Below are 56,722 nucleotides of genomic sequence, written 5' to 3'. Positions count from 1 at the left end.
GAACCTGCTGCAGCTTGGGGCGCTCGTCCAATCGCTTCAACTCGACGAAGAGGCGCCCGGAATTGAGCGCGCTGCCGCCGCTGCCATTGCCGCCGACCGACGAAGCGACATGCGCGACATAGGGCGACTTGCGGAAGATGTCGGCAACCTCGGATTGCAGCTTCAGCATCGCATCGAAGGAGATGTCCTGCCGCGCCTCGGTCGAGACCGAGAGCTGGCCGATATCCTCTTGCGGAAAGAAGCCCTTCGGCGCGCTCTGGAGCAGCCAGACGCTGCCACCCATGGTCAGGAAGAAGGCGAGAAGCACCAGCGGCTGAAAGCGCAGGCAGAGTTTCAGGCCTGCATCATAGCCGGCGAGCAGCTTGTCGAAGCCCTTTTCCAGCAGGCGCCCGAGCGCGTTCTCCTGATGATGCTCGGAATAGCCGGAGAGGAGACGCGAGCAGAGCATCGGTGTCAGCGTCAGCGAAACGAAGGCGGAGGCGAGGATCGAGACCGTCACCACCACCGCGAATTCGTTGAAGATGCGGCCGATGACGCCGCCCATCAGCAGCACGGGGATGAAGACCGCGACCAGCGAGAGCGAGATCGAGATGATGGTGAAGCCGATCTCGCCCGCCCCCTTGAGCGAGGCCTCGTAGGCGGAGAGGCCGTCCTCTTCCATGTGGCGGACGATGTTCTCGAGCATGACGATGGCATCGTCGACGACGAGGCCGACAGAGAGCGTGAGCCCCAGCAGCGAGATGTTGTCGATCGAGAAATTGAGCATGTACATCGCCGCCAGCGTGGCGATGATCGAGATCGGCACTGCGACCGCGGGGATGAAGGTCGCCGCGACCCGGCGCAGGAAGACGAAGATCACCATGATGACCAGCGCGATGGTCAGCATCAGCGTGAACTGCACGTCCTCCACGGCTTGGCGGATCGAGGTCGAGCGGTCGTTCAGCAGCGAGAGCGAAGCCGCGGCCGGCAACTGGGCTTCGAAGGCGGGAAGCATCGCCTTGACGCGATCGACGACCTCGACGGTGTTGGCGTCGGGCTGGCGTTGTACGGCGAGCACGATCGCGGGCGTGCCGTCATAGGTGCTGCGGGTCTGCGTATTTTCGACGGAGTCGATCACCTTGGCGACGTCGCCGAGCCGGACCGGCTTGCCCGAGCGCGTGGTGATGATGACATTGGTGAACTGCTCTGCATTGGCGAGCTGCGTCTGCGCCTGAATGGTGAGCTGCTGGGCCGTGTTCTGGAGCGTGCCGACCGGCGTATTGGCGTTGGTCGCGGTGATCGCCGCCTGCAACTCGTCGAGGCCAATGCCGCGCGCTGCGAGCGCCGTCGGGTCGATCTGGATGCGCACCGCGTATTTCTGGCTGCCCCAGATCAGCACCTGGGCAACACCGTCGACGGTGGAGAGTGCCGGCGAGATCACCTGCTGGGCGAAGGCATCGAGCTGCGAGAGCGGCACCACATCGCTCTTCAGCGCCAGCAGGATGATCGGCGCATCGGCCGGATTCACCTTGCGATAGCTCGGCGGGGTCGTCATCTCGATCGGCAATTGCCGCTGTGTGCGGGTGATCGCGGCCTGAACATCGGCAGCGGCGGCGTCGATATTGCGGTTCAGCACGAACTGAATCGCGATCGAGGTCGCCCCTTGCGAGTTGATGGTCGAGATCGAGTCGATGCCGGCGATGGTGCCGAACTGCTTGATCAGCGGCGTCGCGACCGAGGTCGCCATCGTGTCGGGCGAGGCGCCGGGCAATTGGGCGAAGACGTTGACGACGGGGAACTCGGCGCGCGGCAGCGCCGCGACCGGCAGGAAGCGCCAGGCGAACAGCCCCGCCAGGACCAGCGAGACCGACATCAGGATGGTCGCGACAGGGTGGCGGATACAGAAACCGGAGACGTTCATGAGCGTGCGCCTTCTGCAACCGGCGTCGCCTGTGGCGGCTTGTCGCCCGTGGCCGCCCGCTCGCGCACAGGCGTGCCCTGCTTCAGCCGCATCTGGCCGTCGATGACGACACGCTCGCCCGGGGCGATGCCCTCGGTCACCGCCGTGCGGTCACCGTCGTTGAGCGCGACCTTGATCTGCCGGAGATCCACGGTTGAATCCGGCTTCACGACGAAGGCGTAAGGCCCTTTCTGCCCCGTCTGCACGGCGACAGTCGGGATCACCGTGACCCCGGCCAGGGTATCGGGGATGATCTCGACATCGACATATTGCCCGGGCCAGAGGGTGAGATCGTCATTGGCGAAGGCGGCCTTGGCGGTGATCGTCCCGGACGTGATGTCCACGGTGGAATCGACGAAGTTGAGCTTGCCCTCGGCCGCCGGGCGGCCGGAATTCGGGACCCGCGCCGTCACCGGCACGGCCTTGGCCGCGGCGAGCGCCCCCTGCAAGGTCGGCAATTCGCTCTCGGGCAGAGCGAAGGAGACACGCAGCGGCTTCATCTGGGTGATGGTGACGAGGCTGGTGCCGCTGTTATTGCCGGTAGCATTGACGAGATTGCCGGGCGTGACCTGCACCGAACCGACGCGGCCATCGATCGGCGCGGTGATGCGGGTATAACCCAGCTTGAGCCGGTCCGCGTCCAGCGTCGCATGATCGCCCTGGATGTTGGCGGCGGAGCTCTTCTCGTCGGCGATCGCCTGGTCGACCTGCACCTGGGTGCCGGCATTGCGCGCCAAGAGCTGCTTGTAGCGCTCGAGATCGGCGAGGTTGCGGGTATGGGTCGCCTCGTCCCGAGCCAACATCGCCTCGTCCTTGGCGATCTGGGCCTTGATGTCGCGATCGTCGAGGGTGAAGAGCAGATCGCCGGCCTTGACGAACTGCCCGTCGACGACGTTCTGCGTCATGATCTGACTGTCGATGCGCGAGCGCACGAGGACGCTCGCCGGCGTCTCGACGAAGCCGATGGCGTGCTTGCGCACCGGGAAATCCGCCTGGATCGCAGCTGCCGAGATCACCGAAACCGCTCCGCCGTCGCCGCGGCCGGCACGCGCGGTTTGCGCCGCTTCCGGCGTACGCCCGCGCCAATGCCAGATCCCGCCCGCAACAAGGCCGGCGATGACGACGCCGGTCACCAATCCTGAACGCTTCATTGTCTGTCCACTTGCTCAGGCGGCATGGCCGGCGGAAGCCGGGGCCTTGTCTTCGGTTCGGGTTCGGGTCTGCTCGCGGATCGCGGAGAGCGTGTCGAGCGCGGACAGGATCGATGTCTCGTCGACATCGCCCAGCACTTCATGGGCGATGTCGCTCCGCACGGCATCGAGATCGTCGACGAGCGATCGGCCTTCCGGCGTGAGGTAGAGGCGATAGGCCCGGCGATCGGCCGGGTCTTCGCGGCGCTCAATCAGGTTCTGATTCTGCAGGCGGTCGAGCAGGCGCGCGAGCGAAATGGGCTGCAGGTCCATCTGCTCGGCGAGCGCGGCCTGATTGAGCCCCTCCTGCCGCCGCAAACGCGACATCACCCCCCACTGCGCCCGCGTCGTGCCATGCTGACGCGCCCGCTGCTCGACATAGGTCCGCAGCAGCCGTGAGGTCTCGACGAGCTGGAACACGAGTTCCCGCCGCAGGGGTCGCTTCATTATTGACAGGCCTCCCAACCGTAAGCCTGCTTATCATATGTCGGATTACGGCAATTTGACGAGGGGTTTGTGCAGCGCACACGCAAAGGTGAGATCGCTCAGGCGCGAGCTTCCTGCTCCATGCTGGTGCCGCGCAGGCCACCGGGCACGCAGAGCTTCGGATAGAGCCGCGACATCTCGCTGATGAGGAACTTCACGGGCACGTCGAAGAAGCTGCCATGCTCGGCGAGATAGCTCATGAAGCTGCGGCCCTGCCGGTCGAAGCTCTGGAGCACGGCGTCCTGCCGCCCGTCGAACGACAGCACTGCGACGCCGAGCTTCTCGCACAGGCTCGCATTGAAAGTGGGCGAGGCCTTGAGCCAGCCGCCATCCAGGTGCAGCTCGGTATAGCCGTGATAGGCGAAAACGTCCGTGCCGACCGCTTCCAGCAGGCGCGACGTCGCCAGGTGGTTGCGGACATCGGCGAGCCCCACCCGCGCGGGAATGCCGACGGCGCGGCACAAGGCCGCGAGCAATGCCGCCTTGCCCACGCAATAGCCGATTCCGGCCTCCAGCACCGCACTGGCGCGATAGGTCCGGGGATCGTGGAAATCGCGATAAGGATCGTAACGGATGCCGTCGCGAACGCGATCGTAGAGGATTCGCGCCTGTTCGGCGCGATCGACGACGCCCTTCGTCAGGAGCCCGGCTTCGGCGATCACGGCCGGATGGTCGCTGTCGACGAATTCCGCCGGGCTCAGGAAAAGCGTGCGCTGGCTGTCCTGCATCGCGGGCTCTCCATTCACCGGCCGACAAAAGCGGCGGGGCGCTTTTCGAGGAAGGCCGTCACGCCTTCGCGGAAATCGGCGGTGGCGGTCGTCGCGCGGAAGGCATCGCGCTCCGCATCGAGATGATCAGCGAGATCGGCATCCGGAGCCTCGGCCAGCAGTGTGCGGATGCGGCCATAGGCGCCGGTCGGCCCCGCCGCGAGCTTGCGGGCCAGCGCGACGGCCTCGTCGCGTGCCGAAGCGGCTGGCACGACCCGATTGACGAGGCCGAAGCCGAGCGCCTCGCCCGCGCCGAAGGTCTCGGCCAGCAGCGCGATCTCGCGCGCCTTGCGCTGGCCGACGAGGCGGGCGAGCCGATAGGTCCCGCCGAGATCGGGCGTCGCGCCGATCCGGGCATAGGCCATGGTGAAGCGGGCATCGTCCGCCGCAACGGCGAGGTCGCAGGCGAGCGCGAGGCTGAAGCCGCCGCCGGCGACGGCGCCTTGCATGCAGGCGACAGAGGGTTGCGGCAGGGCATCGAGCAGGCGGAGCGCTTCGTGTAGCGGCGCCATGATCGCCTCGATACCCGCTGCAATATCGCTGCTCGCCAGAAACCGGGAGACGTCGCCGCCGGCGCAGAAGGCTCGGCCATTGCCCTGCAAAAGGATGGCGCGGACATCATCGCGGGCCGCGATCGCTTTGACCTGCGCGAGAAAGCGTTCGGCCATGGGCGCATCGATGGCGTTCAGCACCGTCGGCCGGTTCAGAGTCAGGATCGCGACGCCCCCGTCATGGTTCAATTGAACGGAATCGGAAGCATCTGACATGGCGGTCTCCGCAGGCGAATGGGCCCCGCGAGGCTAGCACCGGGATTGCCGGCATCGCGAGGTGCATCTGCACGCATCGGGCATCGCGTTTGCGCGAGGACCACTGGCCTTGGCCGGGCGGCGGCTTCTAGACTGCGCGGGAAACCTGTCCCTTCCGAGACCTTCTCCCGCCATGAGCCAGCTCTTCAGCCCCTATCAGCTCGGCAGCCTTACGCTCGCCAACCGTATCGTCATCGCGCCGATGTGCCAGTATTCGGCGCAGGATGGCTGCGCCAGCGACTGGCACACCATCCATCTCGGCCATCTCGCGCTGTCGGGCGCCGGCCTCCTGATCATCGAGGCGACCGCCGTCGAGCCGGACGGGCGCATCAGCCCCTTCGATCTCGGCCTCTGGTCCGACGAGACGGAGGCCGCGCTCGGCAAGGCGCTCGATGCCGCCCGCCGCTGGTCCGACATGCCGATCGCGATCCAGCTCGCCCATGCCGGCCGCAAGGCTTCCCTCGCCCAGCCCTGGAAGGGCGGCGGCCAGCTCGGCCTCGACCAAGGCGGCTGGACGGTCGAAGCCCCCTCCCCGATCGGCTTCGAGAACTATCCCCGGCCACCGCGCGCACTCACCACAGACGATATCGGCCGATTGATCGAAGCCTTCGCGGATTCGGCCCGCCGGGCCGTGCGGCTCGGATTCGCCGCTATCGAGCTCCATGGCGCCCATGGCTATCTGATGCACCAGTTTCTCTCGCCCTTCTCGAACAAGCGCGAGGATGAGTATGGCGGCTCGCTGCAAAACCGGATGCGCTTTCCGCTCGCGGTGCTCGATGCGGTGCGAGCCGTGGTGCCGGCAGGCTATCCCGTCGGCTTCCGCATCTCCGGCACGGACTGGGTCGAGGGCGGCTGGGATATCGCGCAGAGCATCGCCTTCTCCGCGGCGGCGAAGGCGCGCAGCGCCGATTTCATCGACATGTCCGGTGGCGGGCTTTCCGCGACGCAGAAGGTGCCTCTCGGCCCGAGCTATCAGGTGCCATTGGCGCGCGCCGTGAAGCAGGCGACGGGTATCACGACCATGGCTGTCGGGCTGATCACCGAGGCCGAGCAGGCCGAGGCGATCATCGGCACTGGCGAAGCGGACCTCGTCGCGCTGGCACGCGGCATCCTCTACAACCCGCGCTGGCCCTGGCACGCGGCGGCGCAGCTCGGCGCCACCGTCAAGGCTCCGAACCAATATCTGCGCTCGCAGCCGCGGCAGTATTCCAAGCTGTTCGCCTGAGCGATCACCATCGTCATTCCGGACTGGCGCTGCTGACGCGGCTTGTCCGGAATGACGAAAACACTTCAATTGCGCCGCCCGCCTCCGCACCAGAGAGCCGCATGACCGCCTATTCCGACCTCTCCGCCCATTTCGGCCGCATCGCCGCCCTGTCGAACGCCATCGGCATCCTGCAATGGGACAACGACGTGATGATGCCGAAGGGCGCGGCCGAGACGCGGGCCGAGAGCATGGCCCTGCTCCAGGTCATGCGCCACGGGCTTTCAACCGATGCCCGCGTCGGTGACTGGCTCGGCGAAGCCGAGAACGACAGCAGCCTCGGCGCCTGGGAAAAGGCGAACCTGCGCGAGATCAGGCGTGTCTGGACCGTCGATACCGCCCTGCCCTCCGAACTGGTCGAAGCGTCGAGCAAGGCGATCTCCGCCTGCGAGATGCGCTGGCGGCAAGCGCGGGCCGATGCGGATTTCGCCGGGCTCCTGCCCTATCTCGCCGAGGTCCTGAACCTGCAACGCCAGATCGGCCGGGCCAAGGGCGAGAAGCTCGGGCTCTCGCCTTATGACGCGCTGCTCAACGACTACGAGCCGGGCGGCCGCTCCGCCAAGATCGACGCGCTGTTCGACGATCTCGCCGCCTTCCTGCCCGGTTTCACGCAGGAGGCCATGGCTGTACAGGCGCGCCGGCCGGCGCAGCCTGCGCTGGAAGGCCCCTTCGCCACCGAGACGCAGCGCGCGCTCGGCCTCAAGTTCATGGCGGCGCTCGGCTATGATTTCGAGCGCGGCCGGCTCGACATCTCGACCCACCCGTTCTGCGGCGGCGCCGACAACGATGTGCGCATCACCACCCGCTATGACGAGGCGGATTTCACCAAGGCTCTGATGGGCGTGCTGCACGAGACCGGCCACGCGCTCTACGAACAAGGCCGGCCGCAAAGCTATCTCAATCAGCCGGTCGGCGCCGCGCGCGGCATGAGCCTGCACGAGAGCCAGTCGCTGCTCATGGAGATGCAGGCCTGCCGTTCGCGCCAGTTCCTGACCTATGCCGCGCCGCTGATGCGCGAGAGCTTCGGCGGTACGGGACCGGCCTGGGAGAGCGAGGCGCTATGGCACCGCTATACCCGCGTCGAGCCAGGCTTCATCCGCGTCGATGCCGACGAGGTCACCTACCCGGCCCATGTCATCCTGCGCTACCGGCTGGAGAAGGCGCTTATCGCCGACGAGATGCCGCTCGCCGAATTGCCGGCGGCCTGGAATGCCGGAATGAAGTCCATGCTGGGCGTCACCGTGCCGAACGAGCGGCTCGGCTGCCTGCAAGACATCCACTGGCCGTCCGGCGGCTGGGGCTATTTCCCGACCTATACGCTGGGCGCGATGACCGCGGCCCAGATCTTCGATGCCGCCTGCAAAGCGGAACCCTCGATCCTGCCCGGCATCGGCAAGGGCGATTTCAGCCCGCTGGTCGGCTGGCTGCGCACCAATATCCACGGCAAGGGCTCGCTGCTCCAGACCGACGAACTGCTGACGGAGGCGACCGGCCGACCGCTCGACGCCTCGGTGTTCAAGGCCCACCTGCGCAGGCGCTATATCGACGAGGTTTGAGCCCCCTTCATTTTATTTAGTTGAAACAAAAGCTTAGCTCATAGCCGATCGCCGGTCGGCCATGCGGCTTTCGGGCTTGCATCGGGGCTCGCGAAGCAGGATGTCGGAGACGACCTCCTGCTTCGGTGACCGATCATGACCCAGACCAAGCCCGCCCCCCGCATCGCCATCACCTATTGCTCGATGTGCAACTGGATGCTGCGCTCGGCCTGGCTCGGGCAGGAGCTGCTCTCGACCTTCGGGCAGGATCTCGGCGAGGTCGCCCTGATCCCGCGCACCGGCGGGATATTCCAGATCCATTACGACGGCGAATTGATCTGGGACCGCAAGGTCGATGGCGGCTTCCCGGATTCCAAGGTGCTGAAGCAGCGCGTGCGCGACCGGCTCGACCCCGAGCGCAGCCTCGGCCATGTCGACGGCCACACAATGTCGGCTGAGGCCGAGAGCTGAGAGCGCCGGAACCACTCCGTCATTCCGGGACACGACGTTGTCCAGCTCTCGTCATGCTCGCCCTTGTGGCGAGCATCCACGTCTTGAACACCGCCCTCCACAAAGAAAGACGTGGATGGTCGGGACAAGCCCGACCATGACGGAATGTCCTGCTCATGGTTTCCGGGCTTGAGCCTACAGCCCGCCCCGCAATGACGTTCAGGCTGTCCTCGCATACTTCCGCGTCGCCGCGACCCAGGCCTTCAATCTACCCTCGGGATCGGCGTTCAAGGTGATGTCGGTCACCGCGGCGACGATGTCGGCGCCGGCCTCGAAGACGCCCGGTGCCCGCTCCAGCGAAATGCCGCCGATGCCGACCAGCGGCAGGTCCGCGATCCGGCGCTTCCATTCGCCGAGCCGTTCCAGCCCCTGCGGGCCGAAGCGCATCCGCTTCAGGATCGTCGGATAGACCGGGCCGAGCGCGACATAGTCCGGCTTCGCCGCCAGCGCGCGCTCAAGCTCGGGCTCGTCATGGCTGCTGATTCCGAGCTTCAGCCCGGCCTTGCGGATCGCGCCGAGATCGGCCTCGTCGAGATCCTCCTGGCCGAGGTGCAACCATTCGCAGCCCTCGGCGATGGCGAGCTTCCAATAGTCGTTGATCACGAGCACGCAGCCGGCCGCGGCGCAGAGCGCCTTCGCCCGCGCGATCTCGCGGGCGACCTCGGTCTCGGGGCGATCCTTGACGCGCAACTGTACCAGCTTGACGCCGAGCGGCAGCATCCGCTCCAGCCAGTCGGCGCTGTCGAAGATGGGATAGAACGGGTCGAGCTTCATGCGGAGTAAGTCTTTCAGGCGAGGAAGGCTTTGCCCATGACGGGCGTGGAGGGAGCGGCCATGTCACGCGCCTCGATCGGCTGCGCGGCGAAGGCCTGGCGGCCGGCGCGGATGGCGAGCGCGAACGCCTCGGCCATCGCGGCGGGATCGCCCGCCTTGGCGATGGCGGTGTTGAGCAGGATGCCGTCATAGCCCAGCTCCATCGCCTGCGCGGCATGGGAGGGCAGGCCGATGCCGGCATCGACGACGAGCGGCACATCCGGGAAATGCTGGCGCATGCTACGCAAACCATAGGGGTTGTTGAGCCCCCTGCCCGATCCGATCGGCGCGCCCCATGGCATCAAGACCTCGCAACCGGCATCAATCAACCGCCCGCCAACGACGAGGTCTTCGGTGGTATATGGAAAGACCTTGAAGCCGTCATTGGCGAGGATGCGCGCGGCCTCGACAAGCGCGATCACGTCCGGCTGGAGCGTATCGTCCTCGCCGATCACCTCGAGCTTGATCCAGTCGGTGCCGAAGACTTCGCGCGCCATCTGCGCGGTGGTCACTGCCTCCTTGACGGTGTGACAGCCGGCCGTGTTGGGGAGAACCTTGACGCCGAGCTCACGGATCAAGGCCCAGAAGGCCTGGCCGGCGCCTCCCGACGATTCCCGGCGCAGCGAAACCGTGACGACCTCCACCCCTGAGCGCTTCACCGCCTCGGCGAGGATCGCAGGCGACGGATATTGCGCCGTACCCAGGAAAAGCGGGTTCTGCGGCTCAAAGCCATAGAAGGATGCCATCTCAGCCTCCCTGCATCGGTGCGACGATTTCGACGCGGTCGCCCTCGCTCAGATGAGTCTCGGCGCGCTTGCGAGCCGGCACGAAATCGCCGTTTACGGCGGTCGCGACGATGCGGCCGCCAAAGCCCAGCTCGGCCAGCGCCTCGGCCAGCGTCTTCGCGGCAACCGTCTGGGGCGCGCCGTTAAGCAGCAAGATCATGCAGCATCTCCGGTGTTGCTTGCGGGTTCAGCACGGCCTCGGCCGCCATCCGCGCCATGGCGGGGCTGAGCAGGAAACCGTGGCGATAGAGCCCGTTAACATGGATCACCCGGCCGTGACGCGTGAGCCGCGGCAGGTTGTCGGGAAAGGCCGGGCGGGCATCGGTGCCGATCTCGACCACCTCCGCCTCGGCGAAGGCCGGATGCAGCGCATAGGCAGCACCGAGCAGCTCCAGCATGGCGCGGGCGGAGATGCGGCGGCGCTCGCTGCTCTCGATCATGGTCGCGCCGACCATGAACAACCCATCCGCGCGCGGCACGATATAGAGCGGGATGCGCGGATGCAGCAGCCGGACCGGCCGCGACAGGCTGATATCGTCGCTACGCAGCAGCAGCATCTCGCCCTTGACGCCGCGCAGATCGGGCAGGATATCGCGCGCTGCCAGCCCCCGGCAGTCGAGGACGATATCGGCATCGAGATCGGCGGGTTCCACGGCACTGCCGAAATGAATCGCAGCCCCGTTCGAGGCCAGCCGCTCGGCCAAAGCCGCGATCGCCTGGCGCGGATCGAGATGGCCTTCGCCCGCGAAGAACAGCCCGCGCGAGAAACGCCCGGCGAGATCGGGCTCCAGGCCGGAAATGGCCTCGCCGTCGATCTCCTCGAAATGGCTGGTGCGCTCGCCGAAGCGGCGCAACTCCGAGCGGTCCCGGCTGGGCGCGACGACGAGCGTACCGTTGCGGACGACACCACCGGCATGGCGCTCCCACCAATCGGCCGCCTGCTGCCCGAGCCGGATCACCGGCTCCTCGGCGCTCTCGCCCTCGCACCACGGCGCGAGCATGCCACCGGCATACCAGGAGCAGGCCTCGGCACCGATGCGTGGGCCGCGCTCGTGGATGGTCACGCAAGCGCCGCGCGCCAGCAATTCGGTCGCGCAGGCGAGGCCAACGACGCCGGCGCCGACCACTGCGACATTGAAGTCTGAATGAGGGCGTTCCGCCGTCATGATCTTCCCTGCTCCCGGGAAGGCAGCGGCCTGGGGCACGAGCACGATGTCTGCCGAAGACCGTTCCCTTCGCCGGCATTACCCGGATCAGGTACGATGGGTTGGCGCGAACCACGCCTCTCAGCCTCTCGGCACCCCAACGGACGGGATCAATCTAGTGACTGCCCGCGGCATGAGCAAGGCAAGCTGGCGCAAGGCTCCTGCGCAGCAGCCTTTGGCCTAGCCTCTGCACCTCTCCGCTTCTCACATGCTCCATTACCAATGGAGTGCTCTTTGATCGGCTTCGGCTTTGGACGCATACACAGCCAGAGCGAAGGAAGTTGCCGACAAGGCTTGTCAAACGGCTCTGCAATCAGGCATAGAGCCTCTCGCCGGAGACGTGGCCGAGAGGCTGAAGGCACTCGTTTGCTAAATGAGCATACCCCACAAGGGTATCGAGGGTTCGAATCCCTCCGTCTCCGCCACTCACCTCTCTTAAGCACTGAAAACGCTGCATTTTCTTGCAGTCCCTCTCCTCTATACACGTCTCTACATACGCGTTGAGATGGGCTGTAAATCCGCCTTCCGTGTGCCGAACAGGCTCGGATAGCTCCGTCTTCATCCCCATGATCGCCCCTGCCCTGCGAATCTTCTCACCAGCTGCGCGCCAATGTAATTGCATAAACGCAAGAAATATTGGCATTAATCCCGCTAATATATTGCTAATTTGCAAAGTACGTCGGCTTGTGATTCGTTGCGGCCATGTGGCCGTGGACGCGCAAGATTGATGGGGCTGACGACCGGAAGAGCTTGGACGCTCTCGCCGAGTTCTTGGCTGCGGCCAACGGCACTGCGTCCGGGATCGCGGTCTCGCCGCTGAAGGCACTGCAGTGCGCCCCGGTAGCGCGAGCCGTAGCGGTTCGGTCTGAGACGCTTGGCGTCCTGCCTCTGCATCTGTTTCAGCGGCTTGAGGATGGCGGGAAGGAACGCGCCGATCATCCGCTTGCAGACCTGCTGAGCCATCGCCCGAACGGCTGGACCAGTGCGCCGCAGTTCATCATGGAACTTGAACGGGACACGCTCATGAACGATGCCGGTGCGTTCGCCGTGGCCAGCCGCCACGCCAGCCGATAGGCCTCGTCGAGCTTCCGGCCCGAGGGCTGCGCTATATAGAGGTTGAGCGATTGGCCCTGGTCGATCCATTTCTGACGACGCGCGGCCGCCCGGATCAGCCACTCGGTCGAGATCTCGAAGGAGGTGGCGTAAAGCGCCTTGAGATCGGACGGGACGCGGTCGATCTGGCTGACCTTGCCGTCATAGTACTTCAGGTCGGAGACCATCACCTCGTCCCAGAGCCCCCTTACCTTCAGATCGTGGACGAGCCCGGCATTCACCACCGTGAAGTCGCCCGACATGTTCGCCTTGACGTAGAGCTGGCTGTAGGACGGCTCGATCGACTGCGAGACGCCGACGATGTTGGAGATCGTCGCGGTCGGCGCGATCGCCATCGTGTTCGAGTTGCGCATGCCGGTGGTCTTCACCCGCTCGCGCAGATCTGATCTGAGCCCTTAAAACTGGATCGCTTTTAGGTAGAGTTTTCCGTGTCGTTTCCCTTGGGCTGGGAGGAGCGGAAGGCGATGAAGGATTCGAAGTTCTCGGACGCGCAGAAGGCGTTTATTCTGAAGCAGAGCGCGGACGGCATTCCGGTGGCGGAGATCTGCCGGCGGGCCGGGATCAGCCAAGCGACCTATTTCGCTTCGCGGACCTTCGGTTCAACTGGAAGAAGAAGTACGACGGGCTGCTGCCGGCCGAGATGCGGCGGTTGAAGCAGCTCGAGGATGAGAATGCGAAGCTGCGCAAGCTCGTCGCCGACCTCGCGCTGGACCGTGAGATGCTGCAGGACGATCCGCCGAAAAATCTAAGGCCTGGTCGCAAGCGCGAGCTCGTCAGCCTGGTCTGTGGTGAGTGGCAGGTGTCGATCCGGCGGGCCTGTGCGGTCCTGGAGTTCGACACGTCGAGCTACCACTACAAATCGTGCCGGCCCGACCAGACCCCCTTGGCAGCCCGGATCAAGGCGATCTGCGAGACTAAGCGTTCGCTACGGCTATCGCCGTGTCGACGTGCTGCTGCGGCGCGAGGGCTGGCATGTCAATCAGAAGCGGATTCGAAGGATCTACAATGAGTTAGGCTTGCAGCTCAGGAACAAGACGCCCAAGCGACGGGTCAAGGCGAAGCTGCGCGAGGACCGCGCGCCGGCGACGCGGCCGAACGATGTCTGGGCGATGGATTTTGTCCATGACCAGCTCGCCACAGGCCGCAAGATCCGGGTGTTGACGGTGGTCGACACCTTCTCGCGCTTCTCGCCGGCCGTCGATCCCCGCTTCAGCTACCGGGCTGAGGATGTCGTCGCCACGCTGGAAAAGGTCTGCGCGAAAATGGGCTATCCGAGGACGATCCGGGTCGATCAGGGCTCCGAGTTCATCAGCCGCGACCTCGACCTGTGGGCCTATGCCAAGGGCGTCACGCTCGACTTCTCGCGCCCGGGGAAACCGACCGACAACGCTTTCATCGAGGCGTTCAACGGCCGCTTTCGCAGCGAGTGCCTGAACACGCATTGGTTCCTGACACCTGCGGATGCGGCCGAAAAGATGGAGGCTTGGGTCAAATACTACAACGAGGATCGGCCGCACGGGGCCATCGGCAACAAGCCACCGATCCTGCTGCAGAATCCCGGCGGAACACCCAGCCCTCCGCCGTGATCGTAGGCCGGAAACTCCAGCTTCCGGCGCTCCAGCAAATGGTCTCGGATCAGAAGGCCGGAAACTCCAGCTTCCGGCGATCCAGCAAATGGTCTCGGATCACAACCCTACTCTCCCCGCAATTCCCGACGGAGTTCTGCTGCGGAAAGACGCCCCAGATCGAGCGCTGGCAGAAGGTCGTTCTCGGCACGGAAATTCCGTGCGCAGATCGCGTTGAACAGCGCGATGCCGGCCTCATGCAAGGGCAACTTCAAGCCGACCACCCGCCCTAGTGCTTCCAAAGGGACCAGCCCAAATGGCACATCCTCGGTGATGAAACGGGTATCCAGCGTCTTCGGGCCGAGAAGCTCTGGCCGGTTCTTGTAGACCGCTGCGGCCATCTCACCCACCGGGCCAGGCGATACGCCAAACGAATGAACATAGTGGTCCTGTACGCTGCGGACCGAAAGGCCGAAGGCCTTGGCCAGCGCCAGGCGCTCGACATCCATGGCATCGACGATGCGCCCGACCCCCTGCGTGATCGAGCCATAGTTCGGCCAGTCTTCGCCGCGCTCCGCCCTGGTCAGGTTGCCGAGCATATTGGCGACATGGGCCGGCGGATTGAGATTGCTGAGCAGGATCGCCAGCACGTCTTCGCGTGGCTCGAAGCGATCTCCGAAGAGCGTGCGGCAGGTTTCGAGCCCCGCTTGCGCGTGACGGACAGGCAAGGTGGCGACATCGAGCCTGGCCCGGATGCCGGAGATATGGACGCTGCGAGGACCGCTCCTGCGCGCGGTCAGGGCGGTCGTGGCCCAGGCTGCGATCGGAATGTCGATCCCGCGCATCTTGAGCAGGCGGTGAAGATAAAGCGCCGCGAACGAGCAATGGGCGCTGAATATGACGGTTTGCCCGGCCGCGAGATGAGGGGCTATCGCATCGATCACTGCCTTGAAGCCGTTGGCCTGAACCGTGACGATGATCGCCTCGGCACCGGCTACCACTTCGGCGCAATCGCGGGCGATGTGAACCGGTACGGTGGATTCGAGCTTGCCCGTGGCGGTCAACGTCGCATCGTCCGCGAAATCCGCGAGCGCCGCGCCGCTCGGGGACCAGATGACAGGCTCGTGCCCATGGGCGGTCAGGTAGGCGGCATAGCCGCGCCCGATCCCACCGAAGCCGACGATGGCGACGCGCATGGGTTCGATCCCCTTTGATGGTGTCAGGCGATTTCCAGACCGCCGAGAACGTGCTTGTGAACCACAGCTTCCAGGCCGGATGCGTCGCGTTCACGCAGGCGTTCGACGATCTCGTAGTGCTCTCGCACGGTGTTCGCGAGCAACGCTGCGGTGTTCTTTTCGCGGGTCAGCGTGACGGGAACACGGCTGCGCAGGTCGAAGATCATCGAGACGAGGTCGCCATTCGGGCAAAACGCGAGCATGGCGGCGTGGAAGGCATAGTTCGCCTCCTCCTGCGCGATCACGGTTCCTGCGCTGACGGCTTCTGCGAAATCGTCGGCCCGCTGCCGCAATCGCTCGAGCCCCGCCGCGTCGATATGTTTCAGGACCTCGGCGGCGGCCGCGACTTCCAGGATCGCGCGGATCGTCACGACATTGCGGAAGCGCGCCTTGTCGAAAGTCTCGACACGATAGCCACGATTGGCCTCCAGCTTGACGAAGCCCTTCTCCTCCAGCCGGTCCAGCGCCTGGCGAATGTCGAGCCGCGAGGCGCTGTATTGTGCCTCGAGATCGACCTGCTTCAGCCAGGAGCCAGCGCTGAGACGGCCCGTGCTGATGTCCTTCTCGATCAGCTTGGCGAGTTCGCGGGCGCGGGACGCGCTGCCGCCCGCCGTCCGTGCGCTGCGCGTGCCGGCTCCAGCTCCGCCGCTCTGCCCAATATCCAACGTCATCAGCGCCATGTTCCGCAGGCGAATCCCTGCATGCTCGCAACCATCTTCGCCTGCTTTGCCGCAGAACCGCAATTCATCAGCGCTGCTCTCCGGCGGACCGGAGATGAAGTCATGCGCCGCTGCACCTTCATTGAGCAAAACATCCTAAGACGGGCGATTGACAGATGCCAATCATGAACTCAAGATTGGCGCCAAAGTCAAGAACAGGGGATTGTTATGCGCAATAAGGCTTTCGCCCACCGGTTCGTCGCCGCCCTTGCTTTCGGGGTTAGCTCAACAGTCCTCATCGCGCCGGCGTCGGCACGCGGCCTGACCATCGCCCTGTCGAGCAACGTCAACACGCTCGATCCCGACAAGTCGACAACCGTCGGCACGGATCTCAGCGTCGCCGCGCACATCTACACGCCGCTCGTCGACCGCGGGCCGGACCTGAAACTCCGACCGGGCCTCGCCACGAAATGGGAAGCGATCGGCGACACGGCCTGGCGCTTTACGCTGCGCGAAGGCGTGACTTTCTCGAACGGTGAAAAGCTCGATGCCGAGGCCGTGAAGTGGAATGTCGAGCGTGTGCTCGACCCCAAGACCGGCGCACGCAACAAGCCCTGGTTCGCGGCGATCAGCGAGGTCAAGGCCGTCTCGCCTACGGTCGTCGAATTCGTCACCAAAGGCGCCTATCCCGACCTGCCTGACCAGATGTCGATGTTCCTCCTGATGCCGCCGAAATGGACCGGGGAGAACAATCCCTCCGTCGCGGCACTCGGCAGCGGACCTTATGAGCTCGTGCGCTTTGCCAGCGGCGACCGGATCGTGCTGAAGGCCCGTAAGGACTACTGGGGCGACAAGCCCGCGTTCGAGAATGTCACCTTCCGCATCATCCCGGAGGATTCCTCGCGGATCGCCGCACTCCAGGCTGGCGATGTCGATCTCATCACCGGCTTTCCCACCTCCGAGATCGCGCGCATCAAGGCGAGCGGCAAGGCCGATGCCAGCTCCGTCGCCGGCACGCGCGGCATGTTCATCAAGCTCAATGCCCTGAAAGCTCCCTTTAAGGACAATCCGAAGCTCTGGCGCGCGCTCAACCTCGGCATCGACCGCAAGGCCATCAATGACGGATTGCTCGACGGTCTCGCCGAGATCAGCGCCTGCCAGCCGCTCTCGCCCGTCTACTTCGGCTTCAACCCCGACCTGAAACCGGTGCCTTACGATCCCACGCAGGCCAAGAAGCTTTTGGCGGAGGCCGGCTTCGCCAACGGGCTGACCATGGATCTCGAGGTACCCACAGGGCGCTATATCCAGGCTTCCGACATTGCCCAGGTCGTCGCGTCCCAGCTCGGCGAGATCGGCGTCACCGTGAAATTGCGCGAGATGGAATTCGGCGCCTTCATGAACAAGTACATCGTCGGCAAGAACCTCGGCGATACCGCCTATTTCGGGCTGGGATGGCCGACGCTGGATGCCGGCGGGCTCCTGAACTTCTGGGAGAAGGAGAACCCGCAATCCTATTGGGACAATGTGAGCTTCAACGAAGCCGCGAAGGCGGCCCGCTCGACCAATGACGTGGCCAAGCGTACCGAGCTCTACCGCAAACTGACCAAGCAGCTCTGCGAGGACTCTCCCTCGATCTTCATGTTCTTCACGCCGATCACCTACGCCCAGTCCAAGGGCATCGCCTGGCAGGCGCGCGGCGACGACTGGGTCCGCGCGATCGATATCAAGACGCGCTGACAGCCACCAACACGACCCGAGCGACGGGCTTCAACAGCCCGCCAGCGCCACAGCCTTGCCTGAACCCCGATCAAACCGGATCGCGACCACGTCATGACCGTTCAAGACGAAACCACCCTGAAGCTGCGCGTCGGCGTCGATTCAGGCGGCACTTTCACCGATGTCTGCATGTTCGACGAGACGCATGGCGAAATCCATGTCTGGAAAGTGTCGAGCACGCCGCAGGACCCCTCGCTCGGCATCGCCGGCGGCATCGAGCAGGGCGTCACAGAAGTTGCCAAGGCAACCGGGCAGAAGATCGACGTCGTCTATTTCGGCCATGGCACGACGGTCGCGACCAATGCACTGATCGTCGGGCGCGGCGCCGAGACGGGACTGATCACCACCAAGGGTTTTCGCGACGTGCTGGAATTGCGCCGCCAGAAGCGCGATTCCCTCTACGACATCCAGACGCAGAAGCCGCGCATCCTGGTGACGCGCGACAAGCGGCTGGAAGTCAGCGAGCGCGTGCGTTTCGACGGCAGCATCCACACAGCCCTCGACGAGGAGGAGGTCCGCGCGGCCGCCCGCAAGCTCAAGGAGCAGGGCATCAGCACCGTTGCCGTATGCTTCCTGTTCTCCTTCATCGAGCCGGCGCATGAGAAGCGCGTCAAGGAGATCCTTGCCGAGGAGATGCCGGGCGCCTTCGTCTCGATCTCGCATGAGGTCGCGCCCGAGTTCCGCGAATACGAGCGGCTCTCGACCACGGTCGTGAACGCCTATCTCGGCCCAATCATGAAGTCCTATCTCTCGAAGCTGCAGCCGCGGCTTGCCGAGATCGGCATCGATGCCCATCCGCATCTGACGCAGTCGAATGGCGGCGTCATCTCCTCGGAGGTCGCGCAGAACTTTCCGGCCCGCACGGTGCTCTCCGGGCCGGCTGCCGGCGTCATCGGCGCGCTGTCGGTCGGCGGTCTTGCCGGCTTCGACAACGTCATCACCTTCGACATGGGCGGCACATCCACCGACGTCTCGCTGATCGACCGCGGTCGGCCGCAGATGTCGAACGACGCCATTGTCCATGGCTACCCGCTGAAGCTGCCGATGCTCGACATCCATACGGTCGGCGCCGGTGGCGGCTCGATCGCCCATATCGATGCCGGCGGCCTGCTCAAGGTCGGACCGCGCTCGGCCGCCGCCGATCCCGGCCCGGTCTGCTATGGACGCGGTAACGAAGAGCCGACGGTTACCGACGCCAATGTCGTGCTGCAGGTGCTGAACCCGACCCATCTCCTCAACGGCCGCATGAAGATCGACCAGGCCCGCGCCAAGGCGGCGATCGGGCGACTGGCCGACAAGCTTGGCCTCGGCGTCATGGAAACGGCGCAAGGCATCATCAGCGTGGTCATCGCCAACATGGCGAAGGCGATCCGCGTGATCTCGGTCGAGCGCGGCTATGATCCGCGGGACTATGTCATGCTTGGCTTCGGCGGCGCCGGCCCCATCCATGCCGCACGCCTCGCGCGAGAGCTCGATATCCCGCGCCTCGTCATCCCGAAATATCCGGGCATCATGTGCGCGCTCGGCCTGCTGCTGACCGACCTGCGGACCAACCTCTCGCTGACTCGCCTCCTGCCTCTGAGCACTGACGGCGTGCCGGGCATGGAGAGCGGCTTCGCCGGCCTGGAAGAGCGCGGGCAGGACTGGTTCGCCCAGGAGGAAATCCCGGAGGCACGGCGCTCGCTGCTTCGCTCTGTCGACATGCGCTATGGCGGCCAGGGCTACGAGCTGACGGTGCCCTGCCCTGCCGGTCCGATCGACGCCGACGCGCTGGTCAAGCTGCGCGCCGAGTTCGAGCGCATCCACAAGCAGGTCTATGGCTATATCGCCGCCGAGGAGCCGGTGCAGATCACGACGCTGCGTATCGAAGCGGTCGGTCTCGTGCCCAAGGCGGACCTCAAGGCCTATCCGCCTGCGACCGGCCCGGTCGAGGCCGCCGTCACGGCCCATCGCGAAGTCTGGCTGCCGGAAACTGGCGGCTTCACCAACTGCCCGATCTACGACCGCGCCCTGCTCGGCCCCGGCCACACGATCGCCGGCCCCGCCATCATCGACCAGATGGATTCGACCACGCTCGTCCTGCCCGGACAGACCGCGACCGTCGACACCCATCTCAACCTCATCCTCGAGGGCTGACCATGCTCGACACCGTCAAGACGCAGCTCGACCCGATCACCGTCGAGGTCATCGGCAGCGCGCTCACCACCATCGTCGAGGAAATGGGCAAGGCGATCATCCGCGCCGCCTACTCGACCAATATCAAGGAGCGGCAGGATTGCTCGACCGCGCTGTTCGACGCGCAGGGCCGCACCATCGCGCAGGCCGAGCACATCCCGGTCCATCTCGGCTCGCTGCTTGGCATCGCCGACCACGTCTTCAAGAACCACGATCTCTCGACCGTGCGCCCCGGTGACGTCTTCATCGGCAACGACGCCTATACCGGCGGCGGCACGCATCTCAACGATATCGTCTTCCTCGAGCCGATCTTCCACGCCGACAAGCTGGTCGCCTGGGTGACGAACCTCGCGCACCATTCCGACTTCGTCGATCGCGGCCACGCCCATATCTTCCAGGAAGGGCTGCGCATTCCGCCCGTGCGGCTCTATCGCGAGGGCGTGCTGCAGGAAGACCTGATGCAGCTCATCTTGCTGAACTGTCAGGTTCCGCGTGAGCGCATCAACGATTTCCGCGCCCAGATGGCGGCCAATCGCCTCGGCGTGCAGCGCTACCAGGCGCTCTGCGACAAATACGGCGCGGAAACCGTGCGCGCAGCTGGCGCGCAGGTGCTCGACTATACCGAGCGGCGCACGCGCGCCGGCATCGCACAGATTCCGGACGGCACCTACAGCTTCCGCCACGACTTCGACAGCAATCTCGTCGATGGCGTGATGGATCTGCAGGTCGTGATCGATGTGAAGGGCGAGGAGATCTTCGTCGATTTCCCGGACGCTCCGCCGCAGGTCCGGGCGCCGATCAACATGGTCTATACGGCGCTGTTGGCGACCGTGTATTTTGCCGTGAAGGCAATCGTCGACCCCGATCTGCCGGCCAATGCCGGCTTCCATCGGCCGATCCATGTCTCCGCGCCAATGGGTTCCGTACTGAACGCGACGCCGCCGGCGGCCGTCTACAGCCGCACCGATATCGGCCAGCGCCTCGTCGACATGATCTTCGCCGCGCTCGCCGGTGTCGTGCCGGAGCGGATCGCCGCGGCCTCCACCGGCGGCACGCTGCTGACGACCAGCGGAATCCATCCGCGCACCGGCCGCTTCTATGTCTATAACGAGATGCACGGCGGCGGCATGGGCGCGCGCGCCGACAAGGACGGGCTCGACGGCGTGCAGGTCAACACGACGAACACCGCCAATCTGCCGATCGAGGCGCTCGAGATCGAGCATCCAGTCATGGTGAAATGCTACGAGCTGGTGCAGGATTCCGGCGGCGCGGGCGAATACCGTGGCGGCATGACCTTGCGCCGGCGTGTCGAGATGCTCGACCATACCGCCCGCATCTCGGCCGGCGGCACCAACAGCATCGTGCCCCCTTTCGGCCTCAAGGGCGGCCAGGACGGCCTGACCGCGCGGGTCGAGCTTTCGCCCGGTGCCAAGCCGCTCGACCGTCGCGCCGGTATCCTCCAGCCCGGCGAATGGGTCGGCATGGTGGCGGCCGGCGGCGGCGGCTTCGGCGATCCGAAGAAGCGCGACCGTGCACTGGTCGAACGCGATCTACGCGAGGAGCGCATCTCGCGACAGGCAGCTGTCGAGATCTACGGGCTGAAGCTCTGACGAATGTCGTGACGATGGAGGCCGTCGGATGCCGCGCCACCTGACCTCCCGCCTCGGCGAGGGCCTGATCGCGATCTGGGGCGTGGTCACGATCGTCTTCGTCGTCTCGCGGTTGCTGGGGGACCCCGCCGTGCTCCTGCTGCCGATCGGCGCGACGGAGCAGGAATTGCAGGAGCTGCGCACGCAGCTTGGGCTCGACCAGCCGCTGCTTCAGCAATATCTGACCTTCCTTCTCCATGCGCTGAAGGGCGACTTCGGACAATCCTTCCAGTTCGCGCGCCCGGCGCTCGACGTGGTGCTCGAGAGGCTGCCGGCGACGGCGCTTCTGGCGGGCAGCGCCCTGGTGATCGGCGTTCTCGTCGGCGGCTTGGCCGGAGCACTGGCTGCGATCTATCGCGGCTCGGCGATCGAGGGACTGGTGCTGCTTGTCGCTCTGCTCGGCCAGGCCACGCCGTCCTTCTGGCTCGGCATCATGCTCATCCTCCTCTTCGCCGTGCAGCTTGGCTGGTTCCCGACGGGCGGCTACGGCGAATGGCAGAACCTGGTCCTGCCGGCCGTGACCCTGGCCTGCTTCACCACGGCCAGTATCGCGCGCCTGTTGCGCTCCTCGATGCTCGACGTGATGCGGGACGATTATGTCCGCACGGCCTACGCGAAAGGCCTCGCTCCCCGCCGCGTCTATATCTGGCATGTCGGCCGGAACTCCCTCATCCCCGTGGTCACGATGACAGGCATCCTGGCGGGCGAACTGCTGGGCGGCGCGGCCGTAACCGAGACCGTCTTCGCCTGGCCGGGCGTCGGGCGGCTGATCGTTCAGGCGATCGAAACCAAGGATTTCCCGGTCGTGCAGGCTGGCGTCGCCGTGGTCGCGACCATCTTCGTCGTAGTCAATCTCCTGGTCGACCTGCTCTACACCTTGATCGATCCGCGTATTCGGCAGGCGTCATGAGGATCCTCTCGTTCCTGCGCCGCCAGCGCGCGAACTGGCTCGGCCTCACCGGCGCAGCGCTGCTTGTGATCCTGCTCGCATTGGCCCTCGCCGGCCCTTGGCTCGGCCTGCCTGACCCCACGCGCGGCGATCTGCGCGCCCGCATGCTGGCGCCGACGATCTCCTGGGCCGGGCTCGGTGCCCATCCCTTCGGCACCGACCAGCTCGGCCGCGACATCCTGAGCCGCATCATCGCCGGCAGCCGCGTAACGCTGACGATCGCCGGCTCCGCCGTGATCCTCGGCGGCATCGTCGGCGTTCTGCTGGGGCTGGTCGCCGGCTATTTCGGCGGCTGGTACGATCGCGTGCTGATGAGGCTGGTTGATATCCAGCTCGCCTTTCCACTGATGCTGCTCGCCCTTCTGGTTGTCGCCGCGCTCGGCCCCAACCTGCACAACCTGATCGCAGTGCTCGCCCTGACGAGCTGGGTTCGCTACGCCCGCATCATTCGGGCCCAGGTTTTGACGGTCCGGGAGCGAGAATTCGTGCAGGCCGCCCTCGCCATGGGTGCCGGACATGCGCGCCTGCTGCTCCGGCACATTCTGCCCAATGTTCTGACACCGGCCTTCGTCGTTGCGACGCTCGAACTGGCGCGCACCATCGTGCTCGAAGCGGGGCTAAGCTTCCTCGGCCTCGGCATCCAGCCTCCATCGCCGAGCTGGGGCCGTATGCTCGCGGACGGACGCACTTACATCGCCAGCGCCTGGTGGATCATTACCCTGCCAGGTCTGGCGCTGATGTTGACGGTACTGAGCGTCAATCTGCTGGGCGACTGGCTTCGGGATTGGCTCGACCCGCGCGCCGATCGACACTGACTTTGATCAGCCCTCAAGCCCCATCCGGAGCACATTCCGGATAAGCGCCTGCCGTGTGGCGTCGGCGCTTCTCGGCATCCGAATCCTCCGCTAATCAGAGGCCTGCTGCAATCCACCCGACGCCCTATCAGAGAGTCTCATCATGCCGCACGATCATGCGCTGGAGATCGCCAGGATCACGGGCCACCCGGCTTTCAAGGCGGCGATCGGGAAACTCGACGCCGATCACGATCGGACCGTTGCCGACATCATCACTTTGACCGAGATTCCGGCCCCACCGTTCAAGGAAGACAGGCGCGCCGCCGCCTATCTCGAAATGCTGCGCGCGCATGGCCTGGAGGATGTCGAGCAAGACGAGATCGGCAATGTCATGGGCCTGAGGCGCGGTGCCGGCAACGGGGCTCTCATCGTGGTCGCCGCCCATCTCGATACGGTCTTCCCGGAAGGCACGGATGTCACCGTGCGCCGGGAAGGGACGAAGCTTTATGCGCCGGGCGTCGGCGACGATACCTGCAGCCTCGCCGTCCTGCTGGCTTTCATTCGGGCGCTGGATGCAGCCGGCATCCGCACGCGCAACGACATTCTTTTCGTCGGCGATGTCGGCGAGGAAGGCCTGGGCGACCTGCGTGGGGTACGCCACCTCTTCACGCAGGGGCGTTACCGGGACAGGATCGCGTCCTTCATCACCGTCGACAGCCCGCAGGTCGACAAGATCGTCGTCGGCGGCGTTGGCTCGAAACGCTATTCCATCCGGTTCAAGGGGCCGGGCGGGCACAGCTTCGGGGCGTTCGGCATCGTGAACCCGATGAATGCCATGGCCCATCTGGTTTCGGAGCTCGGCCGCATCCAGGTGCCGGAAACCCCGCGCACCACCTTCTGCGCATCGATCGTCGGCGGCGGAACCTCCGTGAACGCCATCCCCGAGGAAAGCTGGGTCGATATCGACCTGCGATCGGAATCCGCCGAAGAGCTCGCAAGGCTCGACGCGCGATGCCGTGAGATCATTGCCGAAGCCGTAGCGCGGGAAAACGCTGCTCGCTCGACCAGCGAAGGCGCCATTTCGGTCGAGATCCGTACTTTGGGGGACCGCCCCGCCGGAAACACCCCCAAGGATGCCGACATCGTCCGCTACGCGAAGGCTGCCTTGGAAGCGGGCGGGTTTGCGCCCCGCCTCGAAGCGTCCTCGACCGATGCGAACATTCCGATGAGCCTCGGCATTCCCGCGATCAAGATCGGTTCAGGTGGCACGGGCGGTCGGGCGCATTCGTTGGGCGAGTGGATCGATGTCGAGAAATCCGCCAGCTTGTCCGGCATGGTCGCAAGCCTCGCGACCATCCTGGCCGTAGCCGGCTTCGTCGAAGGCTAATCCCGATCGTTCGGTGCTGCTGGCTAGGCTCGGTCGCCTGGCGGCGCTTTGCCTGGCCCTTCCCGCTCAAAGCCTGGCCAGGCGTCGCTCGATCGCATCCTGGAGATGATACCAGCCGCTGACGATGGGCAGGAACCACGGCCGGCCGTCATAGAGCGGCACGGGAATCTCCGGGAAAGCAGGATCGTCGAACGCGCTCTTGCGATTTTGCTTCCCGAGCAGCTTCAGTGCCGACTGGTGGCCGAGATAGGTCATCAGCGCCACGCCGTTGCCATTGCAGCCAACGGCGAAGTCGATACCGCCTCGCTTGCCCATATGCGCGATCTTGTCGGCGGTCATACCGACCTTCCCGCTCCAGCAATGCGTGACCTTGTAGCCGGCAAGCTGCGGCCAGACCTTCAGCATCATCGCGTGCAGGCGCGGCGCCGCCTCGCGCTCGGGCAGGCTGAACATCCCCGGCCTGCTACCGAACAGAATGCGCGTCCCGTCCGGCGAGGGCCGCGAATAGATCAGCTCCCGCCTGGAATCCGTAATCATCCGCCGGCCGGGATTGATCTCGGCCATCAACTCAGGCGGCAGCGGTTCGGTCGCGATCTGGTAGCTGCGCACGCCTACGATCCGCTGGTGCAGAAAGCCGCTCGCCTTATCGCTATAGCCGTTGGTGCCGAAGAAGACATGGCGCGCGCGGACCATGCCGCGCCCCGTTTTGACATGCTGGAAGCCGTTTTCGAGCAAACCGACGTTGAGAACGGGCGCATGGGAGCGCAGCTTCGCGCCGTTGGCCCGGGCGAGTTCGCGCAAGGCGCGATGGTATTTCGCCGGATGCAGGCCGCCATAGTCGTCGATGACGATGCCGCCATGGTAGTAATCCGTCCTGGTCACCTCGTGCTGGCGCGATTTCGGGATATTGTGGACGGTGACGCTGGTATGCCGGGCCAGAAGTTCGCCCTGGCGAAGCAGCCGATCGTAATGGCCAGGCACATGGGCGCCGAAATAGCGGCCGAAGACACCGAGGTCGGCATCCAGTTCCTTCTCGCGGATCAACGTCTTGAGATGTTCGTAGGAGGAAAGCGAGTCCTCCAGGAGCCGTTCCATGCGCGCGGCGTCGACGCCCTTGATCGCACCGCCGATGACGAGCTTCTGGCCGCTGGAGACCATGCCGCCGGAGCGCGTGGAAGCACCGGCGCCGAGTTCCTCAGCATCGACGACCGTTACGTCGACACCGTTGCGCGCAAGCTCCGCTGCCGCAGAGAGCCCGCAATAGCCGGAGCCGACGACCAGCACATCGGTCTCTTCGGGCAAGGGGTCGCGCGCGGTCTCGGGCGGGGCGGCGTCCCACCAATACGGGTCGGTGGTGAATTGCGGCGCCAGGGCGTCGGACGGCTCAGCCATGGACGGCTTCTCCGAAAGGTCTGATGCTGGACAGGAAGGCGCGGGTGCGCTCCTGGCGGGGATCGCCGAAAAAGGCCGCGGGCGATCCTTCCTCGACGATCCGTCCCTCGGCCATGAATACGACGCGGTCGGCGACCTCGCGGGCGAAGCCCATCTCGTGCGTGACGACGATCATGGTCGTGCCCTCGCGGGCGAGGTCCTTCATCACGTCGAGGACGCTGCCGATCGTTTCGGGATCGAGTGCAGAGGTCGGCTCGTCGAAGAGCAGCGCCTTCGGCCGCATGGCGAGCGCACGGACGATCGCGACGCGCTGCTGCTGCCCCCCGGAGAGCGCGGACGGATAGTCGAGGGCCTTGTGGGCGAGGCCGACGCGCGCCAGCAGGGCCCGCGCCTCCTCTTCCGCCTTCGCACGCGGAACACCGCGCCGGCGCTCGGGCGTGATCGTCATGTTGCGCAGCACCGTCAGGTGGGGAAACAGCGAATAGTCCTGGAAGACCATCCCCACTTCGGTCCGCATCTGCTGCCAGGCGCTCTCATGATGGATGTCGACCGGCTGGCCGGCGATGTGCAGCGTTCCTTCGTTCGGCCGCACGAGGCCGTTGATGCAGCGGATCAGCGTGCTCTTGCCGGAGCCGCTGGGGCCGATCAGCACGACGACGCTGCCGGCCTCGACATCGAGATCGATGCCGTGGAGCGCCTGATGGGCGCCGAAGCGCTTGCCGATGCCGCGCAGGCTGATCAGCGGCGTGGCGCTCATGCGGCGAGCTCCCGCATCGCACGCTTCAGCTCCTCGCGTGCGGCTTGCAGGTCGCTGCGCTTGCGGGCGAGCGTGGCGCGGCGGCTTTCGAGCCGCGCCTGCGCCGCTTCGACAGACCTGGCGACGGCTTCCGGAGCCGGGCCGCCCGGCGCCAGCCGCGCAGCGACACTCGCCGCGGGGTCGAGGCTTTCGCGAACCTGGGTATCGGGAAGGCCAAGCGGCCGCCCAAGCTGCTCCTGAGCCGCCGCGTCGATCATATCGGTGGTGATTCCGTCGGCCGCCAGGCCCGCATCCATCGCCGCCCGGACCACGCCGCCGACCACGTGATGTGCCTCGCGGAACGAGAGATCGGCTTCGCGCACCATCAGGTCGGCGAGATCGGTGGCGGAGGCGAAATCCTCGGTGACGCGCCGCTTCATCAAGGCCGCGTTCGGCCGGGCCGTGGCAATGATGAGGTCGAAGAGCGACAGGCAGCGCAGCGTCTCCTCGCCGGCCTCCCAGACACCGCGCATGCCTTCGCGGTTGCCGTCGATCGTGTTGGTGAAATGCGTGCCCTTCACGGCCGTGGCCGAGGCGACATAGAGGCCGAGCACCTGGCCGGCCTTGCCCTTGAGATGTTCGAGCACGACCGGATTCTTCTTCTGCGGCATGATGCTCGACGTGCCCGTGACGCGGTCCGGGAACTCGATCGTCTGGAACTCGTGCGAGACCATGACGTGGTAGTCCTGCGCGACGCGGCTCCAGCCCAGCGCGATCTGGGTCAGAGCGGACAGGATCTCGAGCCCGAAATCGCGGGTCGCGACCGCGTCGAGCGCGTTCTCGACGAGACCGTCGAAGCCGAGCGCGCGTGCCACCGCGTCGCGGTCGATGGCGAAGGTCGTTCCGGCGAGCGCGCCCGCTCCCAGCGGACTGATATTGGTGCGGGCCCACGCGTCCATGAGGCGGCCATGGTCGCGTTCGAGAGCCTGCGCGACGCCGGCGAGGTAGAAGCCATAGGTCACCGGCTGCGCCGGCTGGAGATGCGTATAGCCCGGCATCACCACGTCGCGGAAGCGGAAGGCGCCGTCGAGCGCGTGTTCCTCGACCGAAAGCAGCGCCTGGCTCGCATCGAGCAGCAGGTCGCGGGCGCGCAGCCTGTCGATCGCCGCGGTCAGGTCGTTGCGGCTGCGGGCGATGTGCATGCGCCCGCCGGCCTCGGTCCCGATCAGCTTGATCAGATGCGCCTCGAAGTTGAAATACGAATCCTCGCGCTGCGGATCGAGTTCGACGACCTCGGGCCCTTCCTCCTCCATGCGCAGCAGGCCGGCGGCAAGCGCCTTGGCCGTCTCCGGCGAGATCAGCCCGCAACGGGCCAGCATCAGCACATGAGCCTGATTGAGATCGCTCATGTAGCTGAAGACACTGCGGAAATCGCGATCTAGGCGCGGGGCGTAGATGTGCTCGCAGACCTCTTCGGCGACACGTTCGGTCAAGCGGCGGCTGACTTTCGATTCCATGACGGCTTCCTCGGGATGCAGGCGGGGTGCGTTTGTGAAGATCAGGGCAGTTGCGCAGCAGGCTGGGCGACGGGGATCGCCCCCGGCCTGGCCTGCGGGCGGTCGCGCTTCAGCCGGCGTTCGAGCCAGCGACCGAACCAGGTCAGCGTCGAGCAGATGACGAAATAGGTGAGCAGGACCGCGGCGTAGACGGTGAAGGCCGGGTTCCAGCCCTCCATCATCGTCGTGCGCTCGACGATGATCTGGCCGACCTTGAAGAACTCGTTCACGCCGACCAGCGCACCCAGCGACGTCGCCTGCACCAGCAGCGTGAGCAGCCCCACGAAGGGGGGCAGGATGGCCCGCAGAGCCTGCGGACCCGTGATGAAGAGATAGATCTCCCAGGTCTTCAGCCCGAGCGCGGCCGCGCTCTGCCATTGATGCTTGGGAACGGCGTTGAAGCCGCCGCGGACGATCTCGATGCCGTTGGCGCTGCCCCAGACCGAAAGGCCGACCGTCACGGCGGCGAAGGGCGAAAGCTCGAGCCCGAAGAGCGGCGCCACGAAGAACACGAAGAAGATGTTCACGATCAGCGGGATGTCGCGGAAGAGCTCGACATAGACCTTCACCAGCACGCGCAGCCAGCCGAAGCGCAGCGTCGCCAGCGTGCCGAGCACGAAGGAGATGATCGTTGCGAAGAACAGCGTTGCCAGCGCCAGGCCGAGCGTCATCGCCAGGCCTTGCAGGATGAAAGGAAGGTTGCGGATCAGCAGGTCCATCGCCGTCTCCCTCAGGTCCGGAACGGCGTGTTGAGCCGGTATTCGAGGCGGCTCGCGAGGAAGGAAAGGAGGAGGACCAGGGCGAGGTAGATCACGCAGATGGCGGTGAACATCTCGATGGTGCGAAAATCCATCGAGATCCGGTCGATCGCGACATAGGTCAGTTCAGCGAGGCCGATCGCCTGGAGATAGGATGAATTCTTCAGCAGCGAGATCGAGGTGTTCAGCATCGACGGCAGACCGACGCGGATCGCCATCGGGGCGGCCACCAGGCGGAAATAGCGCCAAGGCGACAGGCCCAGCGAAAAGGCGGCCTCCCGCAGGCCCTTGCCGACGGTCTCAAGCCCGCCGCGGACGTTCTCGATCTGATAGGCGCCGGCCCAGACCGTCAGGCACAGGACGCCCGACCAGAACAGCGAGAGGCGCAGGCCAAGCCCCGGCAACCCGTAGAAGATGAAGAAGAGCTGCGCGAGCAGCGGCGTGTTGCGGATGAACTCGACATAGCCGACGACCAGCTTGTCGAGCACGGGCACCTGAAGCACGCGCGCAGCCGCGCCGAGCACGCCGACGGCGATGGAGAGCACGATCGAAAGCGCGCTCACCTGCACCGTCAGCCACAGGCCGCGCATCAGCGCCGGCCACTGCGCCGTTAGATAGGCGACGTCGAATTCCATGGCACGCGCTCCTCTCGCTGCCAGGCTGTCGGGTTGCCGGGAGCGGTTCGCTCCCGGCGCGCGGTCGCGTTCAGCGCGCGTTCGGCTTCGGCTTGGTGAAGGCCTCGACATAGAAGGGCCGGATCTCGGCCGGGATCCACTTGTCGACCCATTTCGCATAGAGGCCCTCGGCCTTCATGCGATCGAGGGCGGCATCGACATAGGCCAGCCATTCCGGCTCGTTCTTGCGCACGCCGACCGCCGCGTCCGAGACGGCGAAGGACTCGCCGACCAGGCGCAGGCTCGGGTCCTTCGCGGCGATGACGACGAGCGTGGCCGCATCATGCGTATAGGCATCGCCGCGGCCCTGCTTCAGCGCCTGCAGGGCATCGGAGGCCGTGTTCAGCCGAAGCCCTTCGAGCTTTGGCATATTGTCCTCGAACCATTTTGCCTGGGTCGAGCCCTTGAGCATGATGACGGTCTTGCCGGCGACGTCGTCGAGCTTCTTGATCGGGCTGTCCTTGGGAACCAGTATGTCCGAACCGCCCCAGCGGTAGGGCTTGGAGAAGTCGATCACGCGGGCCCGCTCCGGCGTGATGCCGAGCGTCGCGATGAGGATGTCGACCTTCTTGCCCGCGAGCTGCGGAATCCGGTTCTCTGCGGTGACGCAGGTCAGTTCGATCTTGTCGGGCGAACCGAAAGCCCAGGCGGCGATCTGGATCGCCATCTCCGTCTCGACGCCGGCGAATTTTCCGGTTTCATCCTTGTAGCCGTAGGGTGGCTGGTCGCAGCGCACCCCTGCCTTCAGGACGCCTGCGGACTTGATCGCCTGCGGCAGCGCCGGCAGGCCCTGGGCCTGGGCTGCGACCGAAAACGTGAAGGCGGCGGCTGCGAAAGCCGAGAGCGCCGCGAGGCGCGAGGCGAGCGTGGTCATCCGTTTTCCCTCTGTTGGACCGATGGATCGGTTCTCGGTGGTGAAGCGCCGGTCGTTGCCGGCTATGTGCGCCGCTTCCGAAGCAGCGTCGTTTCGGGGCTCCGAAGCCCACCCGGGATCGCCGGGGTCGCGCAGGCCAGAGCCCGTCAGCACGATGACCGCATGGCGGCCTGCAAGCGCGCCGTCCTGCGCGAGCTTTGCCGCAGCCGCGAGCGCCGAGGCGGCCGAAAGCTCGGCATGCAGTCCACAGGCCGCAAGCCGCTCCTGCGCTGCCCGCGCCGCAGCATCCTCGATCGGGATGGCGCGACCGCCGCTGGTCCGCAGCGCCTGGACCGCCTGCCATGTCACGGTATTGCCGGCGATCGAGACTTGCGCCGTCCGCCCTTCGAAGGACCCGCGATAATCGGCACCGGCGAGAACCTGCGCGAGCCGCGGGAACGGTTCCGCGGCGACCAGCATCGGCATGATGCCGCCGGCCTCCTCGAAGCCGAAGCGGATGCCGGACAGCAGATCGCCGCGCGAACAGGGAACGATGACGAAATCCGGCTTGCCCGCGACAGCGAGCTCGGCCGCAATCGTCTTGTACCCATCTACGCCGAACGGATTCGTGCCGATGGCGGGAACCTTGTAGTTCGTAGCGGCGAATGCGCCTTCGCCAACCCGCTGCGCCAGGTGATGCCAGCGCGCCATGCTGTCGCCGAAACTGGCGAGCGTCGCACCATGCGCAGCGATGGCTCTGCGATAGCTTTGCGGCAGCGCATCGGTTGCCGCGATTTCGGCGGCCAGGCCGGAGCGGGCGGCATAGGCTGCGATCGAAAGCCCGCCATTGCCGCTCGACGCCGCAACGACAGAGCTTGCGCCACGATCGAGAGCCCGCGCGATGAGCTGGGCGCTCATCCGGTCCTTGTGCGAGCCGGTGGGATTGCACCATTCGAGCTTGGCGGAAAGCCGACCGAGCTTCAGCTCCTTCGCCAATTCCGGCAGCTCGACGAGCGGCGTGTCGCCCTCACCCAGCGAAAGCGCCGCCGGGTAAGGCAGAACGGCACCGGGCGCGCCGGGCGCATAGGTCAGCCGCAGATTTGAGGCATGCCCCTCGGCCGCGCAGCGCGGGCAACCCGCCTCGTAATCCGCGACCGGCCAAGGCGCGTCGCAGCGCAGGCAGGTCATGCCGGTCAGGCGGGACGTCGCTGCGATGGTCGGGCGCGGTGACATGGCCAAAAGTATTGTCTTGGTCGGCTATCTGGTCAAATCTCAGTTTTTCGACCTTCTATTCACCTGTGATATGAGTATGCCGATGAATCTCCGACAGGTAGACGCTTTTCGGACCATCATCCTGCGCGGCTCGATGACAGCCGCGGCGCTGGAACTACGGACATCGCAACCCAGCATCAGCCGCCTGATCGCCGAACTCGAAGCCGAGCTCGATCTGAAGCTGTTCGAGCGGAAAGCCGGCCGCATCCAGCCCACGCAGGAAGGCCTGGCCTTCTATCGCGAGGTCGAGCGCAGCCATATCGGGCTGGAGACGCTCTCTTACGCAGCCCGCGATATCCGCAACTTCGGCTCTGGCCGCTTGCGCATCGCGGCGATGCCGGTGATGGCGCTGGGCTTCGTCCCGCGCTGCATCCGTCGCTTCAAGGAGCGCTTTCCGCAGGTGAGCATCTCGCTGCAGATGGGCCATGACGGCACGGTGACGCGTTGGATGTCGTCATCCTATTGCGATATCGGTTTCGTCGCGAACGTGATCGACATACCGCGCGTGGAACATCGCCCGCTCTATGTGATCCCGGGTGTCTGCGCCTTGCCGCCAGAGCACCCGCTCGCCAAGCGCGATTGCATCAAGGCCAAGGATCTCGAAGGCGAGGCCTTCATCTCGCTGTCGATGGAGGATGGTGCGCGGGCCCGCGTCGACCGCATCTTCCAGGATGCCGGAGTACGGCGTCATCTAGCGATCGAGACTCCCTTCAGCGCGGCGATCTGCGCACTCGTCGAGCAAGGGCTCGGCATCGGCATCGTCAACCCTATCGCCGCCGATGACTACAGGCACAGCGGAATCGTCTTCCGTCCCTTCAAGCCCGAGGTGATGTTCCACGGCCACGCGATGTTTCCGAACCACTATCGCACCGACCCTCTCGTCGACGGCTTCCTGGCCGTCGCGCGCGAAGAGCTAGCCGGTTACGAGGCGACGGCAGCGCGCCGCGCGGAAAGGCCCAACCGAAGGGGTGCATGACGGTGCCTACGAGCGTCGATTGGACGAGCGATCGGGCATGCCGTCGCCGCTGCGCCATGTCCGGTCGCTGGGCAGCCGACGCCACGACAATGCCGGAAAGCGGCCCTTCTCAATGTCGGCTGGGGGCCAACTCCGTACGTCGACATGACAACTGCTGATATCCCAAGCAGTCGCAGCACGCGCTTCTTCACTTCTCCCTGTGCCTGCCCAACTCTTGGTTCGCATCAGGCATGACCAGGTCCGTATGACTCACTCCAAGAGCCTGCGCCAACTCACATAGCGTTATGATGGTCGGGCTGGAATACCACGCTGGGCAAGGCCAAGTAGGTGATGGCTTTTCCACATGCTGGGAACCAACTGGTTCACCAATCCGCCGGCAACGCGTCCTTGGAATCGAGATTGCGGCCTCTTCCCGGGATCTCGTGTCGTAGCGCGGACTGGTGGCCGAGACAGGTCATCAGCGCCACGCTGCTGCCATTGCAGCTAATGGCGAAGTCGACGCCGCCCCGCTTGCCCATATGCGCGATCTTGTCGGCGGCCGTCCCGACCTCCCCGCCCCAGCAATGCTTGACCTTGTAGCCGGCAAGCTGCGGCCAAACCTTCAGCATCATCGCGAGCAGGCGCGGTGCCGCTTCGTGCTCCGGCAGGCTGAACGTCCCCGGCGGGCAGCCGAACAGGATGCGCGTCCCATCCGGCGAGGGCCGTAAATGCGCTTCAACTCTCTCAGCTGGCGGATGTTCTCGCAGAGCTTAGCTTGCGAGCTTCGGCCATGGGCGTGCGGGACCTCGCATCTCCTCGAAGGCCTGGGCGAGACGCAGGACGCCGAGATCGTCGAAGGACTGGCCGATGATCTGCAGGCCGATCGGCAGGCCACCGCTGGAATAGCCGCAATTGATCGACAGCGCCGGCTGGCCGCCCATATTGGCCGAGACCGTAAAGGCGATATGCTCGAAGGGCCGCTGCGGATCGTTGAAGGGCGAGGCCCATTCGGCCGGATAGGACGGCTCCGGCGCCGTCGGCGAGATGATGAAATCGACGTCCCTGAGCGCGCCATGGAGAGCGTTGCGCATCGCCTCGATCTGGGCGAAGCCGGTATAGACGTCGCGCCCCGAGAAGTCCTTGGCCGTCACGATCCAGTTGAAGATATAGGGCAGGATCTTGGCCTGCTGCTCCGGCGGCAGACGCGAGACGTCCTCATAGCCCCGTGCCCGCCAGAAGCGGTCGAGCCCGTCGATCATGGCTCGGGTCAGGAAGGGCTGGATCGGCACGATGGTCGCGCCGGCATCGGCGAGGATCGCGGCGGCGCTCTGCACGGCCGCGAGCGTCTCGGCGCCGACGGCCTGGCCGAAGCCCGCATCCAGCCACAGGCCGATCTTCAGGCCTTTCACCGAGCCGGCAAGGTTGAGCCAGTTGAGCTCCTGATAGGGGATCGCCATCGTGTCGCGGCAGTCCGGCTTGGTCAGCACCGACATGTAGAGCGCGGTGTCGGCGACGGTGCGCGTCATCGGCCCGGCGGCCCGCCCGATGAAGGGCGGGTCGATCGGCAGGCGTCCAGCCGAAGGCTTCAGGCCGACGAGACCGCACCAGCCTGCCGGCAGGCGGATCGAGCCGCCGATATCGGTACCGATATGCAAGGGACCGTAACCGGCGGCGGCCGCCGCAGCAGCACCGGCGCTGGAACCGCCTGGATTGGCCGAAAGGTCCCATGGATTGCGCGCCAGCTTATGGAAGCTCGACAGGCCGGAGGACAGCATGCCGTAATCGGGCATGGTGGTCTTCGCGAAGATGACGCCGCCGGCCTCGCGCGTGCGGGCCGAGGGCGGCGCATCGGCCGCCGCCGGCACCAGCGTCACGGCCGCGGTGCCCAATGGGACCGGCGTCCCCTTCGTCGCGATGTTCTCCTTGATCGTGACGGGCACGCCGTCGATCGCGCCAAGCGGCTCAGCCCTCATCCAGCGCGTCTCGGACTGCTTCGCGCTCTCCCGCGCGGCCTCCGGGTCATAGGCCCAGAGCGCGTTGAGCTGCGGCTCCCAGGCGTCAGCGCGCGCGATGACGGCGTCGATCACCTCGACAGGCGAAAGCTTGCGGGCGCGATAGGCGTCGACGAGTTCGACGGCCGTCAGATCAGCAAGGTCGGTCATGGGGCAGCTCTCAATCGTATGCAGCGCACGCAATTGTTGTTGCCGGTTAGATCGACCGGCCGCCATCGACATCGAGCGCGACGCCGGTGATCATCGAGGCCTGCGGCGAGGCGACGAAAGCGGCGGCTTCGGCCAGGTCTTCCGGCTTCAGCAGGCGGCCGAGCGGGATCGAGGCGCGGAAGCGCTGCCGGACTTCTTCGGTGTCCTCGCCCATGAAGGTAGCGAGCAGCGGCGTTTCGCCGGCCACCGGATTGAGCGCGACGACGCGGATATTGAACGGCGCGAGCTCGATGGCGAGCGCCTTGGTCGCCGAGACCACCCAGCCCTTGGTCGCATTGTACCAGGCGAGATTGGGACGGGGCCGGTTGGCGCCGGTCGAAGCGATGTTGACGATGACGCCGGCGCCATTCGCCTTCATATGCGGGAGCAGACCGTGGGTCATGAGATAGACGCCGCGGATGTTCACGCCGACGACGCGGTCGAACTCGGCCGGCTCGACCAATTCGGCATTCTGCGGCTTGTGGCCGATGCCGGCATTGTTGACGAGAATGTCGACGCGGCCCCATTGCGCCAGCGTTGCGGCGATCGCGGCGTCGACATCAGCCTCCTTGGCGATATCGGCGGTGACGGCCACGGCGCTGTCGCCCAATTCCCTGGCGACCCGAGCAGCAGCAGCCGCATCGCGGTCGAGCACCGCGACCTTCGCGCCGCCAGCGACGAAGCGCCGTGCGATGCCCTCGCCGAAGCCTGAACCCGCGCCTGTGATGAGAGCGATCTGACCGTCCAACGACACGTGAACCTCCGGGACAAAACTATTCTTGCACGGGCCGAACGCCAGCTCGCGGGAAGAGGGTGATGGATGACAAGCGGTCGAGGCGTTTCCGCAGCGCCGGGCGCCGCGGGAGCAGCCTCACCCGTGAAAGATCGAGATCGTCTTCATGCTGGCGAAGCCGTAGAGGGCCTCAAAACCCTTCTCACGGCCATGGCCCGATTTCTTGACGCCGCCGAAGGGCAGCTCGACGCCGCCGCCGGCACCGTAATTGTTGATGAAGACCTGGCCGGCCTGCGCAGCGCGCGCCATGCGCAACTGCCGGCCGCCATCGCTCGTCCAGACGCCGCAGACCAGCCCGTAAGGCGTGCCGTTGGCGAGCGCCAAGGCCTCTTCCTCGGTATCGAAGGGCATGATCACCTGCACCGGGCCGAAGATCTCTTCCTGCGCCAGCCGGTGATCGGGGGGCACGTCGCGCAGCAGGGTCGGCGCAACATAGGCGCCTTCCGCCGGCGCATCGGCAACGATCGTGCCCTCCGCCGCGACCTTCAGGCCGTCCTTGCGTGCGACACCAAGGAAATCCTCGATGATCGCCTTCTGGCGCTGGGAGACCACGGGACCGACGGAGAGATCGGCTTCGGCCGGCCCCACCTTCAGCGCACGGTATTTCTCGCTCATCCTTGCGATCACGTCCTCATAGACCGAGCGCTCGACGAGGATGCGGGAGGAGGCCGAGCAGGTCTGGCCGGCATTCTGGATGCCGGCATTGATCAGGAACGGCACGGCGCGATCGAGATCTGCATCGGCGAAGACGACCTGGGCCGACTTGCCGCCGAGTTCCAGCGTCACCGGCACCGCGTTGCGGGCCGCGGCGGTCTGCACCATCTCGCCTGTCCGGGCCGAGCCGGTAAACGAGATGTGGTTGACATCGGTGTGCGCGGAGAGCGCCGCGCCGGCCTCGGCGCCGAAGCCCGTGACGATGTTCAGCGCGCCGGCCGGCAAACCTTCTTCCTGCGCGATCCGCGCGAATTCGAGGATGGTCAGGCAGGCTTCCTCCGCCGGCTTGACCACCGCGGCATTGCCCATGGCCAGCGCCGCGCCGAGGCTGCGGCCGAGGATCTGCATCGGATAGTTCCACGGGATGATATGTCCGGTGACGCCGTGCGGCTCATAGATCGTCAGGACGGTGAAACCGTTCTGATAGGGAATGGTGTCGCCATGCACCTTGTCGGCGGAGGCGCCGTAGAACTCGCAATAGCGGGCGAGCGCGACGACATCGGCGCGCGCCTGCGTCAGCGGCTTGCCGACATCGCGCGCCTCGATCTCGGTCAAGAGGTCGATATCGCGGAGCACGCCGGCCGCGATCCGGGTCAGGATGCGGCCGCGCTCCGTCGCGGTCAGGCGCCCCCATTCGCCAGACAGCGCCTGCCGGGCAGCGGCGACCGCGAGATCGACATCCTCCCGTCGGCCGCGCGCCAGCCTGGCCAGAACCTGGCCGGTCGAGGGATTGCGCACGTCGATATGCTCTCCGTCGACGGCATCGCGCCATTCGTTGGCGATGAAATTGCGGTAGGTCTTCACGTCAGGCCTCGGTCGTCTTCTTCTGCACGGCGAGCTGCGCCTTGAGGCGGACAGCCGTCGCATGGATATGAGCCCGCGCCACGCGCTCGGCCTCGTCGGGGTTGCGTTTCTGGATCGCGTCGAGGATCACGACATGCTCGGCCACGGCCGCGCTCGCCCGCTCGCTCGAGAGGGCGAAGGCCGGCGCGAACACCTGCGACGTCAGGTGCAGGAGCGGTACCAGTGCAGCCAGCGACGCGTTCCTGGCGACGCTGATGATCATCAGGTGGAAATCGACATTCGACTGGGAATAGGCGCTCGGATTCCAGTCCGTGATCAGCTTCTTCTGGAGATCGACCAGCTTGGTGAGCTGCTCGATCTCGGCTGGCGTCGCCCGCTCCGCGGCATTGCGGGCCGCGACGCCGTCCATCGCTTCGCGGACGGCATAGGCGTCGAGCAGCTTCGGCAGGTCGGCCGTCGCAACCCTGACGCCGCTACCCGGCTTGTTCACGACGAGGCCGTCGCGCTCCAGGACGCGGAACGCCTCGCGCAGTGGCGTCCGGCTGATGCCGAACTCGGCGGCGATCCGTTCCTGCCGGAGCGTGGCGCCGGGCGCATAGACGCCGGCATAGATGCGCTCGCGCAGCGCCTGCGCCACCTCGTCGAGAAGGCGCGACTGGCTGCGCCATTCGAGCACCTGGTCCATCGGTTTCTCCAAGATCCGCGAAATCGTATCCAGGATACAAGACCTGTCAATATCGACTGACGGTTGAGTGACTCCGCGCAGTTGCCCCTGCAGCCGCGAGATCGAAGCGCTGCACGCATGCCGGCAGTGTACGCGGGTACGCTCACGGATGTCGGCTACCGGCTCCTGCCACGCCACGAGCGGAGTTTATGAAGCCGCCTAAAAGCGGACATCACCGCGGCGGCCCCGCCCTTAGGATCAAGCGCAGCCTCCTCGACATCACCTCCCTAGTCGTTACGGAGAAGCTTACATCGACGATGGCGATACTGCCTGGCTTTACGGCGTGCCTGTGAGCCTCCGCGTTATTTCTCCGACCGCGGATCGAAAGCGTGCTGCATGGCGTCGCCGAGGAAATTGACGGCGATCACCGTGACGAAGATCAGGAGTCCCGGATAGATCGCCAGAGCCGGCGCGGTCGTCACGAGCTCCTGGGCGTTGTTGAGCATGTTGCCCCAGCTCGGCGTCGGCGGCACGATGCCGAATCCGAGAAAGCTCAGCACCGACTCGAACAGGATGACGCGCCCGACGGTCAGGGTGAAGGCCACGATGATCGGCGTGATCGTGTTGGGCAGGATATGCCGCGCCATGATGTAGAGCGCGTTCGCGCCGCTGCCGCGCGCCGCGCTGACATAGTCGCGCTCCTTGACCGAGAGGGTGGCGGCCCGGACGATCCGGGCGATCGCCGTCCAGTCGACCAGGGCGATGATCAGGATGATCCGCCAGAAGGCGACCGATTGCGAATGGGCGGCCTCGGTGGAGAAGCCGAGCTTTGTCAGATCGACCGCGCCGAGCACGATCAGCAGCGGCAACAGCGGCAGGGCGATCATCCCGTCGGTCAGCCGCATCAGGGCATTGTCGAGACGGCCGCCATAATAGCCAGCAAGCAGGCCGAGCGAGACCCCGAAGACGCCGCCGATGATGGTCGCCAGCAAGCCGACCAGCAGCGAAACTTGCCCGCCATACATCAGCCTTGCCAGCACGTCGCGTCCGGCATCGTCGGTCCCGAGCCAATGCTCGGCCGAGATCGGCAAATAGCGCTTGAACAGGTCGGTCTGCGTCGCGTCGATGCCGCGCCAGGCTTCCAGCGGCCCCGCCATCAGGCAGAACACGATCAGCAGAGCCAGCACGACAAGGCTCGCGACGCCGGTGCGGTGCCCGCGGAAGCGACGCCAGCGCAGTGCCCAGATCGATTGCGTATCGGCCGAATTCGGCTGGGCATGCCCGCCTTGCGCCATCGGCTTGTCCAGGGTGGTCATTCCAGTCGAATCCGCGGGTCGAGGGCGACATAGGCCAGATCGGCCAGAAGATTGGCCATCAGCGTCGTGAACGTCGCAAACAGCAATCCGATCAGAGCGAGGTTGAAGTCGTTGGACAGGATGGAGTCATAGATCATCTTGCCCATGCCCATCTGCGCGAACATCGTCTCGGTGACCAAGGCGCCGGAAAACAATGAGCCGAAGCTCAGGGCCATGATCGTCACGAAAGGCACCATGGCGTTGCGCAGTGCATGAACGAAGATGACGCGCCGGCTGCCGCTCCCTTTCGCCCGTGCCGTCCGGACGAAATCCATCTGCAGCGTCTCGATCATCGCCGCGCGGACATAGCGGGTGAACTGCCCGGTATTGGCCAGCGTCAGGGCCAGGACCGGCAGCGTGAGATGCCGGACCTGATCCCAGAAGCCGAAATCGCCCACCTGCCCCATGCCGCTCGCCGGCAGCCATTGCAGCCCGACCGCGAAGGTCAGGATCAGTACGAGCGCGAGCCAGAAGATCGGCACCGAGATCCCGGCGAAGGCGAACAGGCTGACGAAACCGTCGACCCAGCCGCCCGGCTTCAGCGCCGAGGAGACACCCAGGATCAACGACAGGATCACGCTGAGGGTGAAGCTCGCCAGCATGAGCTTGCAGGTTTGCAGCAGGGCCGGGGTCAAAACCTCCAGCACGGGCCGCGCATGCGTGCGCGAAAAGCCGAAATCGCCGCTCATGACCGCCATCAGCCAGCGCGCATAGCGAACCATGAGCGGTTGATCGAGCCCATAGATCGCCCTGAGATTGGCCATCACCTCAGGCGTCATGCCGGGCTGGCTCGCCGCCATGACGTCGACGGGGTCGCCTGGCATCAGCCCCATCAGACCGTAGATCACGAACGACATCACCAGCAGTACCACGAAGGTCTGCAGCAGCCGGCGGGTGATGAAGGATGCCATCAACCCAACTCCCTATCGCGGCGCACCTGCGCGCGCCGCAGCATGACGTTCAGCGGCCGCGTTGTAGCGACCGCCTTAAGGCTCACAACTGGTCCGATCACTCGGCGGCGCGCCAGTTCTCGCTGAACATCGAACCGTAATGGCCATGTCCGGTCGGCTCGTAGCCCTTCAGCCATTTCGGATAGACATGGGCCTCGGAGCGGAAGAACAGCGGGATGACAGGCAGTTCCTTGGCGTAGATCTGCTCCATCTCGGCCCAGAGTGCCTTGGCTTCCTCCGGGTCGAGGGCGGATTCGGCCTTGGTGATGAGCTCGTCCATGCGCGAGTTGGAGAAGTTGATATAGTTGGCGCCGCCCCAGCCATTGGCCTCGGTCGGAATGTTGTCGCTCGCCAGCGTCCGGCGCGGCGATTCCGTCACGCTGCTCGACCAGGCGTACATCGCCAGCCCGCCATAGGTGCGCTTCTTCATGGTCTCGCCGAAGAAGGTACGCGCCGGCTCGTTCTTGATGCGCACTTCGATGCAGGCAGCCTTCCAGTTGTTCTGCAGCACGGCCTGCTGCAACTCGCGCAGGCGGTTGCCCGCCGTGGTGCCGAATTCCAGCGACAGGCGCGTGCCTGCGGCGTCGCGGCAGATCCCGTCGGGACCCGGCTTCCAGCCGGCCTCGGCCAGAAGCGCCTTCGCCTTGGCCAGATCGAAGGGATAGTGCAGCGTGTCCTTCGTAAAGTTGGCGCTGAGCGGGTTGACCCAGGTATCGGCCACCGGCTGCAGCCCCTGGAACAGACGGTCGGTCAGCGTCTTGCGATCGGCCGAGTAGATCAGGGCCTGCCGGACCCGCAGATCCTTCAGCAGCGGGTTGCCGTTCTGCAGGTCGATATGCTCGTAGTTCAGGCTCGGCTTGAACAAGTACTCGAAGCGATCGGGATGCTGCTTGCGCAGCTCCAGAACCTGATCGATCGAGAGGCCGACGCCCTCGCCGCCGATCATGTCGACATCGCCCGAGAGGAGATTGGCCTGCAGGGCCGCGGTGTTCTCGATCAGCTTGAGGATGATGCGCTTGAAACCGGGCTTGGTGCCGGCCCAATACGGATTGGGCTCGAGCACGACCTGGGACCCGGAGGTATAGCCGGTGACCATATAGGGGCCATTATACAGGCCGGGCGTGGTCGGGTTGCGGGCGTAGGTCGTCTGCTTGACGTAGTCGCCCGCCTCCTTGGCCTTCTCGTAGACGGGCCCCTCGATATGCTCCGGCAGAATCTGGTCCCATTCATTGTAGGACGACAGCACCTTGTCGAGCGTCAGCACCGCCGTGGTCGCGTCGACGATGTCGACCTTGACGGCCCGGGTCCAGGGCTGGGAATTGGAGAAGCCGGTCTTCGGATCGCGCGCAATACGCCAGGTGAACTCCAGATCCTTGGTCGTGACGGGCTTGCCGTCGGCCCATTTCAGGTCCGGCTTCAGCTTGATCGTGACCTCCATGCCCTTGCCGCCATTGGGGAGGTCGATGATCTTGGCCGTGCCGTTCTTCACGCTGGGAAGCTCGGTGCAGCTCAGGCAGGTGTTCTTCCAGTCCTTGTCGAACGCCGTGATGTTGCGGATGACGAAGCCCAGCGTATAGGACTTGATCACTTCGGCGTCGATATTGGGATGGAGCGTCGAGGGGAATTGCGCGACCCCGATGGTCAGCTGATCTTTGGCCGCCTGCGCCGGCGCAGCGGTCATCATCAAACCTGCAACGCCCAATGCGGCCAGTGTCGTCCTGAAAATCATAAAATCACCTCCGGCGTCATTCTAGGATTTACCACGTCGCCGAGCGGCGACACTGGACCTTGCCTGCCGGCTTTGCGAGGCCGGCTGCTGGCGCGAGAGTATTGCGATCGCTTCGCCCGACGCAATCGCCGATCGGAGGTTGAATCCACGCCCGGCAGCCTCGAACCGAGCCGAGAAAGACTCGCCGGAAACCGGACGTTCCGCCGGTGTTTACGATCGGCTCCGGTCAGTTCACGCGGTCCAGGGCATCGACCACGTCTTGACGTTGGTGAAGGACTTCATGGCCTCGACAACACCCTCCTTGTAGCCGAGGCCGGAATCCTTGATGCCGCCGAAGGGGGACATCTCGATCCGGTAGCCCGGGACCTCCCAGAGATTGACCGTGCCGACCTTCAGCTCCGCAATGAGCCGCTGGATGTAATCGTAGCGGTTGGTGCAGATGCCGGAAGAGAGACCATAGGCGGTGGAGTTCGAGATCGCGATCACCTCGGCGATGCCGTCAAGGCCGGAGATGCGGGCCGCGACCTCTTCCAGGCTGGCGCCATCAGGCAGGTAGACCGTGGCGAAGGAGCCGAGCGCGCCGTGATGCACGACATAGGGGTCGGTGATCGGCAGGATCACGCGCATCGTGCCCCGGCCGTACCACTCGTCCATCAGGCTCTGGAGATAGACGACATCCGGCTCGCCATTGGCGAGATGCTTGTCGTTCATGCCGTGATCGGCGGTGATGACCAGCGTGCAACCGAGCGCGTCGAGCTTGCCGACATAAGCGTCGAACATGGCGTAGAACGAGTCCGCCATCTCCGAGCCGGGGCCGGCCTTGTGCTGCACATAGTCGGTGGTCGAGAGATACATCAGGTCCGGCTTGAAGGTCTCGAGCAGCTTGACGCCGGCGGCGAAGACGAACTCCGAGAGATCGGCCGAATAGACCGACGGCACGGGCATGCCGACGAAATCGAGCACGTTCTCGATGCCGTTCTCAGGCCTATTGGCCTTGTCGGCCTTCTCCGAGGAGAAGGCGATTGCCGAGCCGGAGGCGAAGTCGAGCCCCTTGCCGAGCAGGGTGCGCAGCTTGTCCTTGGCGGTGACCATCGCGACCTTGAAGCCGGCCTTCTGGAACTCGGCCAGGATGGTCGGCGCCCGCAGGAAGCGGGCATCGTTCATCATCACCTCTTCCCTGGCCTCGCGGTCGTAGAAGAAGTTGCCGGCGATGCCGTGCCAGGCCGGCGGGCGGCCGGTGATGATCGAGAGATTGTTCGGGTTGGTGAAGCTCGGGATCACCGAATAGGCATGGGTGCTGGCGCCGGTCTTCATGATCCGGTCGAGGTTGGGCGTCAGGCCCTTGGCGCTCGCCGCCTCGATATAGGCCGGCTCCGAGCCGTCCATGCAGATCACCACCGTCGGGCGAACCGGGCGGGAATAGGCGCGGCCGTTCGCAACGACGTCAGAGCCAACCGAAGAATGCACGTTCATCACCAACTCCTTGCGTCGGCCCCGATCAGCGGATCAGCGCCCTGACGCGGGACGAAACAAGATCGGCCACCAGCACCATCGCCAGGATGACGAGAATGCAGGTGGCGGTGTCCTGGTACTTGAACAGCTTCATCGAAGAGACGAGCTCGAAGCCGATACCGCCGGCGCCGACCATGCCGAGCACCGTCGACTGCCGGACATTGGTCTCCAGCCGGTAGAAGATCGTCCCGAGCCAGGTCGGCAGGACCTGGGGCAGCACGCCGAAGAAGAAGGTCTTGAACGGACCCACGCCGGCCGAGCGGAAAGCCTCCAGCGGCCCCTCGTCGATATCCTCCATCGCCTCGGCGAAGAACTTGCCGAGCATGCCGGCGCCATGGATGGCGAGCGCGAGCACGCCGGCGAAGGGGCCAAGGCCGATGGCGGCGACGAAGATCAACGCCAGGATGATCTCGTTGATGCCGCGCATGCAGTTGAGCAATTGCCGCGTCGCATGGAAGACCGCCGGGCTCGGGCTCAGGTTCCGTGCCGCGAAGAAGCAGATCGGCAAGGAGATGACGACGCCGAAGAGCGTGCCCCAGACCGCGACCTGGAGGCTCTCCAGCGCCGGCTTCCACAGCCGTTCGAGGAATTCCGGGTTGGGCGGCACCATCCGGACGAGGAAATCCCACATATAGGGGATGCCGTTCCAGAGATTGCCGGCGTTGATCTGGGAGCCGACCGCGGCCCACCACAGGAAGACGAGGATGGCGAGCGCGATCGCACCGACGCCCCACCAGCCGAAGCGGTTCTGCGGCGGGCGAATGACGAGTTGCAGCGTTCCGAAGGACATAGGGAGCCTCCCGTCAGGCGATTGCAGGGGCGATCATCGGCGCCAGCACGGGCTGGCTCGCCGGGCGGGGCTTGAGCACGCGGCTGATGCCGGGGTCCTCGAGGCCGGGATAGATCTGGTGAACGATCTCCGAGGTCAGATGATCGGGCGTGTCGTCGAAGATCACCCGGCCGCCGCTCAGGCCGACGATGCGCTCGCCGAACTCGACGGCGTAGTCGACCTGATGGAGGTTGCAGATCACGGCGATCCCTTCGGCCTTGCAGATCGCCTTAAGGTAACCCAGCACGATCCGCGAGGTCTTGGGGTCGAGGCTGGCCACCGGCTCGTCGCAGAGGATCACCGCCGGCTGCTGCGCCAGAGCGCGGGCGATGCCGACGCGCTGCTGCTCGCCGCCGGAGAGCTGGTCGCCGCGCGCGTTCGCCTTATGGGCCAGCTCGACCCGCGCCAGGCAATCCAGGGCGATGGCGACATCCTCCCGCGGGAAGAGCTGGAGCATGCTCAGGAAGGAGGACAGGCCGGCCATCCGGCCGACCAACACATTCTTCAGCACGGAGAGGCGCTTCACCAGATTGTGGTGCTGGAAGATCATCGCGACCGGCCGTTTGCAGGTGGCGCCCCGCTTCAGATCGAGCACCTTGCCGTCGATGACGGTGCGCCCGGCATCGGGCTGGGCCAGCCCGTTGATGCAGCGCAACAGCGTCGACTTGCCGGCGCCGCTGGGCCCGAGCACGACGAGGAACTCGCCGGCCTTGACGCTGAGGTCGATGCCCTGCAGGACCGGGCGGCCGGCATAGGACTTCTTCAGGCCTTCGATCGTGATCATGCCGCTTCCCCCGCCTACTTCATCTTGGTCAGGTCGAGATTCAGCGCCTTCGCCGTCTCGCGGATGACGTCGTAGGCCTGGTCATTGGTCTCGACGAAGCGGTTGAGCTTGCCCTGATCCGCCCAGGTGATGTCCCGGATGTTCAGGAAGGCCGTCTTGATCTGCTTCTTCAGATCGTCGGGCAGGTTCTTGCGCCAGCAGGTCGGCGATTCCGGGATCGGGTCGGAGCGCCAGACGACCTGGATCTCTGTGGGGTCGACCAGCTTCTTCTGCACGGCCGCATCGAAGATGCGGTCGGCGATCGTCGCGGCATCGACGCGCTTGTTGGCGACGGCGAGCGCATTGGCGTCATGCGAGCCGGTGAAGAGGACGCGGCTGAAATCCTTCTCGGGATCGAAGCCGAGCTTCATCAGGCCGGCCTTCGGGAAGAGATGGCCGGAGGTCGAGGACGGATCGACGAAGGCGAAGGTGCGGCCCTTGAGATCCTTGACCTCTTTGATGCCGCTGTCTTTCCGGGCGATGATCTGGCTGTGGTAGAAGGTCCGGCCGGATTTCGCCGTCTCCGCCGTCGCGAAGGCCTCGATGGCGGCGACCGTCGTGCCGAGCACATAGGAGAACGGGCCGAGATAGGCGACGTCGACATGGTTCGAGCGCATCGCCTCGATCACACCGTTATAGTCCGAGGCGACGAAGCCCTGGACCTTGATGCCAAGGTTCTTCTCCAGCGCATCGAGAAGCTGCTGGCTCGATTCCAGCATCGCCCGCGAATCCTCGGACGGGATCAGCCCGACGCGGACCTGTTTCGGTTGGGCCTTCACGAGGCCCGGCGTCGCCAGCACCGCACCCGCGGCCAGTGAGCTCTTCAGAATCGTCCGACGCGAAATGGTCATGTCATCCTCCCGAGATGATCCGGCGATCTCTTGATCTGCCGGTGAACCGTTGCGGGCGTCGTTGCCCGTTGCTTGCTCTCAGGCGGCCATGGCCGCCTGCCTTCCGATGAAGTTGCGGCCGCGCTCGCCTTCCAGCGCCCTGCCGACGAGGCGGTTCCACTCGACGGCTGAGACGCCGTAGGCGGTGGGGTCGGTCGAGACGCCGAGATTGCGCAGGAAGGCACCGAGCCGCTCGGCTCCGGCTTCAAGGTCCGGGCCGAAGATACGGCGCAGCGCAGCGTCGCATTGCGGCTGGGCGCCCATCGCCCAGCGCATCACGATCGGCAGCGAGAAGGAGCAGGCGATGCCGTGGATCGTGCCGCTCTTCAGCGTGATGTCGTAGGAGATATTGTGCGCGAGCGCGGTCTTGGTGTTCGAGAAGGCCATGCCGGCGAGCAGGCTGGCGCGCATCTGCCGGGCCCGAAGTTCGCCATCGTCGAGGCGCTCCAGCAGGCGCGGCAAGGTGTCGATGATCTCCCTGGCAGCCTCGACGGCGTAATTGGCCGAGACCGGATTGCCGTTGACGTTCCAGATGCTTTCGAGCGCATGGGACAGGGCGTCGAGCCCAGTCGCGAGCGTCAGCCCGCGCGGCGCGCCGACCGTCAGCGCGGGATCGAGCACTGCGGTTTCCGGGTAGAGCCGGGGATGGGCGAGCGAGTATTTGCTGCCATTGGCGGCGTCCCAGACCGTCGCCCAGGAGGTGACCTCGCTGCCGGTGCCGGCCGTCGTCGGCACGGCGATGATCGGGATGATCGTGCTTTCGTCGAGCGGCGTCTTCTCGACGAGATGGCGGCGCACCGTCTCGAAATCGCCGTCGCAGGCGGCCAGCACCTTCGCGGCATCGATCATCGAGCCGCCGCCGAGCGCGACGATGACCTCGGCCGGCTCCGCCGCGCCGAACCGGCGGCAGGACAAGGCGAGATCGGCGCAGTCCGGATTCGTCTCGATATTGGTGATCGACACCACCGGCGCGCCGGCTACCGCGGTCAATCGAGCCGAGAGCCCGCGGAAGATCGGCTGGTCGTAGGTGACGAGCGCCCAGCGGCGCTTGCCGATCAGCTTCGCGACCTCGTCGAGCAGGTCGGATCCGAAGCGGATTCTTACGGGATTCCAATAAGCCCAGTTCATGCGGTCGATCCTCGCAATGCGCCTTTCCGGCCTGTTGCGAGGATGCTCACAGAAGCTCGTTCTTATAACAAATTGATTTTTTGATCCGATTGGATAGATTTTTGCTATGCGTTACACCCAGCTCAGATCGTTCCACCTCGTGGCCAGTTCGGGCGGCTTCAACGCCGCCGCGGACGCCTTCCACATCAGCCAGCCGACCTTGACGGCCCAGGTCGGCGCGCTGGAGGAGGAGTTTGGGGTCGAGCTCTTCGTCAAGCGCGGCCGGCGCCGGGAGCTCAGCAATACCGGCCGCCAGCTTCTCGCCATCACCACCCGCCTCTTCGCCGAGGAGGCCGAGGTGCTCGCCTTCCTGTCGGAGACCCGCGAGCTGCGCACCGGACGCCTCTCGATCAGCGCGGTCGGCCCCTTCCACGTCACGGAGATGCTGGCAGCCTTCAACCAGGCGTATCCGGAGATCGAGCTCGCCGTGAAGCTCGGCAACTCCGCCGAGGTCCTCGACGATCTCGCCAGCTATCGCTGCGACGTCGCCGTGCTCGCCTATATCGACGAGGACGACCGGCTGCTGACCATCCCCTACAGACGCCATCCCGTGGCCGTGTTCGTGCGGCGGGACCACCGTTTCGGCGCGTGTGACAGCATCCGGCTGGCGGAGCTGGAAGGCGAACCGATGATCGTGCGCGAGCAAGGTTCGACGACGCGGCGCGCCTTCGAGGAGGCTCTCGCCGGGACGGGGACGAAGCCGCGCCTGGTGATGGAGATCGGCAGCCGCGAAGCGATCCGCGAGGCAGTGATCCACGGCCTCGGCATCAGCTATGTCTCCGAGGCGGAGTTCGTGCCGGACGAGAACCTGAAGCTGGTCCGGATCGAGGGGGCCGAGGTCTACACCTATGCCCATGTCGTCGTGCTGAAGCAGCGCGAGTCGAGCCGGATCATCAAGGCGTTTCTCGACGTCGTGCATCGCACGCGTGATGCCTTCGCCCTCGGGATACACCACGCCTAGTTCGGTGGTGATGGAGGCGCGACGAGCGTTGCGTCGCCCTCCGCATTCCCCTGATTTTCATCCCGCGTCACATCCGATGAGCACTGTCGAATACATAGAAAATTGCTATCTATCATATGGGAATTTCGTATTTGAGGTGCCCGGCAGCCTGCTAAGAATCAGACCGAGAAACGCCTAAATTCAACATGGCGATGCCGCCTCGATCCCCGACGCGCATGCGATCGAGGTCTACAACCATACCAGCCAGGCCCTGAACGGACGCGGCGGCGGCTCCTACTATCTCGAAGACATCCTCAACACCGGCCGGCGCATCGATGCGCTCGCCTGCGACGATGCCCATTGGGTCATCGAGACCGACCGCAACCGCGATGCCTTCGGCGGCTGGGTCATGGTGAAGGCCGAGGCCAACGAGCCGCAGGCGCTGGTCGATGCGCTGAAGCAGGGTCGCCATTATTCCAGCCAGGGACCGCTCATCGAGAACGTCACCGTCGACGGCGATTTCGTCGAGATCACCTGTTCGCCGGCATCTCGCCAGATCGGTGCAAGCCTTAGGGGCGAGCTCGTCCCAGCGGGCTAGATTCTTCTGCGAGGAATGGCCGTCGCATAGGTGTTGAGCGAGAGCAGGTGGCGGTCGGCGCGCTGGAGCGCGGCGAGCGCCGCCGTGCGATCCTTGTTGGCGAGCAGGCCGCAGAGCACCTCGGAGATGGCCAGCGCCGGCGCCAGTGTGTGGAAGAAGCTCTGGCTCTCGGTCGAGCAGAGGATCGCGATATCGGCGAGGCCGACCAGCGGCGAAACCTCGCTATCGGTAATCGCGATGATGCCGAGGCCCTTCTCGCGGGCGAGCTGCGCCAGCTCCAGGCTGTGCAACGCATAGGGGTTGATCGAGATGGCGAGCAGGACATCCTGCGCGCCGGCGCGGATCAGCCCGTCGCCGACCGTGTCGGCCGGGCCGTCGAGATGGATGGTCTTCTCGCCGAGCAGCGTCATCACGTAATGGAAATGCCAGGCCACCGAATGGCATGAGCGCAGGCCGAGCACGAAGATGCGGCGGGCCTGTGCCAGCCGGTCCGCGGCGGCGGTGAGGCGTTCGAGCGAGGCGGGTTCCGTCAATCGCGCGATCTGCGCGGCGAGGCCCTGCAACATGCGGCGCGACAATTGTGCCGCCGCCATGTCCTCTTCGCTCTCCTCGGTCTGCATGGCGCGGGCGGCGAAGCCGTCCACGCGGAAGCGGATCGCTTCGGCGTGATGGGCGCGGATGTCGTCATAACCGGCGAGGCCGAGGAACTTGGCGAGCCGGGTCATGGTCGAGGGCTGCACGCCGGCATTGCGGGCGAGCTCCCGCATCGAGACCAGCGCGACCTCCTGCGGGTGCTCGATGATGTAGCGCGCCGCCTGCCGCAATTGCGGGGACATGGCGTCGAAGAGGCTGACGATGCGTTCGCGCAAGGGATCGGCCTGCAACATTTGAATCGAGCCCTCTTTGTCCGGCCGCGACCATTCCCGCGCGGCGGACGGATTTCAAACGGTTTTTCCGTTTTCCCTCAGCCGGGAGGGTGTTGCAACGCAGTGTTCTGCTGCAACAGTTTAGAAGTCAATCGTTTCATATTTGTATCACATAAAACAAATGTTGCATTTCGTTGCAGAGCATGTCATGAGGCTGCGCGCCGCGGCGGTCTGCCCGCGCCAATCCGGGAATGCCGAGATGACCAGGATTCTCCATCGCTCGATCGGCGGCAGCCTGCCGCAAGCTGTCGCGGGGCACGGGGTTACCATCACCGACGCCGACGGGCGCAGCTATATCGACGGCTCGGGCGGCGCTGCCGTCTCCTGCCTCGGCCACGGCCATCCCGAGGTCATGGCGGCGATGCGTGCGCAGATGGACCGCATCGCCTACGCGCACACCTCCTTCTTCACCACCGATGTCGCAGAGGAGCTGGCCGACAAGCTGATCGACCTGGCGCCGGAGGGGCTCGATTACGTTTATCTCGTCTCCGGCGGCTCCGAGGCCGTCGAGGCCGCGATGAAGATGGCGCGGCAATATTTCGTCGAGATCGGCCAGCCGCAGCGCCGACATTTCATCGCACGCCGGCAGAGCTACCACGGCAACACGCTGGGCGCGCTCGCCGCCGGCGGCAATGCCTGGCGACGGGCGCAGTTCCAGCCGATACTGCCCGAAACCCACCATGTCTCGCCGTGCTATGCCTATCGCGACCAGAAAGACGGCGAGACGCCTGAGGCCTATGCCGCCCGGCTCGCCGACGAGCTCGAGGCCAAGATCCTGGAGCTCGGCGCGGACGAGGTCATCGCCTTCATCGCCGAGCCGGTGGTCGGCGCGACGCTCGGCGCGGTCGGCCCGGTCGCGGACTACTTCGCCCGCATCCGTCACGTCTGCGACAAGTACGGCGTCCTGCTGATCCTCGACGAGGTGATGTGCGGCATGGGCCGCACCGGCACGCTGTTCGCCTGCGAACAGGAGGGCATCTCGCCCGATCTCCTCACCATCGCCAAGGGGCTCGGCGGCGGCTACCAGCCGATCGGCGCCGTGCTGCTTTCCGACAAGATCTATCGCTCCTTCGCGGAAGGCTCTGGGCTCTTCCAGCACGGCCATACCTATATCTGCCATCCGATGGCGGCGGCGGCGGCGCTCAAGGTCGTCGAGCTGATCTCGCAGCCGGAGATGATGGAAAACGTCCGCCTGATGGGTGAACGCCTCCAGGCCGGGCTGGACGCTCGCCTCGGCCAGCATGCCCATGTTGGCGATATCCGCGGGCGCGGCCTGTTCCGCGGCATCGAGATCGTCGCCGACAAGGAGACCAAGACGCCCTTCGATCCGGCGTTGAAGATTCATGCCCGGATCAAGAAGGAGGCGATGGCGCGCGGGCTGCTGTGCTACCCGATGGGCGGCACGATCGACGGACGCCTGGGCGACCATGTCCTGCTGGCGCCGCCCTACATCATCAGCCCCGAAGAGATCGACCAGATCGTCGAGCGGATCGGCGGCGCGATCGACGCGGCGGTCAAGGGCTGAGCCCGGCATGACGCTCCGCATCGCCTTCGCCGGCTTCAATCTCGAATCGGTCACGGCCGTTCCGCAGATCGTGGAGCTGGCGGAGTTCGAGCGCGTCTGCGTGCGTGGGGCGGATCTGACGGAACGCTTTCGCGGGACCAACACGGTGCCCGGCGGCTGCCTGAAGATCTGCGAGGGGGAAGGCGCGGAATTCGTTCCGCTGTTCCACACGCTGCTCGGCGCGCTCGGCCCGACGGCGGATGCACCCGTCGCGCATTACACCGGCGAGATCATCTCCGGGCTTGCCCGCAGCGGTCCGCTCGACGGCGTCATCCTGTTTCTGCACGGCGCCTGCTGGGCGGCGGGATACCCGGATGTCGAGCGGCACGTCATCGATGCAGTGCGGGCGGCCTTCCCGGAGCTGCCGATCGCGGTTGCGCTCGACTATCACGGCAATATCGATCGCGAGACCTTGCGCGGCGCAGATATCGCCGTCGCCTATCGCCATTCCCCGCATATCGACATGGGCGAGACCGGCGAGCGGGCGGCCCGCGCCCTGCTGCGGTTCCTGCGCGAGGGGCGTCGGCCGGGTCTCGCGGTGGCGCGGCCGGATGTCGTCATCCCCTCGATCATGTCGGCGACGGCGCTGGAACCGCTGGCCTCGATCATCGCCGAGGCACGCGGCGCCGAGCAGGCCGGCGATTGCGACATCTCGATCATGGCCGGCTTCTCTTATGCCGACAGCGCCAATACCGGCATGTCGGTGATCTGCCTGGACTGGGCGGGGCAGGAAGCAGCCGAAGCGAAGGCGCAGGCCTTCTCGGACCGGCTGCGTGCGACACGGACAGCCATCGCGAACGCCATTCCGATCCTGGGCGTCGAGGACGCGCTGGCCGATGTCGAGCAGAAGCCGGCGCAGGGCCGGCCGATCGTGGTGCTCGAGCATGCAGACCGGATGAACGACTCGACCCATCTGCTGCGGGCGCTGCTCGGCCGCGATGTCGGGAGGGTCAATGTGCCCTTCCTGCTCGATCCCGAGACCGCCGCGCAAGCCCATGCAGCGGGCGAAGGCGCCGAAATCACGATCAAGCTGGCCGGCAAGACGGCGCCGGAGACCGGCGGGCCGGTCGAGGCCAAAGCGCGGGTCATCTGGTCGGGGCCGAAATCCTTCAACGTTTCCGGGCGCTACCAGCGCGGGACCTTCGTCGATCTCGGGCTCACCGCGCTCCTCCAGATCGGTGCGATCCGCGTCTCCGTGGTCTCGCATTTCGCCTTCGCGGTCGATGGCGATCCATTCTTCATCTTCGGGGAGCGGCCGGAGGATTACGACGTCATCCTGCTGCGCTCGAAGACGCATTTCCGCGACTATTACGAGCCGGTGGCCGACCGAATCCTCGTGGTCGACACGCCTGATCTCGGCCCCGCCGATGTGCGCCTGATCCCATACCGGCAGCTCGATACGGCCAGGGTCTATCCGTGGAGCGATGCTCCCGCCTGACGACGCTCAACCAATCCAGATAGCCAAAAACGAGGGGATAAGAATGACGTTTCGGTTCAGGACTTTCGGAGTTGCCGCGTTGGTCGCTGGCTCCCTCCATGCGCTGCCGGCCTTTGCCGAGACGACGCTCAACGTCGTCATGCAGGCACCGCTCAGGACGCTCGATCCGATCCTGAGCACGGCGCAGATCGTGCGCACGCACGGCTTCATGGTGTTCGACACGCTGCTCGGCATGGACGCCAAGTACAATCCGCAGCCGCAGATGGCGGACTACGCCGTCTCGGCCGACAAGCTGACCTATACGCTGACGCTGCGCGACGGCCTCAAATGGCATGACGGCGCGCCGGTGACCGCCGCCGATTGCGTGGCCTCGCTGAAGCGCTGGGGCGAGAACGATGGCGCCGCCCGCACGATGATGGCGCATGTCGCCTCGATCGAGGCGACATCCGACAAGGTGCTGGTGATCAAGCTGGCGAAGCCCTTCGGGCAGGTGCTGGAGCTCCTGGCCAAGCCCTCGCCGGTGCCGCCCTTCATGATGCCCAAGCGCCTCGCCGAGACGCCCGCCGGCAAGCAGGTCACCGAGATGATCGGCTCCGGCCCGTTCCGTTTCGTCGCGGAGCAGTACCGGCCGGGCGACCAGGCCGTCTATGTCAAGAACAAGGACTACAAGCCGCGCTCCGAGCCGATGAGCTGGACCGCCGGCGGCAAGACCGTCAACGTCGATAAGGTCGTGTGGAAGGCGATGCCGGACATGCAGACCTCGATCAATGCGCTGCAATCCGGCGATGTCGACCTGATCGAGCAGGTGACGATCGACCTGCTGCCGCTGCTCAAGGCCAATGACGAGATCAAGACCGGCGCGATCAACGCGCTGGGCAGCCAGGTGACCGGCCGCTTCAACCATCGCCTGCCGCCCTTCGACAATCCCAAGGTCCGTCAGGCGGCGATGTATGCGCTGGACCAGGATCAGCTGATGCAGACCGCGATCGGCGACAGCCAGTATTACAAGCTCTGCGCCTCGGTCTATGGCTGCGACGTGCCGCTCGCTTCCGATGCCGGCTCGGAATACCTGAAGGGCAGCGCCAAGGAGCGCATGGCCAAGGCCAAGGAATTGCTCAAGGCCTCCGGCTATGACGGCACGCCGGTGCTGATGATGCAGCCGACGGACCTGACCATCCTCTCGACACAGCCGATCGTCGCGGCCGAGCGCCTGCGCGAGGCCGGCTTCAAGGTCGATGTCGCCTCGATGGACTGGGCGACGCTGCAATCGCGCAAGAACGGCTGGCAGCCGGTGGCGCAGGGCGGCTGGAACATGTTCTTCACCTATTGGGGCGTGTCCGGCATCTGGAACCCGACCGTCCATGCGCTGCTCGATGCTTCCGGCGCCGACACCGCCTGGTCCGGCTGGCCGAAAAGCGCCCGCGTCGAGGAATTGCGCGCGGCCTACATCACCGCCTCGACTCTCGACGAGCAGAAGAAGATCGCCCGGGAGATCCAGCAGATCGCCTATGACGAGGGCTTCTACTTCAATGCCGGCGAGTTCCAGTCCGTCGCCGCATGGAGCGCCAAGCTGAAGAACCTCCAGCCCGGCCCGCTCACCCTGTTCTGGGGCGTGAGCAAGTAAGCCCCGCAAGGCCGGGCTGCGGTATCCGCCGCCCGGCCTGACCGGCCCGGTTCCCGGCATCGCCCGCCACGGCGGATGCCCAGGCGCGTGGAGAACTCCATGGCTTCCTATTTCCTGCGCAGGCTCGCGATGGCGATCCCCGTCATGTTCTTCGTGGCGCTGTTCGTCTTCCTGCTGCTGCGCCTGACGCCGGGCGATCCGGCGCAAGCGATCGCCCGCGACCAGGCGACGCCGGCGCAGCTTGCGGCCATCCGCGAGAATCTCGGCCTGGACAAGCCGATCGCCGGCCAGTTCATCGCCTGGATCACCAATATGGCCGAGGGCGATTTCGGGTCATCGCTGATCTCGCAGCGCCCGGTGCTGGAGATGATCGGCCAGCGTATCGGCCCGACATTGGCGCTCGCCGTCATGGCGATGATCTTCACGGTGGTGATCTCGCTGCCGCTCGGCGTGCTCGCCGCCTGGCGCCATGGTGGCATGGTCGACCGCTTCGTCATGGCGCTCTCGGTCGTCGGCTTCTCCGTGCCGATCTTCGTGATCGGCTACGTGCTGATCGCGGTCTTCGCTGTGAACCTGAAATGGTTCCCGGTGCAGGGCTACAAGGCGCTGGCCGATGGCTTCGGCCCGTTCTTCCACCGCATCGTGATGCCGGGCCTGGCGCTCTCCTTCTTCTATATCGCGCTGGTCTCGCGGATGACACGCGCCTCGATGCTGGAGGTGCTGCGCGAGGACTATGTCCGCACGGCCCGCGCCAAGGGGCTGGGCGAGCGGATCGTGCTGTTCCGTCATGCGCTGCGCAACGCCGCGATCCCGATCCTCACCGTGGTCGGCACCGGCTTCGCCATGATGGTCTCCGGTGTCGTCGTCACCGAGACAGTGTTCAACATTCCCGGTCTCGGGCGGCTCGTGGTCGATGGCGTGCTCGCCCGCGACTATCCGCTGATCCAGGCGATCATCCTGCTGACAGCCGGCACCTATGTGCTGATCAATTTGCTGATCGATCTCTCCTATGCCCTGACCGACCCGAGGATCCGCTACCAATGAGCGCTCCGTCGAACCCCGCGCAGGGCGCGCATCCGCCCCGCCGCCTGCTCGACAATCCGCCGCACTGGACGACGGTGCTCGCCGTCATCGTCCTCGTCGCCGTGATCGTGATGGCGGTGTTCGCGCCGCTTCTCGCGCATTTCGAGCCGACCAAGCTCAATGCCGCGATGCGGCTGAAGCCGGCCTCCGACACCTATTGGCTCGGCACGGATTCCTTCGGCCGCGACCTGTATTCGCGCGTGGTCTATGGCGCGCGGGTCTCGCTTCTGGTCGGTGCTGGCGTCGCCATCGGCGCGATCGTGATCGGCCTGCCGCTCGGCCTGATCGCCGGCTGGTATCGCGGCATCGACGGCGTGCTGATGCGGATGATGGACGGGCTGATGGCGATCCCCGGCATCCTGCTCGCCATCGCCATCGTCGCGCTGGTCCGCGGCGGTCTCGTCACCGTGATCATCGCGATCATGATCCCGGCGATTCCGCAGGTGGTGCGCCTCGTCCGGGCGCGGGTCATCGCGGCGCGCGAGGAAACCTATGTCGATGCTGCCGTGCTGCTCGGCACTCGGCCGGGCAAGCTGATCCGCAAGCATCTGCTGCCGACGACGATCGCGCCATTGATCGTACAAGGCACCTATATGTACGCCTCCGCCATCCTGACCGAGGCGGCGCTCTCCTTCCTCGGCGTCGGCATTGGGACGGAGGTCCCGAGCTGGGGCAACATCATGGCCGAGGGCAGGCTCTATTTCGCGATCAATCCCTGGCTGGTGTTCTGGCCGGCGATCGTGCTGTCGCTGTGCATCCTCTCGATCAACCTGCTCGGCGATGCGCTGCGCGACCGGCTCGATCCGAAAATGCAAGGGAGGGCTCCTTGATGGCGACCGCCGCGACCCAGCCCGTCCTCTCCGTCCGTGATCTCAAGGTCGCGACGCGGGGGCGCCAGCCCAGCGACATCCTGAAGGGCATCAGCTTCGACATCCATCCCGGCGAGACGCTCTGCCTCGTCGGCGAATCCGGCTCCGGCAAGTCGGTGACCTCGCTGGTGGCGATGGACCTGCTGCCGCGCGACGAGTTGCGGGCGACGGCCGGCACGGTCCGGCTCAACGGCGAGGATATCCTGACCGCGACGCCGGCCCGGACCAAGGCGCTGCGCGGCGCCGAGATGGCGATGATCTTCCAGGAGCCGATGACGGCGCTGAACCCGGTGCTGACCATCGGCTTGCAGATGGACGAGGTCTATTGGGCCCATACGAAGATGCGGCCCAAGGAGCGTCGCGAAGCCGCGCTCGCAGCATTCGAGGCCGTGCATCTGCCCGATCCGGCCCGCATCTATGACAGCTATCCGCACCAGCTTTCGGGCGGGCA

50 protein-coding genes, 1 tRNA gene, 2 pseudogenes and 1 riboswitch (2 of these 54 only partly in view) are annotated in these 56,722 nt (G+C 65.6%); of the genes and pseudogenes, 21 read left to right on the top strand and 32 right to left on the bottom strand.

Translation table 11 applies throughout. The features are described from left to right. From Q0Q36_RS05590 to Q0Q36_RS05570, 5 genes are all read right to left on the bottom strand, one after another. On the bottom strand, positions 1-1,900 hold the 5' portion of the coding sequence (locus tag Q0Q36_RS05590; protein WP_293796236.1) for an efflux RND transporter permease subunit. It extends 1,229 nt beyond the left edge of the window; 1,900 of the gene's 3,129 nt are visible here — the first part of the coding sequence; the start codon lies at positions 1,898-1,900; its stop codon lies beyond the left edge, outside the window. Further along, positions 1,897-3,090, bottom strand: a complete 1,194-nt coding sequence (locus Q0Q36_RS05585) for an efflux RND transporter periplasmic adaptor subunit (RefSeq protein WP_293796234.1) — start codon at positions 3,088-3,090, stop codon at positions 1,897-1,899. The genes Q0Q36_RS05590 and Q0Q36_RS05585 overlap by 4 nt, the downstream gene beginning before the upstream one ends. 15 nt (positions 3,091-3,105) lie before the next feature. Further along, positions 3,106-3,576, bottom strand: a complete 471-nt coding sequence (locus Q0Q36_RS05580) for a MarR family winged helix-turn-helix transcriptional regulator (protein ID WP_293796232.1) — start codon at positions 3,574-3,576, stop codon at positions 3,106-3,108. A 98-nt stretch (positions 3,577-3,674) separates the two neighbouring features. After that, entirely contained in the window at positions 3,675-4,343 is a 669-nt protein-coding gene (locus Q0Q36_RS05575) for a transglutaminase family protein (RefSeq protein ID WP_293796231.1), read from the bottom strand. 14 nt (positions 4,344-4,357) lie between these two features. After that, positions 4,358-5,149: an enoyl-CoA hydratase-related protein gene (locus tag Q0Q36_RS05570; RefSeq protein ID WP_293796229.1), complete on the bottom strand. Its 792-nt coding sequence runs from the start codon at positions 5,147-5,149 to the stop codon at positions 4,358-4,360. A gap of 172 nt (positions 5,150-5,321) precedes the next feature. Between Q0Q36_RS05570 and Q0Q36_RS05565 the strand changes: the two genes are divergently transcribed. The 3 genes from Q0Q36_RS05565 to Q0Q36_RS05555 all read left to right on the top strand — a co-directional run bounded on the left by Q0Q36_RS05565 (position 5,322) and on the right by Q0Q36_RS05555 (position 8,458). Continuing rightward, positions 5,322-6,413, top strand: coding sequence for an NADH:flavin oxidoreductase/NADH oxidase (locus tag Q0Q36_RS05565; protein WP_293796228.1), 1,092 nt, complete (start codon positions 5,322-5,324; stop codon positions 6,411-6,413). A gap of 101 nt (positions 6,414-6,514) precedes the next feature. Further along, positions 6,515-8,008, top strand: coding sequence for a carboxypeptidase M32 (locus tag Q0Q36_RS05560; protein ID WP_293796226.1), 1,494 nt, complete (start codon positions 6,515-6,517; stop codon positions 8,006-8,008). Between the two features lie 135 nt (positions 8,009-8,143). Next, positions 8,144-8,458, top strand: a complete 315-nt coding sequence (locus tag Q0Q36_RS05555) for a SelT/SelW/SelH family protein (protein WP_293796225.1) — start codon at positions 8,144-8,146, stop codon at positions 8,456-8,458. A gap of 198 nt (positions 8,459-8,656) precedes the next feature. On the opposite strand, the gene Q0Q36_RS05550 is transcribed toward Q0Q36_RS05555, so the two are convergent. Genes Q0Q36_RS05550 through thiO form a run of 4 tightly spaced genes read right to left on the bottom strand, consistent with a single transcriptional unit; the run spans position 8,657 to position 11,261 of the window. Beyond that, entirely contained in the window at positions 8,657-9,271 is a 615-nt protein-coding gene (locus Q0Q36_RS05550; protein ID WP_293796223.1) for a thiamine phosphate synthase, read from the bottom strand. Between the two features lie 14 nt (positions 9,272-9,285). Continuing rightward, positions 9,286-10,056, bottom strand: a complete 771-nt coding sequence (locus tag Q0Q36_RS05545; protein ID WP_293796221.1) for a thiazole synthase — start codon at positions 10,054-10,056, stop codon at positions 9,286-9,288. Position 10,057: 1 nt separating this feature from the next. Then, positions 10,058-10,255, bottom strand: coding sequence for a sulfur carrier protein ThiS (thiS, locus tag Q0Q36_RS05540; protein WP_293796218.1), 198 nt, complete (start codon positions 10,253-10,255; stop codon positions 10,058-10,060). Beyond that, complete coding sequence (thiO, locus tag Q0Q36_RS05535) at positions 10,239-11,261, bottom strand: glycine oxidase ThiO (protein ID WP_293796216.1); 1,023 nt, start codon at positions 11,259-11,261, stop codon at positions 10,239-10,241. The genes thiS and thiO overlap by 17 nt, the downstream gene beginning before the upstream one ends. A 47-nt stretch (positions 11,262-11,308) precedes the next feature. Continuing rightward, positions 11,309-11,410: riboswitch (TPP riboswitch) on the bottom strand. Positions 11,411-11,634: 224 nt separating this feature from the next. Between thiO and Q0Q36_RS05530 the strand changes: the two genes are divergently transcribed. Both Q0Q36_RS05530 and Q0Q36_RS25085 read left to right on the top strand, forming a co-directional pair. Further along, positions 11,635-11,725: transfer RNA gene (locus Q0Q36_RS05530), tRNA-Ser, on the top strand. Positions 11,726-12,002: 277 nt separating this feature from the next. Continuing rightward, positions 12,003-12,374: a phage portal protein gene (locus tag Q0Q36_RS25085; protein ID WP_367187158.1), complete on the top strand. Its 372-nt coding sequence runs from the start codon at positions 12,003-12,005 to the stop codon at positions 12,372-12,374. Here the strand turns inward: Q0Q36_RS25085 and Q0Q36_RS05525 are convergent. Then, a pseudogene (locus Q0Q36_RS05525) lies at positions 12,356-12,793 on the bottom strand (ribonucleoside-diphosphate reductase subunit alpha); the annotation flags it as partial. The gene Q0Q36_RS25085 and the pseudogene Q0Q36_RS05525 overlap by 19 nt on opposite strands. 84 nt (positions 12,794-12,877) lie before the next feature. Here Q0Q36_RS05525 and Q0Q36_RS05520 point away from each other — a divergent pair. Next, a pseudogene (locus Q0Q36_RS05520) lies at positions 12,878-13,999 on the top strand (IS3 family transposase). 107 nt (positions 14,000-14,106) lie between these two features. On the opposite strand, the gene Q0Q36_RS05515 reads toward Q0Q36_RS05520, so the two are convergent. Next, on the bottom strand, positions 14,107-15,174 hold the full coding sequence (locus Q0Q36_RS05515) for an NAD/NADP octopine/nopaline dehydrogenase family protein (protein WP_293796214.1): 1,068 nt from the start codon (positions 15,172-15,174) through the stop codon (positions 14,107-14,109). A gap of 23 nt (positions 15,175-15,197) precedes the next feature. Further along, complete coding sequence (locus tag Q0Q36_RS05510) at positions 15,198-15,884, bottom strand: GntR family transcriptional regulator (protein WP_293796212.1); 687 nt, start codon at positions 15,882-15,884, stop codon at positions 15,198-15,200. A 216-nt stretch (positions 15,885-16,100) separates the two neighbouring features. Here Q0Q36_RS05510 and Q0Q36_RS05505 point away from each other — a divergent pair, with 216 nt between their 5' ends. The 6 genes from Q0Q36_RS05505 to Q0Q36_RS05480 all read left to right on the top strand — a co-directional run bounded on the left by Q0Q36_RS05505 (position 16,101) and on the right by Q0Q36_RS05480 (position 24,602). After that, positions 16,101-17,609, top strand: a complete 1,509-nt coding sequence (locus tag Q0Q36_RS05505) for an ABC transporter substrate-binding protein (protein ID WP_293796211.1) — start codon at positions 16,101-16,103, stop codon at positions 17,607-17,609. Between the two features lie 93 nt (positions 17,610-17,702). Next, positions 17,703-19,784, top strand: a complete 2,082-nt coding sequence (locus tag Q0Q36_RS05500; protein ID WP_293796210.1) for a hydantoinase/oxoprolinase family protein — start codon at positions 17,703-17,705, stop codon at positions 19,782-19,784. A gap of 2 nt (positions 19,785-19,786) precedes the next feature. Next, complete coding sequence (locus Q0Q36_RS05495; protein ID WP_293796209.1) at positions 19,787-21,433, top strand: hydantoinase B/oxoprolinase family protein; 1,647 nt, start codon at positions 19,787-19,789, stop codon at positions 21,431-21,433. Between the two features lie 28 nt (positions 21,434-21,461). Next, a complete protein-coding gene (locus tag Q0Q36_RS05490; RefSeq protein ID WP_293796207.1) occupies positions 21,462-22,382 on the top strand; it encodes an ABC transporter permease in 921 nt (306 codons plus the stop codon). Continuing rightward, positions 22,379-23,236, top strand: a complete 858-nt coding sequence (locus tag Q0Q36_RS05485) for an ABC transporter permease (RefSeq protein WP_293796205.1) — start codon at positions 22,379-22,381, stop codon at positions 23,234-23,236. Before Q0Q36_RS05490 ends, Q0Q36_RS05485 begins: the two co-directional genes overlap by 4 nt. Before the next feature lie 142 nt (positions 23,237-23,378). Then, entirely contained in the window at positions 23,379-24,602 is a 1,224-nt protein-coding gene (locus Q0Q36_RS05480) for a M20/M25/M40 family metallo-hydrolase (protein WP_293796204.1), read from the top strand. Positions 24,603-24,668: 66 nt separating this feature from the next. Here Q0Q36_RS05480 and Q0Q36_RS05475 read toward each other — a convergent pair whose 3' ends face one another. The 6 genes from Q0Q36_RS05475 to Q0Q36_RS05450 all read right to left on the bottom strand — a co-directional run bounded on the left by Q0Q36_RS05475 (position 24,669) and on the right by Q0Q36_RS05450 (position 31,804). Further along, positions 24,669-25,994 carry an FAD-binding oxidoreductase gene (locus tag Q0Q36_RS05475; protein ID WP_293796202.1) on the bottom strand — a complete coding sequence of 442 codons (1,326 nt, stop codon included), beginning with the start codon at positions 25,992-25,994 and terminating at the stop codon, positions 24,669-24,671. After that, entirely contained in the window at positions 25,987-26,751 is a 765-nt protein-coding gene (locus Q0Q36_RS05470; protein ID WP_293796201.1) for an amino acid ABC transporter ATP-binding protein, read from the bottom strand. The genes Q0Q36_RS05475 and Q0Q36_RS05470 overlap by 8 nt, the downstream gene beginning before the upstream one ends. Continuing rightward, positions 26,748-28,247 (bottom strand): argininosuccinate lyase, encoded by a 1,500-nt coding sequence (gene argH, locus Q0Q36_RS05465; RefSeq protein WP_293796199.1) that lies wholly within the window; start codon positions 28,245-28,247, stop codon positions 26,748-26,750. Before argH ends, Q0Q36_RS05470 begins: the two co-directional genes overlap by 4 nt. Positions 28,248-28,288: 41 nt before the next feature. After that, positions 28,289-29,005 (bottom strand): amino acid ABC transporter permease, encoded by a 717-nt coding sequence (locus Q0Q36_RS05460; RefSeq protein WP_293796197.1) that lies wholly within the window; start codon positions 29,003-29,005, stop codon positions 28,289-28,291. A gap of 11 nt (positions 29,006-29,016) precedes the next feature. After that, positions 29,017-29,679, bottom strand: a complete 663-nt coding sequence (locus tag Q0Q36_RS05455; protein ID WP_293796195.1) for an amino acid ABC transporter permease — start codon at positions 29,677-29,679, stop codon at positions 29,017-29,019. 70 nt (positions 29,680-29,749) lie between these two features. Further along, entirely contained in the window at positions 29,750-31,804 is a 2,055-nt protein-coding gene (locus Q0Q36_RS05450) for a pyridoxal-phosphate dependent enzyme (RefSeq protein ID WP_293796192.1), read from the bottom strand. 82 nt (positions 31,805-31,886) lie between these two features. Between Q0Q36_RS05450 and Q0Q36_RS05445 the strand changes: the two genes are divergently transcribed. Beyond that, positions 31,887-32,819 carry a LysR substrate-binding domain-containing protein gene (locus tag Q0Q36_RS05445; protein WP_293796191.1) on the top strand — a complete coding sequence of 311 codons (933 nt, stop codon included), beginning with the start codon at positions 31,887-31,889 and terminating at the stop codon, positions 32,817-32,819. Positions 32,820-33,181: 362 nt separating this feature from the next. Here Q0Q36_RS05445 and Q0Q36_RS05440 read toward each other — a convergent pair whose 3' ends face one another. From Q0Q36_RS05440 to psrA, 13 genes are all read right to left on the bottom strand, one after another. Next, complete coding sequence (locus Q0Q36_RS05440) at positions 33,182-33,430, bottom strand: hypothetical protein (RefSeq protein WP_293796189.1); 249 nt, start codon at positions 33,428-33,430, stop codon at positions 33,182-33,184. Positions 33,431-33,568: 138 nt separating this feature from the next. Then, positions 33,569-34,960 (bottom strand): amidase, encoded by a 1,392-nt coding sequence (locus tag Q0Q36_RS05435; RefSeq protein ID WP_293796187.1) that lies wholly within the window; start codon positions 34,958-34,960, stop codon positions 33,569-33,571. 46 nt (positions 34,961-35,006) lie between these two features. Beyond that, positions 35,007-35,753: a glucose 1-dehydrogenase gene (locus Q0Q36_RS05430; RefSeq protein ID WP_293796185.1), complete on the bottom strand. Its 747-nt coding sequence runs from the start codon at positions 35,751-35,753 to the stop codon at positions 35,007-35,009. Positions 35,754-35,870: 117 nt separating this feature from the next. After that, on the bottom strand, positions 35,871-37,310 hold the full coding sequence (locus tag Q0Q36_RS05425; RefSeq protein ID WP_293796183.1) for an aldehyde dehydrogenase family protein: 1,440 nt from the start codon (positions 37,308-37,310) through the stop codon (positions 35,871-35,873). 1 nt (position 37,311) lies between these two features. Further along, positions 37,312-37,995 (bottom strand): GntR family transcriptional regulator, encoded by a 684-nt coding sequence (locus Q0Q36_RS05420; RefSeq protein WP_293796181.1) that lies wholly within the window; start codon positions 37,993-37,995, stop codon positions 37,312-37,314. 341 nt (positions 37,996-38,336) lie between these two features. Next, positions 38,337-39,290 (bottom strand): ABC transporter permease, encoded by a 954-nt coding sequence (locus Q0Q36_RS05415; RefSeq protein WP_293796179.1) that lies wholly within the window; start codon positions 39,288-39,290, stop codon positions 38,337-38,339. After that, the gene (locus Q0Q36_RS05410; RefSeq protein WP_293796178.1) at positions 39,287-40,240 is read right to left on the bottom strand and encodes an ABC transporter permease; all 954 of its coding nucleotides are present in this window, start codon (positions 40,238-40,240) and stop codon (positions 39,287-39,289) included. Before Q0Q36_RS05410 ends, Q0Q36_RS05415 begins: the two co-directional genes overlap by 4 nt. A 97-nt stretch (positions 40,241-40,337) precedes the next feature. Further along, positions 40,338-42,008: a peptide ABC transporter substrate-binding protein gene (locus Q0Q36_RS05405; protein ID WP_293796177.1), complete on the bottom strand. Its 1,671-nt coding sequence runs from the start codon at positions 42,006-42,008 to the stop codon at positions 40,338-40,340. A gap of 231 nt (positions 42,009-42,239) precedes the next feature. Then, positions 42,240-43,481 (bottom strand): phosphonoacetate hydrolase, encoded by a 1,242-nt coding sequence (gene phnA / locus Q0Q36_RS05400; protein ID WP_293796176.1) that lies wholly within the window; start codon positions 43,479-43,481, stop codon positions 42,240-42,242. 25 nt (positions 43,482-43,506) lie between these two features. Further along, positions 43,507-44,310, bottom strand: coding sequence for a phosphonate ABC transporter, permease protein PhnE (gene phnE / locus Q0Q36_RS05395; protein ID WP_293796174.1), 804 nt, complete (start codon positions 44,308-44,310; stop codon positions 43,507-43,509). Positions 44,311-44,323: 13 nt separating this feature from the next. After that, positions 44,324-45,133 (bottom strand): phosphonate ABC transporter ATP-binding protein, encoded by an 810-nt coding sequence (phnC, locus tag Q0Q36_RS05390; protein WP_293796171.1) that lies wholly within the window; start codon positions 45,131-45,133, stop codon positions 44,324-44,326. A gap of 14 nt (positions 45,134-45,147) precedes the next feature. After that, positions 45,148-46,023 carry a phosphonate ABC transporter substrate-binding protein gene (gene phnD, locus Q0Q36_RS05385; RefSeq protein WP_293796169.1) on the bottom strand — a complete coding sequence of 292 codons (876 nt, stop codon included), beginning with the start codon at positions 46,021-46,023 and terminating at the stop codon, positions 45,148-45,150. Between the two features lie 78 nt (positions 46,024-46,101). Beyond that, on the bottom strand, positions 46,102-47,190 hold the full coding sequence (gene psrA / locus Q0Q36_RS05380; protein ID WP_293796167.1) for an iron-containing alcohol dehydrogenase PsrA: 1,089 nt from the start codon (positions 47,188-47,190) through the stop codon (positions 46,102-46,104). 106 nt (positions 47,191-47,296) lie between these two features. On the opposite strand from psrA, the gene Q0Q36_RS05375 reads away from it, so the two are divergent. Together Q0Q36_RS05375 and Q0Q36_RS05370 are read left to right on the top strand one after the other, a co-directional pair. Further along, positions 47,297-48,190, top strand: a complete 894-nt coding sequence (locus Q0Q36_RS05375; RefSeq protein WP_293796166.1) for a LysR substrate-binding domain-containing protein — start codon at positions 47,297-47,299, stop codon at positions 48,188-48,190. A gap of 388 nt (positions 48,191-48,578) precedes the next feature. Beyond that, positions 48,579-48,767, top strand: a complete 189-nt coding sequence (locus Q0Q36_RS05370; protein WP_293796165.1) for a hypothetical protein — start codon at positions 48,579-48,581, stop codon at positions 48,765-48,767. On the opposite strand, the gene Q0Q36_RS05365 is transcribed toward Q0Q36_RS05370, so the two are convergent. Beyond that, positions 48,764-49,654, bottom strand: a complete 891-nt coding sequence (locus Q0Q36_RS05365; protein WP_293796164.1) for a MurR/RpiR family transcriptional regulator — start codon at positions 49,652-49,654, stop codon at positions 48,764-48,766. The genes Q0Q36_RS05370 and Q0Q36_RS05365 overlap by 4 nt on opposite strands. Before the next feature lie 238 nt (positions 49,655-49,892). On the opposite strand from Q0Q36_RS05365, the gene Q0Q36_RS05360 reads away from it, so the two are divergent. The 6 genes from Q0Q36_RS05360 to Q0Q36_RS05335 form a co-directional block, all read left to right on the top strand. Then, positions 49,893-51,218, top strand: a complete 1,326-nt coding sequence (locus Q0Q36_RS05360; protein WP_293796163.1) for an aspartate aminotransferase family protein — start codon at positions 49,893-49,895, stop codon at positions 51,216-51,218. Positions 51,219-51,225: 7 nt separating this feature from the next. Further along, complete coding sequence (locus Q0Q36_RS05355; RefSeq protein ID WP_293796161.1) at positions 51,226-52,695, top strand: M81 family metallopeptidase; 1,470 nt, start codon at positions 51,226-51,228, stop codon at positions 52,693-52,695. 79 nt (positions 52,696-52,774) lie between these two features. Continuing rightward, complete coding sequence (locus Q0Q36_RS05350) at positions 52,775-54,319, top strand: ABC transporter substrate-binding protein (protein ID WP_293796159.1); 1,545 nt, start codon at positions 52,775-52,777, stop codon at positions 54,317-54,319. A 99-nt stretch (positions 54,320-54,418) separates the two neighbouring features. Beyond that, positions 54,419-55,363: an ABC transporter permease gene (locus Q0Q36_RS05345; RefSeq protein WP_293796157.1), complete on the top strand. Its 945-nt coding sequence runs from the start codon at positions 54,419-54,421 to the stop codon at positions 55,361-55,363. Further along, a complete protein-coding gene (locus Q0Q36_RS05340; protein WP_293796155.1) occupies positions 55,360-56,232 on the top strand; it encodes an ABC transporter permease in 873 nt (290 codons plus the stop codon). The genes Q0Q36_RS05345 and Q0Q36_RS05340 overlap by 4 nt, the downstream gene beginning before the upstream one ends. Then, on the top strand, positions 56,232-56,722 hold the start of the coding sequence (locus Q0Q36_RS05335; RefSeq protein ID WP_293796153.1) for an ABC transporter ATP-binding protein. Its footprint extends 1,177 nt past the window's final position; only the first 491 of its 1,668 coding nucleotides appear in the window; its start codon is at positions 56,232-56,234; the stop codon falls past the right edge of the window. The genes Q0Q36_RS05340 and Q0Q36_RS05335 overlap by 1 nt, the downstream gene beginning before the upstream one ends.

The organism is uncultured Allobosea sp. (assembly GCF_945957345.1).
GTDB lineage: Bacteria > Pseudomonadota > Alphaproteobacteria > Rhizobiales > Beijerinckiaceae > Allobosea.
The sequence above is the reverse complement of the archived record's forward strand: the minus strand, read 5'-3'. Positions and strand labels throughout refer to the sequence as shown.

Coding starts and splice junctions, on each gene's coding strand:
- Q0Q36_RS05585 (WP_293796234.1), bottom strand. CDS start 3,090: ATGAAGCGTTCAGGATTGGTGACCGGCGTCGTCATCGCCGGCCTTGTT.
- Q0Q36_RS05580 (WP_293796232.1), bottom strand. CDS start 3,576: ATGAAGCGACCCCTGCGGCGGGAACTCGTGTTCCAGCTCGTCGAGACC.
- Q0Q36_RS05575 (WP_293796231.1), bottom strand. CDS start 4,343: ATGCAGGACAGCCAGCGCACGCTTTTCCTGAGCCCGGCGGAATTCGTC.
- Q0Q36_RS05570 (WP_293796229.1), bottom strand. CDS start 5,149: ATGTCAGATGCTTCCGATTCCGTTCAATTGAACCATGACGGGGGCGTC.
- Q0Q36_RS05565 (WP_293796228.1), top strand. CDS start 5,322: ATGAGCCAGCTCTTCAGCCCCTATCAGCTCGGCAGCCTTACGCTCGCC.
- Q0Q36_RS05560 (WP_293796226.1), top strand. CDS start 6,515: ATGACCGCCTATTCCGACCTCTCCGCCCATTTCGGCCGCATCGCCGCC.
- Q0Q36_RS05555 (WP_293796225.1), top strand. CDS start 8,144: ATGACCCAGACCAAGCCCGCCCCCCGCATCGCCATCACCTATTGCTCG.
- Q0Q36_RS05550 (WP_293796223.1), bottom strand. CDS start 9,271: ATGAAGCTCGACCCGTTCTATCCCATCTTCGACAGCGCCGACTGGCTG.
- Q0Q36_RS05545 (WP_293796221.1), bottom strand. CDS start 10,056: ATGGCATCCTTCTATGGCTTTGAGCCGCAGAACCCGCTTTTCCTGGGT.
- thiS (WP_293796218.1), bottom strand. CDS start 10,255: ATGATCTTGCTGCTTAACGGCGCGCCCCAGACGGTTGCCGCGAAGACG.
- thiO (WP_293796216.1), bottom strand. CDS start 11,261: ATGACGGCGGAACGCCCTCATTCAGACTTCAATGTCGCAGTGGTCGGC.
- Q0Q36_RS25085 (WP_367187158.1), top strand. CDS start 12,003: ATGTGGCCGTGGACGCGCAAGATTGATGGGGCTGACGACCGGAAGAGC.
- Q0Q36_RS05515 (WP_293796214.1), bottom strand. CDS start 15,174: ATGCGCGTCGCCATCGTCGGCTTCGGTGGGATCGGGCGCGGCTATGCC.
- Q0Q36_RS05510 (WP_293796212.1), bottom strand. CDS start 15,884: ATGACGTTGGATATTGGGCAGAGCGGCGGAGCTGGAGCCGGCACGCGC.
- Q0Q36_RS05505 (WP_293796211.1), top strand. CDS start 16,101: ATGCGCAATAAGGCTTTCGCCCACCGGTTCGTCGCCGCCCTTGCTTTC.
- Q0Q36_RS05500 (WP_293796210.1), top strand. CDS start 17,703: ATGACCGTTCAAGACGAAACCACCCTGAAGCTGCGCGTCGGCGTCGAT.
- Q0Q36_RS05495 (WP_293796209.1), top strand. CDS start 19,787: ATGCTCGACACCGTCAAGACGCAGCTCGACCCGATCACCGTCGAGGTC.
- Q0Q36_RS05490 (WP_293796207.1), top strand. CDS start 21,462: ATGCCGCGCCACCTGACCTCCCGCCTCGGCGAGGGCCTGATCGCGATC.
- Q0Q36_RS05485 (WP_293796205.1), top strand. CDS start 22,379: ATGAGGATCCTCTCGTTCCTGCGCCGCCAGCGCGCGAACTGGCTCGGC.
- Q0Q36_RS05480 (WP_293796204.1), top strand. CDS start 23,379: ATGCCGCACGATCATGCGCTGGAGATCGCCAGGATCACGGGCCACCCG.
- Q0Q36_RS05475 (WP_293796202.1), bottom strand. CDS start 25,994: ATGGCTGAGCCGTCCGACGCCCTGGCGCCGCAATTCACCACCGACCCG.
- Q0Q36_RS05470 (WP_293796201.1), bottom strand. CDS start 26,751: ATGAGCGCCACGCCGCTGATCAGCCTGCGCGGCATCGGCAAGCGCTTC.
- argH (WP_293796199.1), bottom strand. CDS start 28,247: ATGGAATCGAAAGTCAGCCGCCGCTTGACCGAACGTGTCGCCGAAGAG.
- Q0Q36_RS05460 (WP_293796197.1), bottom strand. CDS start 29,005: ATGGACCTGCTGATCCGCAACCTTCCTTTCATCCTGCAAGGCCTGGCG.
- Q0Q36_RS05455 (WP_293796195.1), bottom strand. CDS start 29,679: ATGGAATTCGACGTCGCCTATCTAACGGCGCAGTGGCCGGCGCTGATG.
- Q0Q36_RS05450 (WP_293796192.1), bottom strand. CDS start 31,804: ATGTCACCGCGCCCGACCATCGCAGCGACGTCCCGCCTGACCGGCATG.
- Q0Q36_RS05445 (WP_293796191.1), top strand. CDS start 31,887: ATGAATCTCCGACAGGTAGACGCTTTTCGGACCATCATCCTGCGCGGC.
- Q0Q36_RS05440 (WP_293796189.1), bottom strand. CDS start 33,430: ATGATGCTGAAGGTTTGGCCGCAGCTTGCCGGCTACAAGGTCAAGCAT.
- Q0Q36_RS05435 (WP_293796187.1), bottom strand. CDS start 34,960: ATGACCGACCTTGCTGATCTGACGGCCGTCGAACTCGTCGACGCCTAT.
- Q0Q36_RS05420 (WP_293796181.1), bottom strand. CDS start 37,995: ATGGACCAGGTGCTCGAATGGCGCAGCCAGTCGCGCCTTCTCGACGAG.
- Q0Q36_RS05415 (WP_293796179.1), bottom strand. CDS start 39,290: ATGACCACCCTGGACAAGCCGATGGCGCAAGGCGGGCATGCCCAGCCG.
- Q0Q36_RS05410 (WP_293796178.1), bottom strand. CDS start 40,240: ATGGCATCCTTCATCACCCGCCGGCTGCTGCAGACCTTCGTGGTACTG.
- Q0Q36_RS05405 (WP_293796177.1), bottom strand. CDS start 42,008: ATGATTTTCAGGACGACACTGGCCGCATTGGGCGTTGCAGGTTTGATG.
- phnA (WP_293796176.1), bottom strand. CDS start 43,481: ATGAACGTGCATTCTTCGGTTGGCTCTGACGTCGTTGCGAACGGCCGC.
- phnE (WP_293796174.1), bottom strand. CDS start 44,310: ATGTCCTTCGGAACGCTGCAACTCGTCATTCGCCCGCCGCAGAACCGC.
- phnC (WP_293796171.1), bottom strand. CDS start 45,133: ATGATCACGATCGAAGGCCTGAAGAAGTCCTATGCCGGCCGCCCGGTC.
- phnD (WP_293796169.1), bottom strand. CDS start 46,023: ATGACCATTTCGCGTCGGACGATTCTGAAGAGCTCACTGGCCGCGGGT.
- psrA (WP_293796167.1), bottom strand. CDS start 47,190: ATGAACTGGGCTTATTGGAATCCCGTAAGAATCCGCTTCGGATCCGAC.
- Q0Q36_RS05375 (WP_293796166.1), top strand. CDS start 47,297: ATGCGTTACACCCAGCTCAGATCGTTCCACCTCGTGGCCAGTTCGGGC.
- Q0Q36_RS05370 (WP_293796165.1), top strand. CDS start 48,579: ATGGTGAAGGCCGAGGCCAACGAGCCGCAGGCGCTGGTCGATGCGCTG.
- Q0Q36_RS05365 (WP_293796164.1), bottom strand. CDS start 49,654: ATGTTGCAGGCCGATCCCTTGCGCGAACGCATCGTCAGCCTCTTCGAC.
- Q0Q36_RS05360 (WP_293796163.1), top strand. CDS start 49,893: ATGACCAGGATTCTCCATCGCTCGATCGGCGGCAGCCTGCCGCAAGCT.
- Q0Q36_RS05355 (WP_293796161.1), top strand. CDS start 51,226: ATGACGCTCCGCATCGCCTTCGCCGGCTTCAATCTCGAATCGGTCACG.
- Q0Q36_RS05345 (WP_293796157.1), top strand. CDS start 54,419: ATGGCTTCCTATTTCCTGCGCAGGCTCGCGATGGCGATCCCCGTCATG.
- Q0Q36_RS05340 (WP_293796155.1), top strand. CDS start 55,360: ATGAGCGCTCCGTCGAACCCCGCGCAGGGCGCGCATCCGCCCCGCCGC.